Here is a 57,671-nt window from a genome sequence, read left to right as displayed (position 1 = left end):
GCGGAGGGTGCCGCTGAGCGACACGGTGGCAATGGAGCGGTGCATGGGGTGGACTTTAGAAACACCCGGCCCGCCCCACAATCTATTCAGCGCCCTCTTGATCGATGATCGATCAAATACGTCCGTTAATCGAACGAAATACGGGATACACCTAGGTCCGGCGACCCCGCAACGCGCCTCAAAGGCTGCGCCAGAAGTCGATCAGCAGCTGCGTGAACTCCACCGGGCGCTCGACCGCGCTGACGTGCGCGGCGTCGATGGTGGCCAGTCGCGCACCCGGAATGGCCGCGGCCATGGCCTCGGACATGGCCAGCGGCGTGGCCTCGTCCTGCAGGCCGCCGATGACCAGCGTGGGCACTGTGAAGCGGTGGTTGCTCTCGCGAAAGTCGATGGCGGCCACGGCGTTGCAGGCGGCGATGTAGCCCTGCGCGTCGGTGCGCACCAGCGTGTCGTGCAGCGCCTTGGCGGCGGCCGCGCCTTCGGGCGTGCCCACGAAGGCCGGCGTGAGCCAGCGCGACACCGCGCCGGACGCGATGGCGGCCACGCCCTTGGCGTTGACCGTGTCCTCGCGCGCGCGCCAGGGCGCCTGGTCGGGGTAGTAGGCGGCCGAGTTGGCGATGACCACCGTCTTCAGCAGCTCGGGGTGGCGCACGGCCAGCGCCTGCGCGGTCATGCCGCCCATCGACAGGCCGACGAAGTGCACGGGCTCGCCGCCGGTCTCGCGCTGGATGAGCTCGGCCGCGTCCTGCGCCAGCGTCTCGATGCGCAGCGGGCCGGGCACCAGCTCGCTGGCGCCGTGGTTGCGGTGGTCGTAGCGCAGCACGGTGTGGGCGCGTGCCAGTTGCGCGGCCACGGCGTCCCACATGCGCAGGTCGCAACCGAGCGCATGGCTGAGCACGACGAACGGGCCGCTGCCCTCGCGAACGACATTCAAGCGGGTCATGGTGTGGGTTCCTTTGTCGGGTGTGCAGGAGTTGGGGAAGGTTGGTGGTGCTGCAGGCGCGGCAGCCAGAAGAACGCGATGGCCATCAGCACGCAGCCCGCCAGCAGCATGGGCAGCACCATCGGCCAGGCGCCGTTGGAGTAGCGGGTGTCGACGAACAGGGCGGCGATCTGCCCCACGCAGAACGCGACCATCATCATGCCGAAGCCCGACCATGACACGGCCCGCCCCGCCAGGTGCGGCAGGTCGCCCACGGCGCCGGCCTGGCCGCAGGGCTGGTGGATGCCGTGGCCCAGGCAGTACACCGCGTGGCCCACCAGCAGCGGCACCGCGCTCAGCGGCAGCAGCAGGCAGCCCAGCGCCTGGATGACCGGGCCCGCCAGGCTCAGCGAGGCGCCCAGGCGCACCGTGCGCACCGGCCCGTAGCGGCGCAGCAGCGTGCGGCACATGGTGGTGCTGAAGATGTAGACCAGCGAGCCGCCGGCCGGAATCCACCCGTACCACGCGGGCGACCAGCCCAGGTAGCCGATGTAGACCATGGGCGACAGCAGCAGAAAGCAGAACAGCCCGCCGTAGGTGGTGGCCGCCACCGAGGCCCAGGCGCGGAACGAGCGGCTCGCGAACACGGCGCGGGCACTTCCGCGGGGCGCGGACGATTGCCCCTCGCCCGCGGCAAAGGGCTGGCGCGTTTCGCCGAAGGAGCGCCAGCACAGCGCGAACAGCACCGACGCATACACCGCCATCGCCACCATCACCCAGCGCCAGCCCGCGCCCTGCACCAGCCACGCGCCCAGCAGCGGCGCGGCCAGCCCGACCACGCCCAGCCCGGTGAGGCCGCGCGCCATCACGTGCGGGCCTTCGTGCGCGGGGTACAGGTCGCGCACCGCGGCGCGCGAGCACACCAGGATGGCCGCCATCGAAAAGCCCTGCAGCGTGCGCCAGCCGGCCAGCAACGCCACGCTGCCCGCGAAGGCGCCGCCCAGCGCGGCCAGCACGTAGCACCCGAGCCCCGCCAGCAGCACCGGCCGGCGCCCGAAGCGGTCGGCCAGCGGGCCGCACAGCAGCTGCGCGAAGCCGAAGGCCAGCACGAACAGCGTAAGGCTGGTGCTGGCCGAGCCGAGCTCCCTGGCAATGGCCGGCAGCGCGGGAAGGTAACTGTCGGTGGCCACCGGCTGCGCGGCGAGCAGCAGCGGCAGCAGCAAGGTGAAGCTGACGTCGAACCGGCCCTTGCGGGCGACCGGCGCGCTCACTTGCTCGCGGGTTGGGCTGCCGGGGCCGAAGCCGGGGCCAGCAGCCCCTTCTCGCGCAGGATGTTCGTGGCAATGCCGAAGGCATGGTTGGCCACGGGCACGCCGCAGTAGATGGCGGCCATCATGATCACTTCCTTGATGTCGTCGGGCGTCAGGCGCGACTCGCTCGGCCCGTCGAGCGCGGCGCGCACGTGCATCGCGAACTCTTCGTACGCGTGGATGCCCAGCATCATCGACAGCACCATGTAGCGGCGCGTCTTGTCGCCCAGCGCGGGGCGGCCCCAGATGTCGTTCCACGCGTGGCGCGTGATGAGCTCCTGGAACTCGGCGTTGAACTCGTTGCGGTTGGCCAGCGACTTGTCGACCCAGGCGTCGCCCAGCACGCGGCGGCGGTTGAGCAGGCCGGACTCGTAGCCCTCAGCGGGCACCACAGAGGCGGTTGGCACTGAGGAAGCCGTCGGTTCGGCGGGAAATTCGGGGGCGGTCATTGCGAGAGTTCCTTGTGTTCGGTGAGCCGGGCCTGCAGCGCCTTCACTTCGGCGAGCGCGGTCTGGCCGGCGTGGAGGGCGAGCGCGGGGTCGAACCATTCGTCGGCCGCGTCGCGTGGGAGTTCGGCGCGCAGCCGGTCGATGTTGGCGCGCATGCGCGCGGCGTCCACCTGCAGGCCGGGCAATGCGCCGGCCATGGCGCGCACGCTGCCGTGGGCGGACATGAGCAGTTGCGGCCATTCGCCCAGCTCGGCCTGCCAGGCGCCGAGCGCGCGTTCGTGCTGTTGCGGCATCGCGCCCAGCAAGGCGGCCACGCGCTGCGGTGCGCGGTGCGCGGCGGCAATGGCCACCATCGAGGCCACCGGGTTGCGCTTGTGCGGCATGGCCGACGAGCCGCCGCGGCCGGGCTCGCTGGGCTCCGTCACCTCGGCCACCTCGTACTGGCCGAGCAGCGAGATGTCGACCGCGATCTTGCCGAGGCTGCCCGTCATCAGGCCCAGCTCGCAACCCAGCGCGACCCATTCGTCGCGCTGCGTGTGCCAGGTGGCGCCGGGGTCGCCCAGGCCCAGTTCCTTGGCCATGCGCTTGCGCACCGCCGGGCCCTGCCCCTTCATCTGCGCCAGCGTGCCGACGGCGCCGCCCAGCTGCAGCTGCAGCGCGTGCCGGGCGGCTTCGCGCAAACGGATGCGGCTGCGCACCAGCGGCGCGGCCCAGCCCGCGCACTTGAAGCCGAAGCTGGTCACCGAGGCCGGCTGCATCAGCGTGCGCGCGAGCATCGGCGTGTCGGCGTGCGACGTGGCCAGGCGCAGCAGGGCGTCGGCGGCCTTGGCCAGGTCGGTTTCCACCAGCGCCACGGCCTCGCGCGTGACCAGCGCCATGGCGCTGTCGATCACGTCCTGGCTGGTGCTGCCGAAGTGCACGAAGGGCGCGGCGTCGGCATTGAACAGGCCCACGGCCTCGCGCAGCGCCTTCACCAGCGGAATGGCCACGCTGCCCGCGCGCCCGCTCTCGCGCACGATCTTTGCCACGTCGAACAGCTCGACCTTGCAGCTGCTGACGATGGAGTGCGCCGCGCTCTCGGGAATCAACCCCTCGGCGGCCTGCGCGCGCGCCAGCGCGGCCTCGAAGCGCAGCATGGCGTCGACGAAGGCGCGGTCGCTGAAGGCGCCCAGCGTTTCGGATGTGGAGAGGAAGCCTTCGAAAATACTCATGCGGTGACCTGGTCTTTCAATATTTCAATTGGGCCACGGCACGCAATTCCTCCGGGGACGCTGTGCCGAATCCGAAGAATTCGAGGTACGCCGGAATCATCTCGAACAGCATGTCGGTGCCCACCTGCACCTGGCAGCCCTTGGCCTTGGCCGCGAGCAGCAGCGGCGTGAACTCGGTCTTCATCACGACCTCGCCGACGAAGGTGCCCGCGTCGATGCGGTCCACGTCGAAGGGCATCGGGTCGGTGTCCTTCATGCCCAGCGGCGTGGCGTTGACCACCACGTCGTAGCCGGCCGGGTCTTTGGAGCCCGTGCTCACCTTCATCTGCGGATAGTTGTCGCGCAGCCGCGCGGCCAGCGCGTCGGCCGAGGCCTCGCTCATGTCGAACAGCATCAGCTCGGCGGCGCCGGCCGCGGCAATCGACGCCGCAATGGCCGAGCCCACGCCACCGGTGCCCGACACCAGCACGCGCGTGCCCTTGAACAGGCGCCCCTTGCGCTCCACGCCGCGCACGAAGCCCGCGCCGTCGAACTGGTCGCCCAGCAGCGTGCCGTCGGGCCGCTTCAGGATGGCGTTGCACGCGCCGGCCACGCGCGCGGTGGGCGTCACCTCGTCGACCAGCTGCATGGTGGTCACCTTGTGCGGCATGGTCACCAGCGCGCCGCGCAGGTTGCTGAACTTGAAGATCTGCGGCAGCGAGGCCGCGTAGTCCTCGGGCTTCACGCCCATGGGCACCACCACCGCGTCGATGCCGTGCTTGTCGAACCAGGGGTTGTAGATCATCGGGGCCTTGAAGGCCTCGGTCGGAAAGCCCAGGTGGGCGATGAGGGTGGTCTTGCCGGAAATCATGTCGTTCGTTTCTCTGGAACTTTGCTGAAGCGTTTGAACAGGTAGGCGCTCAGGCCACGCTGGGCGAGTGGTAGCGCAGCGGCTGCGCAATCTCGGCGTGCATGGCCGGCGGATAGACGATCTCGCGCAGGAAGTTGGCGTCGGCCTGCAGCGCGGTGGCCGCGTCGAGGTGGCCGAAGTAGCGCAGGTAGTGCGGCATCTGCTGGATGAGCATCTCGAAGCCGGCCTGCGCATTGAGCCCGCGCGCCCGTGCCGCGCGCACCAGCGGCGTGGGCTGGTTGCGCAGCAGGATGTCGAACAGCGCCGCGTGGCCGTCCATGCGCGTCACGTCCACCGGCAGCGCGTCGCCCTCGACCAGGCCCAGCGGCGTGGCGTTGATGACCAGGTCGTAGCCCTCGGGCGCGTTGCTTTCCACCGCGACCACGGTCGCGTCGAAAAAGGCGTTCAGCTTGGCGGCCACGCCGGCGGCCTTGCCGGCGGCCGTGTCGAAGAAGGCGATGTGCTCCGCGCCGTTCACGGTGCCGCCCTCGGCCAGCGCCACGCCGATGGCCGCGGCGCTCACGCCCGCGCCCAGGATCAGCACGCGCTTGCCACGAAAGGGAATGTTGCAGTGGTCGAGCGCGCCGATCAGGCCTTCGCCGTCGAACAGGTCGCCCTCGAGCTGGTCGCCTTCGGTGCGGCGCACCACGTTCACCGAGCCGGCCACGCGCCCGAACAGGCCGCAGCCGTCGAGCAGGTCGACCACCAGCGGCTTGTGCGGCGGCGCGATGACCATGCCGCGCACGTTGCGCGCCAGGAAGGCCGACTTGAAGAACACCGCGAAGTCGCGCACCGGCACCTGCATGGGCAGCAGCACCGCGTCGATGTCGTAGCGCTCGAAGGCGGCGTTGAACATGCGTGGCAGCCGCACGTTGCGAACCGGGTCGCCCGGAATCAGGTACGCCTGGGTGCTGCCGCGGATGGAATGGCTCATGTGCTTGCTTCCGTTCGTCAATCGCTCTTTTCGAGGCCGGATGCCGAGCTTTATAGTCGCTTTGCACAGTTCCTGCAGGCTTGCGTCCGGCCAAACGTGCGATTATCGAACTATAAAAATTGATGATCGTTCAAATCAAGGGTTTCCATGGGGTCCACCAGAGCACCGGGAGCTCCTTACCGAAGGCACACTTCCGCCCATGACGAAGGACAAGAACAGCACGGCGACCCGCCTGGACGGCGACCCCGACAACGGCTCGGCCCCGCCCGAGGGCCTGGACAAGCGCGACTGGATCGCCGGGCTGGAGCGCGGCGTGAGCATCATCGAGGCCTTCGACGACGCCAACCCGCGCCTGACCGCCAGCCAGGCCGGCCAGCGCACGAACATGACGCGCACCGCCGCGCGGCGCTACCTGCTCACCTTGCAGCACATGGGCTACGTGGCCAGCGACGGCAAGCTCTTCTGGCTCACGCCGCGCGTGCTGCGCCTGGGCCAGTCGTACCTGGAATCGGCCCGGTTGCCGCGCGTGGTGCAGCCCTTTCTGCAGCGCGTGGCCGCCGGCACCAACGAGTTCGCGTACCTGAGCGTGATGGACGGCGACGAGGTCGTCTACATCGCGCGCAACGGCCCCAACCGCAGCATGAGCACCGGCTACGTGCTGGGCGCGCGCGTGCCCGCGCAGGTGACGGCCTCGGGCATGCTGATGCTCGCGCTGCGCAGCGACGCCGAGCTGAACCAGTGGCTGGCCACCAAGACCCTGACCGTGTTCACCTCGCACACCATCGCCAGCATGGAGCGCATGCGGCTGGAACTGGCGCGCATCCGGGCGCAGGGCTGGGCGCTGTCGGAACAGCAGCTCGACCTGAACTCGCGCGGCATCGCGGCACCCCTGCGCGACCGCCACGGCACGCTGGTGGGGGCGCTGAACATCACGATGCCGATGGGGCACGAGAGTTCGGAAGACGCGGTGGCGCGGGTGCTGCCGGTGCTGCGAGAGACGGCGCAGGCGATGCGCAACCTGATCTGAGGCCGCTGACAGCATTCCGACAGCATCCCCCGGGCACCATCCGCGCTTTCAATCCAAAAGCGCTGGAGACACAAGCCCCATGTCCGATTCGTCCAATCCGTCCAATCTGCCCGACCTGCCCGACCTGTTCCAGACCAATAGCGCGCTGAACCGCCGCCACTGGCTGCAAGCCGGCAGCGCCCTCGCCCTCGGCGGCCTGCTCCCTTCGCTGGCCCGCGCCGAAGACGCCTGGCCCAGCAAGTCCATCCGCTTCGTCGTGCCCTTCGCCCCCGGCGGCAGTTCGGAAATCGTCGCGCGATCCACCGCCGCCGAGCTCTCGCGCACGCTGGGCCAGAGCGTGTTTGTCGACAACAAGCCCGGCGCGGCCGGCAACATCGCCATGAGCGAGGTGGCGCGCGCCACCGACCAGCACACGATCATCCTGGGCCACATCGGCACGCTGGCGGTCAACCCATACATCTTCGCCAAGCTGCCCTACGACGCCAACAAGGACTTCAAGCCCGTGAGCCTGCTGGCCAAGGTGCCCAGCCTGTACGTGGTGCACCCAGACGTGCCCGCGAAGAACCTGAAGGAGTTCATCGCCTACGCCAAGTCGAAGCCCGGCAAGCTCAGCTACGGCTCGGCCGGCAACGGCAGCGCGGGCCACCTGGCCTTCGAGTACCTGAAGATGACGGCCGACGTGTTCATGCTGCACGTGCCCTACCGCGGCACCGGCCCGATGGTGACCGACCTGCTCTCGGGCCGGCTCGACGCCTCGGCCATCGGCGCGGCGGCGATCATTCCGTTCATCAAGGCGGGCAAGGTGCGCTGCATCGCGACCGGCTCGGCCAAGCGGCTGGCGCAGCTGCCCGACGTGCCCACGGTGGCCGAGCAGGGCTTCCCCGGCTTCGAGATGACGCAGTGGTACGGCATGCTGGCGCCGGCCAACATCGCGCCGGCCAACCTGGCCAAGCTCTCGGCCGAGACGATGAAGGCCGTGAAGTCGCCCGACTCGATGCAGCGCCTGACCGCCGATGCGGCCGAGGCCGTGGGCGGCACGCCGGAGCAGTTCGCGCAGTTCATCGCGGCCGAACAAACCCGCTGGCAGAAGGTGATCGCAAGGGCAAACATCAAGCCGGATTGATTGCGCCAGGCCCTAGCATCGGCGCCATGCGCATCCTGCTGGCCGAAGACGAACACACCCTGGGCACCTGGCTCTGCAAGGCGCTGGAGCACGCGGGCATCCAGGTCGAATGGGTGGACGACGGGCGGCTGGCCGACCGGGCGCTGCAGCAGCGCGACCACGACGCGCTGGTGCTCGACCTGGGCCTGCCCGGCATGGACGGCCACACCGTGCTGCAGCGCCTGCGCAAGCGCGACCAGCGGCTGCCGGCGCTGATCCTCACGGCGCGCGATTCGCTGAGCGAGCGCGTGGCCTCGCTGAACGCGGGCGCCGACGACTTTCTTGCCAAGCCCTTTGCACTGGCCGAGCTCGAGGCGCGCCTGCATGCGCTGGTGCGCCGCGCGCGCGGCGTGGAGCACCCGCGCCTGGCCTGCGGGCCGCTGGTGTACGACGGCGCGCGCCGCCACTTCACGCTGAACGGCGAGGCGCTGGCCCTGTCGCCGCGCGAGCTGGCCGTGCTGCGCGTGCTGGTGCAGCGCAGCGGGGAGCCGCTGTCGAAGCAGCAGATATTGGAGCGCGTGTTCTCCGACGACGAAGAGGTGCACCCCGAGGCGGTCGAAGTGTTCGTCTACCGGCTGCGCAAGCGGCTGGACGGCAGCGGCGTGCGCATCGTGACGCTGCGCGGGCTGGGCTATGTGCTGGAAGCAGGCTGATCGAATGGGTGAACAGGTGAACATGTGAACGCACCGCCTCGATGGCACCAGCGGCTGGGGCGCTTGCGGGGGTTGCAAGGCTTGCAGCGCGCCAGCCTGTGGCAGCGCCTGGCCCTGCTGCTGTTCCCCGCCCTGCTCGTCGTGACCGGCCTCGAACTGTGGATGACGCGGCACGACGCGCTGGCCGCCGCCAACGCGGCCTACGACCGCTCGCTGCTGGGCGCGCTGAAGTCCATCGACGCCAACATCTCGACCGCCTCGGGCGGGCTGTCGGTGGAGCTGCCTTACACGATGTTCGAGTTCTTCGAGCTCACGGCCAGCGGGCAGGTGTTCTTCCGGGTGTCGACGTCCGACGGGCTGGTGGAACTCGGCAGCGCCGACCTGCCCGCGCCACCCACCGAACTGGCGATGGGCGTGCCGGCCTTCTACGACGCCACCTACTTCGGCGAGGCCGTGCGGCTCGCGGCCTACCGGCGCGACCTCGACCGCGCGCCGGCCGGCAGCACCGGGCGAAGCGTGCTCATCCAGGTGGGCGAAAGCACGCGCTCGCGGCAGGAGTTCAGCGCGCGCTTCGTGCGCAGCGCGGCGCTGCGCGACGGGCTGGTGCTGGCCATGCTGCTGTGCGGCACCGCCATTGCGCTGGCGGCGGCGCTGCGCCCGCTGTCGCGGCTGGCGCGCGAGGTGCAGGCCCGCACCAGCGACGACCTGACACGCATCGCCGACCACGACCTGCCCGCCGAGGTGCGCCCGCTGGTGGCGGCGGTCAACCAGCAGATGTCGCGCACGCAGGCGCTGGTCACGCAGCAGCGCCAGTTTCTGGACGACGCCTCGCACCAGCTGCGCACCCACCTGACCACCTTGCAGATGCAGGCCGACTACGCGCGCCGCGAGCAAGACCCGGCGCAGGTGCGCGTGGCGCTCGATGCGCTGGGCACCGAAATCGGCCGCGCCACGCGCAGCGCGCAGCAACTGCTGGCGCTGGGCCGCAGCGACACGGTGGCGGTGGAGCCCGCAGCCTTCGACATGGCCGCGTTGCTGCGCGAGGTGGCGCTCGACCTGCTGCCGCTGGCGCGCGCCAAACAGATCGACCTGGGTATCGACTTGGGCACCGACCTGGGCACGCGTTCGCCGACGCCCGAGTTCGTCGCCGTCGCCGACCGCGGCCTGCTGCGCGAGGCCCTGGCCAACCTCGTGGCCAACGCCATCGCCTACACGCCGGCCGAGGGCACGGTCACGCTCTTCGCGGCGGGCGATGCCGCGGGCTGGAGCCTGAACGTGGAGGACGACGGCCCCGGCCTGGGCGACGAGGAGCGCGCCGCGCTGGGCCAGCGCTTCCGACGCGGCGCACGCGCGGGCAAGGGCGGCTTCGGGCTCGGGCTGGCCATTGCGCGCTCCATCGCGCAGCGCCACCAAGGCGAACTGCGGCTCGAGGCGCGCGAGGCCGGGCGGGGGCTGCATGCGATCATCTGGTGGCCGCGCGCCCCCGTGCCAGCGCAGGCCCCGGCCCAGGCCCCGGTCCAAGCCCCGGTCCAGGTGCCGGCCGCCACTTGAAGCGCCGAACCCACGCTCCCTCATGCTTTTGCAGACCACCCGCCGCCACGCACTGCGCACGCTCCCGGCGCTGCTGCTGCCGCTGTTCGCCCCGCGCGCGATGGCGGCGGGCGACCCTTCCGAAGACGCCGCCGATTGCGTGATTCCCGCCAAGGCCGGCGGCGGTTTCGCGCTCACTTGCGCGCTGGCGCGCGACGCGCTGCAGGCTGTGCGCCCCGCGCGCCCGCCGCTGGGCCAGCGCTACCTGCCGGGCGGCATCGGCGCCGTCGCGTTCGACCGCATCGCCACCGGCAAGCTCGGCGGGCCCGGCACGCTGGTGGCGTTTTCGAGCGGCTCGTTGCTCAACCTGGCGCAAGGCCGCTTCGGCCCGCACGCGCCTTCGGCCGTGCGCTGGATCGCCACGCTGGGCACCGACTACGGCGTGATCGCCGTGCACCGCGACTCGCCCTACAAGCGCCTGCAAGACCTGGTGGCCGCGCTGCGGCAAGACCCATCGCGCATCGCCTTCGGCGCGGGCGGCACCGTCGGCAGCCAGGACTGGGTGAAGGCCGCGCTGCTGGTGCGCGCCGCCGGGCGCGACCACAAGGCGATGCGCTTCGTGTCTTTCGAAGGCGGCGGCGACGCGCTGGGGGCGCTGCAGGGCAAGCACGTCGATGCCTTCCCCGGCGATGCGGCCGAGGCGCTGCAGGCCATGGCCGGCGGCGCGGCGGTGCGGCTGCTGGCGGTGCTGTCGGCGCAGCGCCTGGGCGGCGCGCTCACCGGCGTGCCGACCGCGCGCGAGCAGGGCATCGACCTGGTGTGGCCGACCGTGCGCGGCCTGTACCTGAGCGCGGACGTGCCCGAGCCGGCCGTGCGCGCGTGGGTGCAAGCCTTTCGCGAGGCCAGCGCCGCGCCCGGCTTTGCTGCGCTGCGCGAGCAGCACGGGCTGTTCCCCTTCGCGCTCACCGGCGCCGCGCTCGACGACTATGTGCAGGCGCAGATCAAGGGCTACCAGCAGCTGGCCGACGAGCTGGGGCTGCGGCGCTGGAAGCCCTGAGCACCCGGCGACCGCCGCTGACCGAGTGCGGGCATCATGCGCATCCGACATTCGACGTTCGACAGCGCCTTGCCCGCCACTTCCTTTCCCCGCATGACCGAAGACACCCTCACCCAATACCTGATCGACATGCTGGCCGGCGGCCACTTCGAGATGGCCGACGACAACACCTTCTTCTTTCACGACGACGGCAACGAGTTTCCGTTCGCGACCATCGTGACCAAGGACAGCGCGTCCGACAAGGCCTCGCAGCTCGATAGAGGCGGGTTGTACCGCCTGAACATCGGCGTGAGCAAGGCCAGCTTCCAAGGGCTGTTCGGCGATGCGCAGGAGCCGGTCGACCACACCGCGCTCGACACGCTCATGCCGCACCCGGTGTACGCCAGGACGCATTGGGTGAGCGTGATCAACCCGAGCGCGAAGACCTTCGAGCGGGTGAAGCCGCTGCTTGCCGAAGCGCACGATCTGGCCATCGAGCTGGCAACCGAGCGGAACAGCGGCAGGTAGCCCCCGCCGGACCTCAGCGCGCCTCGGCGATGGTCTTCGGCTCCATGAAAGCCTCCATGCCGAACACGCCGAACTCCCTGCCGACGCCCGACTGCTTCACGCCGCCGAAGGGCGCGAGCAACTCGGGCGCGATGCGGTTCACCAGCACCGTGCCGGCTTGCAGCTGCTGCGCCACGCCGTGGGCGCGCTGCGGCTGCGACGAGAACACATAGGCCTGCAGGCCGTAGGCCGAATCGTTGGCGATGCCGATGGCGTCGTCCTCGTCTTCATAAGCGATCACCGACAGCACCGGCCCGAAGATTTCTTCGCGGGCGATGTCCATGTCGTTGCGCACGCCGGTGAACACCGTGGGCCGCACGAACCATCCGCGCTCCAGCCCCGCGGGCCGGCCTTCGCTACCCGCGAGCAGCGTGGCGCCCTGCGCCAGCCCGCGGCGAATGAAACCCTGGACGCGCTCGTACTGCGCCCGGCTCGCCAGCGGGCCGATGGCCGTGGCCGCATCGCGCGGATCGCCCACGCGCAGGCCCGCGACGATGGCGCCCAGCCGCTCGGCCACCTCTTTCATGCGCGAGCGCGGCACCAGCAGGCGCGTGCCCGCCACGCAGGCCTGCCCGTTGTTCATGAAGGCCGCGTTCACGGCCATGGGCAGCGCCACGGCCAGGTCGGCGTCGTCGAGCACCACGCTGGCCGACTTGCCGGTAAGCGCCAGGCTCACGCGCTTCATGGTGTCGATGCCCGCGCGGGCAATGGCCTTGCCCGTGGCCGTGGAGCCGGTGAACGACAGCTTGGCGATGCCGGGGCTGGTGCTGATCTCGTCGCCCACGTCGTTGCCGCGGCCGAGCAGGATGTTGAAGATGCCCGCCGGCAGGCCCGCGCCGTGCAAGGCCTCGGCAACCACCTGCGACTGGATCGGGCTCAGCTCGCTCGGCTTGATGACCGAGGCGCAGCCCGCCGCAATGGCCGAAGCCAGCTTGCTGCACACCGTGCCGGCCGTGCTGTTCCACGGCGCGATGAGGCCCGCGACGCCCACCGGCTCCATGACCACCGTGGCCTCGCCGATGCGGCGCGTGAACTCGTAGGCCTGCAGCGTCTTCGCCGCGCCCGCGAAACACTGCGAGGCGTACTGGCTCACCCACTGCGCACGCGAGAGCGGCCCGCCGTATTCCTCGATGGTCACGTCGCGAATGTCGTCAGTGCGCGCCAGCACTGCCCGCGAAAGCTGCTCGAGCATCTCGACGCGCTCGGCCTTGCCGGTGCGGCGCAAGGCCTGCTGCGCGCGGTTGGCGGCCGCAACGGCGCGCCGGGCGTCGTCGCGGTTGGCCAGCGTTGCCGTGCCGATGACCTGCTCCGTTGCCGGATTGACCGTTTCGACCACCTCGCTGCCCTGCACGGGAACGAAGGCGCCGTCGATGTATGCCTTGTCGATGTTCCACATGGTGTTGCCTTGCCTTTCGCGGGTCGTGACCCTGGGTGAATCGCTTGATGAGAACGAAGTCTAGGCAGCACCCATTGCCCTGGGAATATGATGAAACATGGATGTTTCATCACGAAAATCAGCACAATGCACAAGAGCGGACTGACCGAACTCGAGGTGGTGCTGGCGGTGGCGCGGCGCCGGGGCTTCGCGGCTGCGGCGGTCGAGCTCGACATGTCGGCCACGGCCGTGAGCAACGCCGTGGCCAACCTGGAGGCCCGGCTCGGCGCGCGGCTGTTCCACCGCACCACGCGCAGCGTCTCGCTCACCGAGGCGGGCCAGCAGTTCGTGGCGCAGGTGGGCCCGGCGGTCACGCGGATCCACGACGCCATGGCGGCGGTGACCGACAGCAAGGCCGCGCCGGGCGGCACGCTGCGCATCAACAGCTCGCTGGGCGCCGCGCTGATGGTGTTCGAGCCGCTGATGCTCGAGTTTCTGCGCCGCTGCCCTGGCATGACGATCGACATCGTCACCGAGGGGCGCCTGGTCGACGTGGTCGGTGAAGGTTTCGACGCGGGCCTGCGCGTGAGCTCGCTGGTGCCGCGCGACATGATCCGCGTGCCCATCACCGAGGACGTGCCGATGGCCGTGGTGGGCTCGCCCGGCTACTTCGAACGGCACCCGGCGCCGAAGAAGCCCGCCGACCTCGCGCAGCATGCGTGCATTCGCGCGCGCCTGCCCGGCGGCACGCCTTCGCCGTGGGAGTTCGCGAGCAAGGGAAAGGGCAAGGGCAAGGGAAAAGGCAAGGCGCTGAGCATGGAGGTGCCCGGCCCGCTGGTGCTCGACGCGCCCCTGCTGATGCTGCAGGCCGCGCGCCAAGGCATCGGCCTGGCGCAACTGGCGCAGTGGTACGTGGCGGACGACCTGTCCAGCGGCCGGCTGGTGCGCGTGCTCGACGCGTGGACGGCGCCCGCGCCGGGTCTGTGCCTGTACTACGCCGGCCACCGCCATGTGCCGGCGGGGCTGCGTGCGCTGATCGACCTGATCCATGAACTGCGCGGCGCCGGCAGAGCCGGTTGAAAGCCGCTTCGGCGCGGGGAGCGAAGACTCCCCCGGGCCGATTGCCGTCCGGCTTCGGTCCGCCTTCAGTCGATTTCAGTCCGCCTTCAAGAACACCTCATGCCCCGGCGCGAAGTTCGCGTGCAGCGGCAGCATCGCCCCGCCCAGCGCGCAGGCCTGCGCCCCCACGCCGCCCGCGTGCAACTGCGGCGGCCACAGGCCTTCCCAGTTGCACTGCGCCAGCGCCGCGCGGGTCTGCGCCAGCAAGGCTTGCAGCAAGGCGCGCGACATCGAACCGTCCATCACCACGTCCGCCAGGTCGAGCACCGCGGTGCTGCTGACGATGGCGTGCGCCAGCGCCAGCGACGCGGTGCCCAGCCACGCTTGCGTCGCCGCGGCGAAGGGCGGCTGCAACGCGCGCTCGTCATAGGCCGCGGTGGGGTCCAGTCCCTCGCCCTGCAGCCGCTGCTCCAGCTCCCACAGGGAGGCCTCGGCCATCACCTGCGGCGGCAGCGCGCCGCCGGCGCGCGCGGGCTGCATCGGCAACGAGGCCAGTGCGCCGGCATTGCCATGCGCCCCCGTGTGCAGGTGCGAGTTGATGACCAGCCCGCCACCCACGAAGGTGTCCACGAAGATGTACAGGAAGCTCTTCAGGTCGTGCCCGCGCCCGCTCACCAGCTCGGCCACGCAGGCGGCCACGGTATCGCGCGCGAAGCTCACAGGCACGTCGGTGCGCGCGCGCACCTCGGCGGCCAGGTCCATCTGGTTCCACAGGTCGGCCTGCGCCTTCGACAAGCCCAGCGTGCGGTGCCAGCCGCCGAGCTGGAACGGCGCGGCCAGACCCGCGCCCACGTTGCGCACGGCCAGCGCGCCGAGCCCGTCGCGCAGCCGGTGAATGTGCTGCGCAATGGCGGGCAGCAGTTCGTCGACGTCGGGAAAGTCGTAGCTGATGGCGTGGCGCTCGCGCACCTGCGAGGTGAAGTCGATCAGCAGCCACTCGGCGCCGCGCCGCCCCACCTTGATGCCGATGGCGAAGGCGCCGTCGGGGTTCAGCGCCAACGGCACCGACGGCTGGCCGATGCGCCCGCGCACGCGGCTCTGCTTGACGATGAGGCCGTCTTCTTCGAGCCGCGCGGTGATGAGCCCGATGGTCTGCGCGCTCAGCCCGGTGAGCCGCGCGAGGTCGGCCTTGGGCAGGCTGGTGTGCACGCGCAGCGCCTGCAGCACGGTGCGTTCGTTGAACTGGCGCATGCCGACCTGGTTGGAGCCGCGCGGCCGCAGCAGGTCCGGGGCACGCTCGGGAACGGGCTCGGGAGTGCGCTCGGGAACAGGGTCCGGCGAACGGTCCGCCACGGCATCGGCCGTGGGCGCGGTGGCGTCCGCATCAGGCATGCGCCTCCGCGGGCAACTGGTCGGCGGTCATGGCGCCGGTCATCACGGCGACGGTGTCGCTCATGCTGATCTTCTTCGGGTCGAGCACGGCCGCGCGCTTGCCCAGCCGCGCCACGTGGATGCGGTCGGCCACCTCGAACACGTGCGGCATGTTGTGGCTGATGAGCACCACGGGCAGGCCGCGGTCGCGCACGCGGCGAATCAGCTCCAGCACCATGTTGCCCTCCTTCACGCCGAGCGCGGCGGTGGGCTCGTCCATGATGACCACGTGCCGCGCGAAGGCCGCGCTGCGCGCCACCGCCACGCACTGGCGCTGGCCGCCCGAGAGCGTTTCGACCGCCTGCGTCATCGACTGGATGCCCACCTTCAGGTCGGCCATGCGCGCGGTGCTTTCCACCAGCATCTTCTTCTTGTCGAGCATGCGCAGCACGTTGCCCAGGAAGCCGGGGCGGCGCAGCTCGCGCCCGAGAAACAGGTTTTCGTAGATGGTCATGGCCGGGGCCACGGCCAGGTCCTGGTACACCGTCTCGATGCCCGCGCGGCGCGCGTCCAGCGGGTTGCGGAACTGCACCGGCTTGCCGTCGAGCAGGATCTGCCCTTCGTCGGGCACCACCGCGCCCGACAGCGCCTTGATGAGCGACGACTTGCCCGCGCCGTTGTCGCCGATCACCGCAAGGATCTCGCCCTCGCGCAGCTCGAAGTCGACGCCGTCGAGCGCGGTGACCTGGCCGTAGCGCTTCACCAGGCCCTTGGCCTGCATGACGATCTTGGGGTTGGTGACGGTGTTCATCAGCGGGCTCCCTTGCGCGAGAGCTGGTCGGCGGCCACCGCAAGAATCACGAGCACGCCCGTGACCAGCACCTGGTAGATCGACGACACGCCCATCAGCGTGAGCCCGTTGCGGAACACGCCCACGATGAGCACGCCGATGAGCGAGCCCAGCACGATGCCGCGCCCGCCGAACAGGCTGGTGCCGCCGAGCACCACCGCGGTGATGGCATCGAGGTTTTCCGTCTGCCCCGCGTTGGGGTCGCCCACGCCGGTGCGCGCCACCGACAGCAGCGCGGCAATGCCGTACAGCACGCCCGCGGCCACGTACACGCCCAGCAGCACGCGCTGCGTGGGAATGCCCACCAGCCGCGTCGCTTCGGCGTTGTTGCCCACCGCGTAGATGTGCCGGCCCGCGGCCGTCTCGCGCAGCACGAACCACGCGAGCGCATACAGCGCCACCATCAGCACCGAGCCCCAGGCCACCTCCGCGCTGCCGATGGTGAAGGTCAGCCCCAGGCCCGTGAGGCCGCCGGGCAGGTCGGTGATGGTCTGCGACGACGAATACAGCTGCGTGATCGCGAAGGCGATGTTCAGCGTGCCCAGCGTCACGATGAAAGGCGGCAGCTTGATGCGCGTGACCAGCAGGCCGTTGAGCAGGCCGAACAGCGTGGTCACGCCGATGCCGCACAGGATGGCCAGCGGCGCGGGCATGCCGAGCTCGGTGGCGAACTTGCTCATGATGATTCCGCCCAGCGCCATCACCATGCCGCACGACAGGTCGATGCCCGCCGTGAGGATGATCAGCGTCTGGCCGATGGCGATCACGCCCACCACCATCACCTGCTGCAGGATCAGCGACAGGTTGCCGCCCGTGAGGAAGCGGTCGGACTGCGTCGCGAAGAAGATGCAGGCGCCCAGCAGGGCCAGCCACGGCCCCAGGGCACCCCACGGGATGTGGTGCGTTGCGGATTTCGCCATCGAATGTGCCTCCCTTGGTTCAGCTGAAGGGCCGGGTGTTTACTTCTTGCCCCAGCACAGCTCGGCACCGGTCTTGGTGTCCTTGCTGTCCACGCCCGCCACGCTCTTGCCGGCGATGAGGGTCACGCCCGTGTCGACATAGCCGGAGGCCTTCTTGCCCGTCTTGGCGAACTCCACGCCCGCGGCCACGCCCATGGCGGCCATCTTCAGCGGGTACTGCTGCGAGGTGGCGGCGATGATGCCGGCGTTGGTGTCCTTGATGCCCTGGCAGCCGCCGTCCACCGAGACGATGAGCACGCCCTTCTCCTTGCCCGCGCGCTTCAGCGCGTTGTACGCACCGGCCGCGGCGGGCTCGTTGATGGTGTAGACCAGGTTCACGTCGGGCGCCTTCTGCAGGCAGTTTTCCATCACCGTCTGCGCCTTGGCCTGGTCGCCGTAGCTGTCGGCCATGCAGACGATTTCGGGCGCCTTCGACAGCTCGTTCGACTTCGCCTCGTTGGCCGGCAGGCCGAAGCCCTTCATGAAGCCGTTGTGGCGCTGCGCGCCCACCGGGTGGCCCGGCAGCAGGTCGAGCGCGACGATCTTCGCGGGCTTGCCCGCCATGGCGGCCTTGGCGTACTCGCCGATCAGCACGCCGGCCGTGTAGTTGTTGGTGGCGAAGAGCGCGTCGGTCGCGTCCGGCGGATCGGCCGGGCTGTCGAGCGCGATCACCATCACGCCCTTGTCGCGCGCCTTCTTGATGGCCGGCACGATCGCCTTGGCGTCGCTGGGCGTGATGAGGATGGTCTTGGCCCCGGCCGCGATCATGTTTTCCATCGCGGTGATCTGGCCGGCGTTGTCGCCGTCGGCCTTGCCTGCGCCCGAGAGCAGCTTGGCGCCGAGCTTCTTGGCTTCTTCCTGCGCGCCTTCCTTCATCTTCACGAAGAACGGGTTGGTCTCGGTCTTGGTAACCAGGCCGATGACGGGCTGGTCGGCGGCGAAGGCGGGCATGAACGCGGTCGATGCGGCCGACGCGGCGAGGGACATGGCCGCCATGGCCAGGATGGAGCGGGTGCTGTGCATGGTCTTGTCTCCTTGGGCGGGCGGCGATGCGCCCTGCGGTCTTTTTGGAACCGGATCGCTCGGGCCTTGCGGGGTATCGAAGGCTCGGTGTCCGGGCGCAGGGGGACTATCGAGCAGGCGGCGGACTAAATCAAGATGATTTAGTTATCGAAAACCCGGAGGTCGGGATCGGGGAAGTCGGTGCACGGCAGCGTTAGGGCGCCGCGCCCGCGCGCTTCAGGATCAGCAAGAAAGCCTGATGGCAAATCGCCAAAAGATAGGCGAGGTTTAAAACAAATCTCTTACTTCAATTAGATGGATACAAAGATCGTTTGCAGATTGCATTTCATGCGGATGCCCCTTGCTTATTTTCACAATTATTTTAAATTTTGATTAATCGCAAGGAACAATTCCAACAACTAACTATTGTTGGCGTTCAATAAAAAGTTCTCTCCAAATGACAAATAAACAATGAACCGGAGAAACGGCGCGTGACGGGTGAATGGGCAGCGGCGGCGCTGCAGCGCCAGCCTGAAATCGCTTTGTTCCTGGTGCTGGCCGTCGGCTACGCGGTCGGCCAGATTCGCTTTGGGCCGGTGCAGCTCGGCGGCATCTGCGGCACGCTGATTGCCGCGCTGTGCGTGGGCCAGCTCGGCATCCGGCTGGACGACAGCGTGAAGAACGTGTTCTTCATGCTGTTCATCTTCGCGCTCGGCTATGCGGGCGGCCCTCAGTTTTTTGCCAACCTCGACGCCAAGGGCTTGCGCCTGGGCCTGCTGTGCCTGGTCGAGGTGGTGGTGGTGCTGGCGCTGGTGCTCGCGGCCACGCTGTTCCTGTCGCTCGACCAGGGCACGGCCGCGGGGCTGATGGCGGGCGCTGCCACCGAGTCGGCCGTGGTGGGCACGGCGACCGACGCCATCTCCAAGCTGGCGCTGCCGGCCGCGGACATCCAGCAGCTGCAGGCCAACGTGGTCACGGCCTACTCCATCACGTACGTGTTCGGGCTGATCGCCATCGTGATCGTCACCAGCCAGGTGTTTCCGCTGCTGCTGCGCGTGGACCTGCGCGCCGAGGCCGACAGGCTGTGGAAGACGATGGGCGGCGGCGGTGAAGAACCCGACGCGGCCACCGCCACGCCCGAGATGGTCGGGCGCGTGTTCCTGGTGACCGTGGGGCGCGGGCGCACCGTGGGCGAGCTCGCGGCCATCTTCGGCGGGCACGCCAGCATCGAGCGCGTGATGCGGCGCGGCCAGAGCCTGGCGGTCGAGCCCACGCTGCGGCTGCAGGCCTTCGACGAGGTGCTGGCCATCGGGCGGCGCAGCGTGCTGGTGAACGTGGCCGAGCTGCTGGGCCGCGAGTTCGCGAACACCACGGCCTTCGACACCGTGGTGGAGACCACCGAGGTGGTGGTCAACCGTCGCGAGTGGTACGGCCGCCAGCTGCACGAGCTGGGCGCGCCGCTGCCGGCCGGCGTGCAGATCGTGGGCCTGCAGCGCGACGGCAACGCGATGCCGCTGCTGCACGACGTGGCCCTGCAGCGCGGCGACGTGCTCAAGCTCTACGGCCCGGTGCTCGACGTGTCGCGCGCGCTGCCGCTCATCGGCGACCGCGTGGTGGCTTCCACGCACAGCAACATCAGCTACGCGGCGGCGGGCATCCTGCTGGGCGTGTTCATCGGCGGCTTCAGCCTGAAGCTGGGCGGCATTCCGTTCTCGCTGGGCACGGGCGGCGGCGCGCTGGTCACGGGGCTGCTCTTCGGCTGGTACCAGTCGAAGAACCCGCACCGCCTGAGCGTGCCGCCCGAGGCGCTGGCGCTCATGAAGGACCTGGGCCTGGCGACGTTCATTGCTTGCGTGGGCCTGGCGTCGGGGCCGCAGGCGCTGTCGCTCATCAAGAAGTTCGGCATTGCGCTGCCGCTGGTGGGCGTGGCCATTGCGGTGGTGCCGGCGAGCATCTCGCTGTTCGTGGGGCACCGGCTGCTCAAGCTCGAGGCGCCCGTGCTGCTGGGCGCCATCGCGGGACAGCAGTGCAGCACGCCCGCGCTCAGCGCGGTGCAGAACGCGGCGGGCAACGCCACGCCGCTGCTGGGCTACACGATCACCTATGCCATCTCGAACGTGGTGCTGCCGCTGATGGGGCCGCTCATCGTCGCGTTGGCCGGGTTGGTGGCGCACCACGCGAACTAGTTTTTTATCGATCTGCAACCTGAAAGGACTCGACCCATGGAATGGCTGCACGAACTCTTCAAGAAATCGCCGGAGATGGCGCTCTTCCTGTCACTGGCGGTGGGCTACTGGATCGGCAAGATCAAGTTCGGCAAGTTCCAGCTCGGCGGCGTGGCCGGCTCGCTGCTGGTGGCCGTGCTGGTGAGCCAGGTCGGCGTGCAGGTGGACGCCGGCGTGAAGGCAGTGCTGTTCGCCCTGTTCATCTACGCGGTGGGCTTCGAGAGCGGGCCGCAGTTCTTCAGCTCGCTCGGCAAGCAGTCGGTGAAGGAAATCATCCTTGCCGCGGTGATGGCCATCACCGGCCTGGCGACGGTGGTGGTCATGGCCAAGCTGTGCGGGCTCGACAAGGGCTTGGCCGCGGGCGTGGCGGCGGGCGGGCTCACGCAATCGGCCATCATCGGCACGGCGGGCGACGCCATCGGCAAGCTGGGGCTGGAGGCGGCCGAGACGGCGCGCTTGCAGGCCAACGTGGCCATCGGCTATGCGGTGACCTATGTGTTCGGCTCGTTCGGCGCCATCATCGTGTGCGTGAACATCCTGCCGAAGTTCATGGGCCGCACCATCCGCGACGACGCCATCGCGGCCGAGACCGCCATGCAGGCCGGCGTGAAGGTGCTGGGGCCCGACCAGGAAGAAGCGGCGCCCTCGCTGGTGGGACGCATCTATGAACTCACGGGCGATCCGAAGCGCACCGTGGCCGACATCGAGAACGCCAACCCGGCCACCACCATCACCCTCGAGCGCGTGAAGCGCGAGGGCAAGTTCATCGAGGTGAGCCCCGAACTGCTGCTGCGCCAGGGCGACATCGTGCTGGCCGTGGGCCGGCGCGACGCCGTGGTGGCCAGCGCGCCGCTGCTGGGCAAGGAGGTGTACGCGGTCGACGGCATGGAACTCACCATGCAGAAGCGCGAGATCGTGCTGACCAACAAGGAGTTCGACCGCAAGACCGTGGAGCAGATTCGCCAGGCCACCGCCGGCGGCGTGCGCCACGGCATCTTCGTGGTGCAACTCAGCCGCATGGGCCAGGTGCTGCCCATGAAGCCCGACACCGTGGTGCAGGCCGGCGACCTGGTGTCGATCTTCGGCGCCGAGCAGGACGTGAAGCGCGTGGCCGCCGTCATCGGCGACGTGATCGTCCCCAGCGCCAAGACCGACTTCGTCTACCTGGGCGCGGGCCTGGTGGTGGGCCTGCTGGTCGGCCTGCTGAGCGTGAAGATCGGCAGCATTCCGCTCACGCTCGGCGCGGGCGGCGGCGCGCTGCTGTCGGGCCTGCTGTTCGGCTGGTACCGCGCCAAGAAGCAGACCTTCGGCGCGCTGCCGACCAGCGCCGTGCAGCTGCTCAAGGACCTGGGGCTGGCGGGCTTCGTGGTGGTGGTGGGCCTGTCTTCGGGCCTGCAGGCGGTGCAGACCATCAAGCAGCTGGGGCTGACCATCTTCGGCGTGGGCGTGGTCGTGACCATCGTGCCGATGCTGCTCACCATGCTGTTCGGGCGCTATGTGCTGCGCTACACCAACACGGCCATCTTCGCGGGCGCGCTCAGCGGCTCGCGCAGCGCCAACCCGGCCTTCGGCGAAGTGCTCGACAAGGCCGAGAACTCCATGCCCACGGTGCCCTTCGCCATCACCTATGCGCTGGCGAACGTGTTCCTCACGCTGCTGGGGCCGCTGATCGTGGCGCTGGTCTGAGCACATCACAAGCACTTTCGCACTCTCGATTTTTTCTTTCAAAGGAGCGTTCCATGGATTTCAGCGACGTGAAGAAACTCGGCGGCCTGAGCCCCTTCGAACTCAAGGACGCACTCATCCAGGTGGCCCGGCAAAGCGACCGCCTCATGCTCAACGCCGGGCGCGGCAACCCCAACTTCCTGGCGACCACGCCGCGGCACGGCTTCTTCCAGTTCGGCCTGTTCGCCATGACCGAGAGCGAGCGCTCGTACATCTACATGGAGGGCGTGGGTGGCTTCCCGCAGCGCGAGGGCATCGAGGCGCGCTTCGAGATCTTCACCAAGGCCAACCAGGGCCAGCCCGGCGTGCGCTTCATCGAGGCCGCCGTGTCCTACGTGCGCGACCAGCTCGGCCTGTCGGCGGGCGACTTCATCTACGAGATGTGCGAGGCCATACTGGGCTGCAACTACCCGGTGCCCGACCGCATGCTGCGCCTGAGCGAGATCATCGTGGGCCAGTACATCCACCAGGAAATGATCGGCACCCACCCCTTCGTGGGCCAGTTCGACATGTACGCGGTGGAAGGCGGCACCGCCGCCATGACGTACCTGTTCAACAGCCTGCGCGAGAACCACCTGCTGCAGCCCGGCGACACCATTGCGCTGGGCATGCCCATCTTCACGCCGTACATCGAGATCCCGCACCTGAACGACGACCAGCTGATCGAGGCGCTGATCGACGCGCCGCCCGAGAACAACTGGCAGTTCACCAGGAAGGAGCTGCAGAAGCTGCTCGACCCGAAGGTGAAGGCCTTCTTTTTATGCAACCCGAGCAACCCGCCGTCGGTGAAGATCAGCGACGAGGTGCTGGGCTACATCGCCGACATCGTGAAGCAGCGGCCCGACCTCATCATCCTCACGGACGACGTGTACGGCACCTTCGCGGACAACTTTCTCTCGCTGTTCGCGGTGTGCCCGCAGAACACCATCCTGGTGTATTCGTTCTCGAAGTACTTCGGCGCCACCGGCTGGCGCATGGGCGTGGTGGCCACGCACGAGGACAACATCCTCGACCGGCAGATCGCCGCGCTGCCCGAGGCCAAGCGCAAGGAACTCGACGCGCGCTACAGCTCCATCACCACCGAGCCACGCAAGCTGAAGTTCATCGACCGGCTGGTGGCCGACAGCCGCACCGTGGCGCTGAACCACACCGCAGGCCTGTCGACGCCGGTGCAGGCGCAGATGGTGATGTTCTCGCTGTTCTGCCTGATGGACGAGCCCGAGAGCTACAAGAAATCGATGAAGCGCATCGTCGCGCGCCGCAAGGAGGCCCTGTACCGCGAGCTCGGCCTGCCGCTGCCGGCCGACCCGAACTCGGTGAGCTACTACCACCTGCTCGACCTGCACGACATTGCCACGCAGATGCACGGCGAGCGCTTCGGGCAATGGATATTGACGAAGCTGGAGCCCAACGAGGCGCTCTTCCGCATCGCCGAGGAGACCAGCATCGTGCTGCTGCCAGGGCGGGGCTTCGGGGGCAAGCAGGCGTCGGGGCGGGTGTCGCTGGCGAACCTCAATGAATACGACTACGCGAACATCGGAAGGTCGCTGCGGGGGTTGGCTTCGGAGTACTTTGCGATCTTCGAGAAGGAGAACGGGGGCGGCAAGGGCGGCAAGGGCGCCAAGGCCAAAACCACTGTCGTGAAACCCGCGAAGCGCGAAAAAAAGTAGCGCGCGCAAGGCCCGGCGCTGCCGCCGGGCCCTCGTCCTTCGCATACGATCCTGCCCCATAAAGAGGGACCTCAAAGGGGTGAGCATGATCGTAGGTATCGACCTGGGCACGACCAACAGCCTGGTGGCCGTGTGGCGGGACGGCAAGTCCGTACTCGTTCCCAATGGACTGGGGGAGCACCTGACGCCCTCGTGCGTCAGCATCGACGAAGACGACACGGTGCTCGTGGGCAAGGCCGCGAGGGAGCGGTTGCAGACCCACCCCGGGCGCACCGCCGCCGTCTTCAAGCGCTACATGGGCAGCAACAAGACGGTGCGCCTGGGCAAGCGCGAGTTCAGGCCCGAGGAACTCTCGGCGCTGGTGCTGCGCTCGCTGAAGGCCGACGCCGAGGCCATGCTGGGCGAGCCGGTTCATGAAGCCGTCATCACCGTGCCGGCCTACTTCTCGGACGCGCAGCGCAAGGCCACGCGTGCGGCGGGCGAACTCGCGGGGCTGAAGGTGGAGCGGCTGCTGAACGAGCCCACCGCCGCGGCACTGGCCTACGGCATGCACAACATGGGCGCCGAAACGCGATTCCTGGTGTTCGACCTGGGCGGCGGCACCTTCGACGTGTCGATCCTCGAGATGTTCGACGGCGTGATGGAAGTGCGCGCATCGGCGGGGGACAACTTTCTCGGCGGGGAAGACTTCGTCGAGTCGCTCATCACCCTCTTCTTCGAGCGCAACGCGCTGCCCGCGAGCCTGCGCAACGACGCGCATTTCATGCAGCGGCTGGCTGCGCAGACCGAGGCGGCGAAGCAGGCGCTGAGCCTGCACCCCGGCGCCGAGATCGTCGTCGCGCACGAGGCCGTCCAGCACCGTCTCGCGCTCGACGAAGCCCTGCTCGAGGAAGCCTGCGCACCGCTGCTGAAGCGCCTGCGCGCGCCGGTGGAGCGCGCACTGCGCGATGCCAACCTGCGCGCGGCGGAGCTGGACGCCGTGGTGCTCGCGGGCGGTGCCACCCGCATGCCGGTGGTGCGGCGGTTGGCCACGACGATGTTCGGTCGCTTTCCGTCCATCGACTTCAACCCCGACGAAGTCGTCGCGCTGGGCGCGGCCGTGCAGGCAGGCCTCAAGGCGAAGGACGCGGCGCTGAAGGAAGTGGTGATGACCGACGTCGCGCCGTACTCGCTCGGCGTCGCGGTGAGCCACCGGCTGGGCAGCAACGCGTCGTCGCATGGGCACTTCGACCCCATCATCGAGCGCAACAGCACGGTCCCGGTCAGTCGCTCGAAGACATACATTCCCGGCGCCGACGGGCAAGCGGCCATCCAGCTCCAGGTGTTCCAGGGCGAGTCGCGCATGGTGCGCGACAACGTGCACCTGGGAAACCTCGAGGTGCCGTTGCCGCCCGGGCCGATTCAGGAGTCGGTGGTCGAGGTGCGCTTCACCTACGACGTCAACGGCCTGCTGCAGGTGGAGGCGACGGTGCAGAAGACGCAGCAGACCTTCGGCCTGCTGATCGAGGGCAACCCCGGGCTGCTGAGCGACGCGGAGATCAAGCAGCGGCTGCAGGCACTGGGCGAACTCAAGATCCATCCGCGCGACCGCATCGAAAACCGCACGCTGCTCGCACGCGGCGAGCGCGTCTACCAACAGCTGCGCGGCGAACTGCGCGAATGGCTGGGCGTCTGCATCACGGAGTTCGAACGCGTGCTGGCCACGCAGGACAAGCGGCTCATCGCACCGGCGCACCGCCGGTTCCAGGAGCAGTTGGACCACATCGAGCGCGACAGCCATCTGGCGGACTGACCGAAAGCGACGGCGCCGATGAACGATGTACCGGGCTTCCTGCTCGCGTTGGGCCTGCGTCCCGACGCCGACGAGCGCGCCGTTCGGCGGGCCTACGCCTCCGAACTGAAGAAGATCGACCAGGAAACCGAAGCGGCCGCCTTCCAGCGGCTGCGCGAGACCTACGAAGCCGCGCTGGCCTGGGCGCGCCGCAGGCCGCCGGCCGATGCATCCGGGGCTGCACCTGCACCTGCACCTGCACCTGCACCTGCACCTGCCTTGCAGGAGCTGCCGCAACCACAGGAAGTTCAGGAAAGGCCCGTCGAGCAAGACGCACCGTCGGAGCCCGCCGCGCAAATCGACCGTGCCGATGCGGCGACGCAGCCCCCAACCGAAGCACCCCGCCCCGTCTCGCCCCATGAGAACGCACACGCGGCGATCGTGGCGTTCGCCGATCGCCTCACCGAGCGTCCGCCCCTGTCGATCGACGACGCTGCGATGCTGCTTGGTGCCGCGCTGGAAGACGAACGCCTGCTCGACATGGACGCCCGCTTCCTCTTCGAAGCCAACGTCGCGCACATCCTGGCCAGCGGCTGGCAGGCGGGGCACGAGCACCTGTTCGAGGCGGCCGCGGAGGTCTTCGAATGGCGCAAGGACTCCGCCCGGCTGCAGCGGCTGGGCAAGGCGGGCCACGTGGTCGACGCCGCCATCGTGGAGCAACACGCCCATGCCGACCTGCCGCCCGCGCACCGGGAACCGCAGCTGAAGTACCTCGACCTGCTGCGCAAACGCGCCAACCCCGGCGAGGAAGCCGTGGCGCTGGGCCTCGACCATGTGCTGCAAGCGGCGGGGCTCTTTCCCAACTGGGTGCGGTTGACGTCGAAGACCGACAACATCGCGGCGTGGCGGCAGATCGATGCCAGGGCGGCGAGTTCGACATTCCGCCTGAGCCCTCGTGGCGCCGCGTCTGCGACCGCCGCGCCGCGCACGCCGTTGAAGCCCTCCCAGCTGGTGGCCTGGTTCGTGATCTTCTGCGTGGGCCTGCTGCTCTTCGTGCTGCTGCAGTCATATCTCAAGTGGCAGGGCGGGAGGATGCCGGTCTCGGAGCCGCTCGTTTCGCAGACGGCCCGGCCGCCGGCCACGCTCATCCCGACGTCGCCCACATCACCAACCTTCGCACCGGCTGCGCCAACTGCTTCACCCGTGCCACCCGCGCCACCGCCCCGCACCAGCATCGCGACGTCCGACGTACCTACGGCCGAATACAGCGTGGCACCGCGCCCGGTGTACCCGGCGTTGTCGAAGCGGCTGGGTGAACAAGGAAGGGTCCTCGTGAAGGTGCTGCCCGACAGCGACGGCACCGTCCGGGGAATTCGCGTTGCACAGAGTTCGGGCTACGAGCGGCTGGACGCTGCGGCTGTCGACGCGGTCAAGGCCGCGCGGCTCGTCATTCCCCGCGAGAAGACTGGCAAGACCGGCGCCGTCTGGTACCTGGCGCCGATCAACTTCGTGCTGAGCGAAGGTGCTGCATCCCTCAAGCCCGAGCCATCGGCGGCGCAGACACTGGCCCCTCGAACGATGGCGCAGCCACCGACCGCGCAAGCCAGCTGGGGCGACCGGATTGCCGCCAAGGTGCGCTCCCACATCGTCTTCACGGCGAACGTGGCAGGCAACCCGGTGGTCGAGTACACGGTCGACCTCGCACCCGATGGCGCCATCACCGGCGCCCGCCTGTCCAAGTCGAGCGGCATGCCCGAATGGGATCAGGCGGCGTTGCGCGGCATTCTCAAGACCGAATATCTGCCGTTGCCCGAGCAAGGCAAGGTACCTCCCCAGATGGTGTTGGCCTTGCGCCCGAAAAGCCAATGATCGCCCTCGCTCCCACTTTTACGAGCTGGCGCCCGCTGCGGCGAACATCGCTGCGCATCCTCGTCGGAGATTGAATGTTGTCCCTGCCCTTGAACATCGGACCCCTCGTGGCCTACGCCCTCGGCGGCGGCGCACTCGCAGCCTTTGCGCTGTTGCCATGGATCCGGCGCATTCCGCTCGACATGCACAGAGCGTGGGCCAGCGAGCACCTGAACTACCAGCCCTTTCTGCGCGACACGTCGGAACTCGACATCTCGAAGGCAAGCAAGTTCGCCATCGTCGTCGGTGCGGCGTTGGCATGTGTCGGCCTCGCGTTTGCGCGGGGCGCGTCGCTCGACACCGCGATGCTGTGCGTGCTGCTGCTCGGATGGATCCTGCTGACTGCGATAAACGTTCGACATGAACTGCTTCCGGACAGGGTCGTGCTCGCGTTACTGTGGCTGGGGCTGCTCTATCGCGCGTCCACGGGGTCGGCTTCCGACAACGTGCTCGGCGCTGTGTCGGGGTACCTCGCGCCATGGCTGGTGACAGTGGCAGTGCGCTCGAACACCGGCCGCGACATCGTGGGCTACGGTGACCTCAAGGCCTTTGCAGTGGCCGGTGCGTGGTTCGGCTGGGCCGCGCTGCCCACGATCTATGCGGCGTTCGTCGTGGCATCGCTGTTGATGGCGATCGTGTTCGCACTGCGCGGCGCGCATCACAAGCGCGCCGTGCCGACCGGCCCGGCGCACATGACGGCGGCGGTGGTCGCGATGCTGGGTTATCGGCTTTTCTGAGGAGGCCGTGCCTGCGCGGTCGCGCCGATCAGCCCTGCCTGGGCCGCTCCATCGGCTCCAGCCTCACCACCCGCCACGCACACAAGCTCCCCGCCACCGCCAGCAACGCCACCGCGGCGAACATCGTCCGGTACCCGAACTCCTGCGCCACGGCCCCGCCCAGCAGCACGCCCAGCACGCCGCCGAAGCCATAGCCGATCACCGTGAACAGCGCCTGCCCGCGCCCGCGCAAATGTCCGGGGAAGCGGCGCGACACCACGGCGATGCAGGTGGTGTGGTGTGCCGCGAAGCTCAGCGCGTGCAGCCACTGCGCGACGATGAGCGCGGCAATCCAGCCGCCCAGGCCGGCGGTGAGCCCCAGCCGCGCGACGGCCGCGATGCCGCACACCAGCATCCAGCGCGGCATCGGCATCAGGCCGATGAGCCGGCCCTGCAGGAAGAACCACACGATTTCCGCCAGCACCGACAGCGCCCACAGCAGGCCGATGGTGCTCTTGCTGTAGCCGATGGAGTCGAGGTACAGCGAGAAGAACGCGTACACCGAGAAGTGCGACATCACCTGGAAGAACAGCGCCGCGAAGAACCACCGCACCGCCGGGTTGCGCAGCACCGGGCCGATGGGCTCCTTGACGCTGCCGTGCGCGGCCGGCGGCTCGCGCACGTCGGGCAGCTTCAGGGTGGCGAGCAGCACGATGGCCAGCGTGCCGGCGGCCCACGCGGGAAAGTGCTTCATGCCGAAGCGCTCGAACCACTCGCCCGCGACGAACACGGTGAGCAGGAAGCCGGCCGAGCCGCACAGCCGAATGCGCCCGTAGCGGCCCCAGTCGCCGGCCACCAGCTGGGCCATGGCCGCCTCGGTGAGCGACATCATCGAACTGGTGTGGGTGAACATGACCAGCAGCACCAGCGCCAGCCACCACGCGCCGCCGTGCCACCACAGGCCGAAGGAGCTCGCCAGCGCCACGGCGGCGCTGAAGCGCAGCAGCTTCACGCGCTGGCCGGTGTGGTCGCTGAGGGCGCCCCAGGCGTAGGGCGCGAACACCCGGGTGATCGATTGCACCGACGCCAGCAGGCTGATGGTGAAGATCGGTAGCCCCAGCTCCTTGAGCCACAGCGGCAGGTAGGGGTTGAAGAAACCGATGTGCGCGAAATAGCTGGCCGACAGGCCTGCAAACGCCAGCAGGTGGCCCCGCCCGGCGGCAGCGGCCACTGTCGGCGGCGCGGACACTACAGGAAGGACGCCTGGGGCGACGTGGCTTCGCTGCGCTCGGCGGCGGCCTGGTGCACGTCGCCGCACTGCGCGCGGTTGCGCAGCACATGCTCCATGACCACCAGCGCCAGCATGGCCTCGGCGATGGGCGTGGCGCGAATGCCCACGCACGGGTCGTGGCGGCCCTTGGTGACCACCTCGACGGGGTTGTTGTTCACGTCGATGGACTGGCGCGGGCTGATGATCGAGCTGGTCGGCTTGATGGCAATGCTCACCTCGAGGTCCTGCCCCGAGCTGATGCCGCCCAAAATGCCGCCGGCGTTGTTGGTGGCGAAGCCGGTGGGCGTGATGGAGTCACCGTGCGTGGTGCCGCGCTGGGTGACGCTGTCGAACCCGGCGCCGATTTCCACCGCCTTCACCGCGTTGATGCCCATCATGGCGTAGGCGATTTCGGCGTCGAGCTTGTCGAACAGCGGCTCGCCCAGGCCCACGGGCACGTTGGTGGCGGTGACGCGCAGGCGCGCGCCGCACGAGTCGCCGGCCTTGCGCAGGCGGTCCATGTAGTCCTCCAGCGCGCTCACGTCGGCGATGGGGGCGAAGAAGGGGTTGTTGGGAACGTGCTCCCAGCTCTCGAAGGGAATGGCGATTTCGCCGACCTGCGTCATGCAGCCGCGAAACACCATGCCGTGCTTTTCGGCCAGCCACTTCTTGGCGACCGCGCCGGCCGCGACCATGGGCGCGGTGAGCCGAGCCGAAGAGCGCCCGCCGCCGCGCGGGTCGCGAATGCCGTATTTCTTCCAGTAGGTGAAGTCGGCGTGGCCGGGGCGGAACTGCTGGGCGATCTGCCCGTAGTCCTTGCTGCGCTGGTCGGTGTTCTGGATCAGCAGCGCAATGGGGGTGCCGGTGGTCTTGCCCTCGTACACGCCGGACAGGATCTGCACCGCGTCGGGTTCGTTGCGCTGGGTGACGTGGCGGCTGGTGCCGGGGCGGCGACGGTCGAGGTCGCCCTGGATGTCGGCCTCGCTCAGTGCCATGCCCGGGGGGCAGCCGTCGATGACGCAGCCGATGGCCGGGCCGTGCGACTCGCCGAAATTGGTGACCGCGAAGAGTGTTCCGAAGGTGTTGCCGCTCATGGCGGGGATTATCCCTACAAAGCGCGGCCCCCTCAGCCCGCCGTGCTTTCCGGGGTGTTTTCCAGCCGCTTGGTGAGCACGCCCAGCTGCAGCTCGATGGAGAACAGCCGTTCGTTCAGCACCGCGGTCTGCAGCCGGATGGCCTCGATGATGGCCCGGGTCTGCGGGTCGGGGGCGTTCTCGCAGAGTTCGGCCAGGTCATGCAGCTTCTTGCGCAGTTCGTTGCTCATGGGAGGCTCCGGTGAAACGCGACGTGGGAACCCAGTATGGGGTTTCACGGGCGCCGCGGCAATGCGCAGCCATGGGGGTTTTCAGGGGGACGGGCGAATCGTGGTCGCCAGCCGCATCCAGCCGGCGAATGCCCATCCGCCCTATCGGCTGAACGACGTCAGGTCGATGCGCCGTATCACCCGCTGCTGCTCGATCTGCTCGCAGCGAAGGAACACGCCCGTCACGCTCAGCCCGAGCGCCTGCGCGAGCTTGTGCACCGTGGCGAGCGAGGCGATCACCTTCGCCCTTTCGATTTCTCCGAGGTAAGAGCGGTTCAGGTCCGACAGCGCGGCCAGCTGCTCCTGCGACAGGTCGCGCTCGGTGCGCAGCTGGCGCAGCGCCAGGCCGAAGCTCTCGACAAGCGTGCCGCTCATGGGTGCCCCGCGCAGGCGAAGGGGCTGCAGAACGCGCAGACCAAGGAGCGCATCACCAAAAAGACCCGTGCCCGGTTGCCGGCTTGCATGTGCCTCAGAGCTTGGCGATCGACACTTCGGTCGCCTTGACCAGCGCGATCACGTCGGAGCCCACCTTCAGCTGCAGCTCGTCGACGGAGCGCGTGGTGATCGCGGAAGACACGATGCCCCACGCGGTTTCCACGTCGACCTCCGACAGCACGTCACCGCGGTGGATGGCGTGCACCTTGCCCTTGAACTGGTTGCGAACGTTGATGGCTTGGATGGTCATGCGGGGCCCGGGTGTGTGACTGGAAGAGGCCCGGATTCTTGCGCCGCGCATGCCGATGCGGAACGACCGAGTTCCGGCATCGATAGTTGAAAAGCGTCTAAGCGCGGCCCGCCGCGTACACCGGCTCGCCCAGGTTCAGCATCAGCCGGTTGGCCCAGGCAAAGATCGCCACCGCATGGATGGCGTCGAGGATCTCCAGGTCGCCGAGCCCCGCCGCGCGCGCCGCCTGGAGCTGCTGCGCGCCCAGGCTGGCCGGCTCGCGCGTGAGCGCGATCGACAGCTGCACGATGGCGCGCTCGCGCACCGTGGTGCCGGCGGTGTGCGGGTCGGTGAAGACCTGCGCGATCACGTCGTTGCGCCGCGCCAGCTGCTCGAAGCGCTGCGCATGCACCGAGGCGCAGTACACGCAGCCGTTCACGCGCGAGACCACCGCGCTCGCCAGCTCGCGCTCGGCGCGCGACAGCCCGCCCGGCGCGTACATGATGGCGTTGAACACCGTGGCGCGCTCCTGCAGGATGCGCGGCTGGTGCACCAGCAGCAGGTAGTAGTCGGAGGTGCGCGCCTTCGGGTGGCTGGTGTCGAGCACGCGCACCTGTTCGGGCGTGGCCTGCGCCAGGTCGATCACCGGGAGCCAGGCCTTCCAGCCCAGCGTTTCGCTGGTGTAGCCGGCAATGCGCAGCGGCTCGCCCGGTGGCGGCAGGTTGGCCGGGTGCACGAAGGGCGCGGCCGGGTCTTGCACCGCCGGCGCCGCGCCGTCGCTGCCGAGCGCGGCCAGCGCCTGCAGGCCCGCGACCACGCGCACCTGATAGGCCACGAAGGCAATGAGCTGCGCCAGCGCCACCACCTCGGGCGTCGACAGGCCGGCGGCGGGCAGCTTCAGCAGCGCTTCGCGGTCGCCCTCCACCGGCCGGTCGGTCAGCGTGCGGGTGAATGCGAGCACGGCCTGCAGGCGCGCATCGCCGCCCAGCGCTTCCACCGGCGCGCCATCGGCGGCGGCCTGCTGCTCCACGCTCAGGGGGCTCAGGGGCGCCAGAGCGTCGAGCCGCGCGCGGTAGTGCGCCTGCAGCGCGGTGCTGCCGGCGCTGCGCGCGATGGCCAGCGCGGCCAGCAGGCGCTCGGCCAGCGGCGGGCCCGACAAGGCCGCGTCGAACAGCGCTTCGTAGCTGCCTTGCGTGGCGGCCACCACCTTGTCGCGCTGGTGGCGCACCGCATGGGCGGCGCTGCCGGCGGCCAGCGGCACGCTGGCATCGACGAGGTCGAAGGAAAGGGTGGAATCGGTCATTGGGGGTGTGTCTCCGGAAGGTGCGTTGCGCGCGGCCACGGCCTGCTGCAGGAAGCGCAGCACGCCCTGCCACGAAGCCTCGTCGGCATGCGCGTTGTTCGCGGGCGTGCCGCCCGAGGTGCTGCGCCGGCCCGACACCGGGTGCGCATAGCCGAGCTGCGTGGTCGGCACATAGGGGAACAGGATGGAATGGCCCGCGCCCTCGAAGTCGAGGTGCGCCACCGCATGCGGGTGCGCGAACTGCGCCAAGCGCTCGGTCACCATGCGGCTGTAGAGGCTGGACGGCCACGAGCCGTCGTCGGTGGCCGACAGCAGCATCACCGGGCCGCGGATGCGCTCGACTCGGATGCGCGCGCGCTCCACGGCCTCGGGGTCTTGCAGCGCCGTAAGCAGCGCATCGGCATGGCGGCGCGGCTCGGGGCCTTCGTCCCACGGCGCCCAGGTGGCGGTGCGGTTGCGCTCCCACACATGCGGCAGCGGCTGCCCGCGAAAGAGCCAGGCCGGGCCTTCGCGCCCCAGCGCCGGGTCGCACGCGTTCTGCGCGCAATGCACCACCGCGCCGGGCACGTAGCCGACCACGGCCGACACCGATTCGGGAAACAGCGTGCCCAGCAGCAGCACCAGTTCGCCACCGCGCGACTGGCCGCTGAGCGCGACGAAGCCCTGCGCCGGCTTCACCGTGCGGTGCAGCCAGGCGAGCGCGGTCTCGAAGTATTCGAGCGGCGTGTTCGAGATGTAGTCCGACAGGCCCGGCGCCTTGAAGTACGCGAGCGCGAAGGCCGCGTAGCCGTGCGAGGCATACAGCGCCGCGCGCGGCTCGTTGATGCCGCCGCCCGAGCCGTTGAGGATCATCACGGCCGGGTGCGGCCCCGGCCCCGCTGGCAGGTACAGCGTGCCGACCAGGCCTTCTTCGCGCACCTCGCGGCGCGTGACGCCTTCCGCGGCCAGGCGCTGCACGAAGCCGCCCTGCAGTTCGCTCGCATCGCCTGCATTGCCGCCGCGGCGCACCGTGATGTCGGTGCGCAGCGCGGCGCCCGGCTCGGCGCCGAACTGCTCGCGGGCGCCCTGCGTGTCCGGCACCTGCGACCACACCAGGCCCATCGGCGACACACCCTCGTAGCTGCCCTCGTAGCCGCCTGACAGCGGCGCGTCGCGTTGCAGGTCGACCGTGCCCTGCGCATCGGCCGCGAAGCGCGCCGACGCGCGCCACGGCACGCCTGCGCCGCGCACGGTGCAACTGGCGATCTCGACCTGCTCGCCCGGCGCCAGCCCGTTCACCGCGATGCGGCGCGGCACGTCGATCAGCGCGTCCTGCGGCGTGATGCTCAGCATGCGCGCGCCCTCACTTGAGCCGGGTGACCTGCATGGCCGTCGTGCGGTCGCTCAGGAGCGGCTCGACCTTCAGGCCCTTCTTCGCGGCCCAGATGTTCTGGTAGTGGTACAGCGGGATCTGGCCGACGTCGTCGGTCACCAGCTTGGCGGCGTGGCGGAAGATGGTTTCGCGGCGCTTGGCGTCGAACTCGACCGTGGCGGCGTCCAGCGCCTTGTCGACCGACTCGTTGCTGTAGCGGCCCCAGTTGTTGGAGCCGCGGCCGCGCTTGGCGTCGGGCGTGGTCAGCGTCTGCAGCAGGCCGTAGCCGGCCTCGCCCGTGCCGTTGCCCCAGGCGATCACGCTGACGGCGAAGTCGTTCTTGTTGGCGCGGCTCGAGTACACGGCCCACGGCACCACCTCGACCTTGGTCTTCACGCCGATGCGGCTCCAGAACTGCGCCACGGCCTGCACCGTCTCGGGCGCCTGCGGGTAGCGGTCGCCCGGCACGTGGATCGCGATCTGGAAGCCCTGCGGAAAGCCCGCCTCGGCCAGCAGCTTCTTCGCCTGCTCGGGGTTGTAGGCGATGTCCTTGACGTCGGGGTTGTAGCCGAAGCTGCCCTTGGGCATCCACTGGTTGGCCTCGGTGACGGTGCCCTGCAGCACGCGGTCGACGATGGCCTTGCGGTTGATGGCGAGCGACAGCGCCTGGCGCACCTTCAGGTCGAGCAGCGGGTTCTTCTCCAGCGGCTTGCCGGCGTTGTCGGTAATGAACTCGTTGGCCCCGGGCTTGAAGCTGGGCTGCAGCAGCAGCACGCGCAGGCCGGGGTAGGTGTACACGCTGACCTTCGGGTCCTTGCGCAGCTTCTCGACATCGGTCACGGCCACCTTGTCGATCACGTCCACGTCGCCGGCCAGCAGCGCCGCGGTGCGCGCCGCGCCGTTGTTGATGAAGCGGTAGTTCACCTTCTCCCACGCGGGCTTGGGGCCGTAGTAGCCGGGGTTGCGCTCGAACACGGTGCGGTCGCCCGGCACGTAGGAAACGAACTTGTACGGGCCGGTGCCGACCACCGCGCGGCCCGCGTTGTAGTCCTCGGTCTTCGACTTCTCGCCCACGTGCTTGCTCACGATGTAGATCGAGGCGATCTCCAGCGGCAGCATCGGGTTGGGCGTGTTGGTCTTGATGATGACCGTGGCCACGTCCTTGGCCGTGGCCGACTCAACCGTGCGCAGCGCGCCCGAGTACGAGGCCACGCTGCCCGGCACGTTGCGCGCGCGCTGGAACGAATACACGATGTCTTCGGCCGTGAACGGCGTGCCGTCCTGCCACTTGATGTCGGTGCGCAGCTTGAATTCCCAGGTCTTGTCGTCCAGCGTCTTCCAGCTCGCGGCGAGCGCGGGCTCCAGCTTGCCGCCGTCGCGCGAGTTGACGATGGAGTCCCAGAAATGCAGCGCCAGCGAGCGGTCGCCCGCGTGGTTGTTCAGCTGCGGGTCGACCGAGGAGACCGGGTCGGCGAAGCCGATGGACAGGGTCCGGGCCGATGCGGCGACGCCCGTGGCGAGCAGCGCGGCGGCAACGATGGGAAGCAGGCGGTTCATGAAAAATCCTTGGGTGAAAGCAGTGATCGGGTCGGCAACGAGCGAAGAAAAACGGTGGGCGCGCGGCATCAGCCGGCGTCGTACAGGTGGCACGCGGTTTCGTGCCGGATCGCGATGCCGCGCAGCCGCGGCGCCTCGGTGCGGCAGCGTGGCATCGCCTGCGGACATCGCGGATGAAAGTGGCAGCCCGAGGGCGGCGCGATGGGGCTCGGAATTTCGCCGCGAATGGCGCTGAAGGCGGTGCGCCGCGCGTCGATGCTCGGAATCTCGGCCAGCAGCGCCTGCGTGTACGGATGCGCCGGCCGCGCGAACAGCTCGGCCACCGGCGCGCTCTCGACCACGCGCCCCAGGTACATCACGACCACGCGGTCGCACAGGTGCTCGATCACGCCCAGGTCGTGGCTGATGAACAGGTAGGCCAGGCCGAGCTGCTCGCGCAGGTCCATGAAGAGGTTGAGGATCTGCGCCTGGATCGACACGTCCAGCGCGGCCACCGCCTCGTCGCACACCAGCATCGACGGCTGCACCGCCAGCGCGCGCGCGATGCCGATGCGCTGGCGCTGCCCGCCGCTGAATTGGTGCGGGTAGCGGTGGCGCAGCGCGGGGTCCAGCCCGGCGCGCTGCAGCTGGGCGCACACATAGTCGTCCTGCCCCGCGGCATCGGTGAGCCCGTGCAGCAGCGCGGCCTCGCCCACGATGCGCGAGACGCGCAGGCGCGGGTTGAGGCTGGCGTACGGGTCCTGGAACACCATCTGGATGCGCAGCCGCGCCGCGAGCTGCTCCGGCGCCGACAGGCTCGCCACCGGCTTGCCGCCGACACGCACCTCGCCCTCGGTCGGCGCGAGCAGGCCCGCCGCGATGCGGCCCAGCGTCGACTTGCCGCAGCCCGATTCGCCGACCAGCCCGACCACCTCGCCGGGGCGCACCGACAGGTCGACGCCGTCGACCGCGTGCGTAACGACCGGCGGCTTGCTCAGCCCGATGCTGCGCAGGGTGCGGCCCACCGCGCCGGGTGGCGGCGTGGCGCCGAAGCGCTGCGCGACCTGGCGCAGGTCGACCAGCGGCAGGTCGTGTTCCGGCGCCGGCGCGCGCGTTGCAGCGGGAACCACGGCGGGAATCGCGACGGGAACCGCGACGGACACCGCTGGCACCGCTGGCACCGCTGGCACCAGCTTGCCGCGCTGCGGATGAAAGCAGCGCACCTCGTGCCAGGGCGCATCGGCGCGCGGACGCGACACCTCGGGCCGCTGGCCGCAGGCCGCGTCCGCGTGCGGGCAGCGCGGCGCGAAGGCGCAGCCGGTGGGCATGTCGAGCAGGCTGGGCGTCATGCCCTGGATCTGCCGCAGCCGCGCGCCGCGTTCGTTGGCGCTCGGCAGGCTGTCGATCAGCCCGCGCGTGTACGGGTGCTGCGGGTGGTCGAGCACGTCGGCCACGGTGCCGTGCTCCACGATGCGGCCCGCGTACATCACCGCGATCTCGTCGGCCAGGCTCGCCACCACCGACAGGTCGTGGCTGATCCAGATGAGCGAGGTGCCCGTCTCGCGCACCAGCTTCTGCACTTCGGAAAGGATCTGCGCCTGGATCGTCACGTCCAGCGCCGTGGTCGGCTCGTCCGCGATGATCAGGTCGGGCCCGTGCAGCATCGCGATGGCGATGGCCACGCGCTGGCGCATGCCGCCCGACAGTTGGTGCGGGTAGGCGCGCAGTCGCTCCTCGGGGCTGGGAATGCCCATGCGCCCCAGCGTGTCGCGCGCATGGCGGCGCGCCGCTTCGGTGGACACGCGCTTGTGCGCCCGCACCGCCTCGATCATCTGCGTGTCCACGCGCAGCACCGGGTTCAGCGTGGCCATCGGGTCCTGGAAGATCATGGCGATGCGGTTGCCGCGCAGCTCGCGCCGCTCGGTGGCCGGCAGCCGCGTGAGCTCGCGGCCCTGGAACAGCACCTGCCCGCCCTCGACCCGCCCGGGCGCGTCGACCAGGCCCATGATGGAAAAGCCGGTCACCGACTTGCCCGAGCCCGACTCGCCCACCAGCCCCAGCACCTTGCCGCGCCCGAGCGTGAACGAAACGCCATCGACCACCGGCAGCACGCCGGCGCGCGTGTGGAAGCGCGTTTGCAGGTTGCGCACTTCGAGTGTCGGCACCTCGAGTGCCGGCATAGACAAGTCCTGCACGGGAACGGCGCTCATTTCTGCAACCTCGGGTTCAGCACGTCGCGCAGCTGGTCGCCCACCAGGTTGATCGCGACGATGGCGGCCAGCAAGGCGACGCCGGGGAAAAAGCTGATCCAGTACTCGTTGGACAGCAGGTACTGGTAGCCGTTGGAAATGAGCAGCCCGAGCGAGGGCTCGGTGATGGGCACGCCCAGCCCCAGGAACGACAGCGTGGCCTCCAGCGTGATGGCGCGCGCGATCTGCAGCGCGCCAATCACCAGCAGCGGCGGCAGGCAGTTCGGCAGGATGTGGCCGGTCACGATGCGCCAGCGCGCAATGCCCTGGCCGCGCGCCGCGTCCACGTACTCGCGCCGCGCCTCCACCAGCGCCTGGCCGCGCGCAGTGCGTGCGTAGTAGGCCCATTCGAGCAGCACCAGCGTGAGCATCACGTTGCCCACGCCCTTGCCCACGTAGGCCAGGATCATCAGCGCCATGAGGATGGTCGGGAACGACAGCAGCAGGTCGACCAGCCGCATCAGCAGCGCATCAACCTTGCCGCCCGCATAGGCGGCCACCAGGCCCACCAGCGTGCCCACCACCGCGGCGATGAGCGCCGAGCCCACGCCCACCGTCAGGCTGATGCGCAGCCCGTAGACGATGGCCGAGTACAGGTCGCGGCCCTGTCCGTCGGTGCCCAGCCAGTAGGTGTAGCCGCCCTCGCTGCTGTGCGAGCCCGGCGGCAGGCGCGCGTCGAGCACGTCGAGCTGCAGCAGGTCGTACGGGTTCTGCGGCGTGATCCACGGCGCGAGCAGCGCGGCCAGCACCACCAGCGCGAGCACCACCAGCCCGCCGATGGCGATGCGCGAGTGCAAAAAATCGGCGGCCACGCGCCACCAGATCGAGCGTTCGTCGTAGCTTTTTGCCGCGCTCATTTCGCCGCCTCCAGCCGCACGCGCGGGTCGAGCAATTTGTAGAGCAGGTCGACCACGAGGTTCAGCGTGACGAAGATCACCACCACCACCATCAGGTAGGCCACCACCACCGGCCGGTCGAGCGAGTTGATGCTGTCCAGGATGAGCTTGCCCGCGCCCGGCCACGCGAAGATGCTCTCGGTGACCACCGCGTAGGCGATGGTCGCGCCCAGCTCCAGCCCCAGCACCGTGACCAGCGGGATCATGGTGTTGCGCAGCACGTGCACCAGCACCACGCGCGTGGGCGTGAGGCCTTTGGCGCGCGCGAACTTCACGTAGTCCTGCGGCAGCACCTCGCGCACGCCGGCCCGCGTGAGCCGCAGCACCAGCGATATCTTGAACAGCGCCAGGTTGAACGCTGGCAGCAGCAGGTGCTGCCAGCCGTCGAGCGTGAGCCACGACCACTGCACGCCGAACAGCTCGCGCGTGGCGCCGCGCCCGCTGGCGGGCAGCCAGCCGAGCTGCACGCTGAACACCATGATGAGCATCAGCGCCACCCAGAAGGCCGGCAGCGAGAAGCCCACGATGCTGGTCGCCATGAGCGTGCGCGACACCGGGTGCTCGGGCTTCATGCCCGCGAACAGCCCCAGCGGCACGCCCACCACGATGGCCATCAGCAGCGCCGCGAAGGCCAGCTCCATGGTGGCCGGCAGGCGCTGCAGGATGAGGCGCACCGCGTCTTCCTGGTAGACGAAGCTGCGGCCCAGGCTGCCGTGCAGCGCGCCATCGACGAAGGACAGGTACTGGCGCCACAGCGGCTGGTCGAGTCCCAGGCGCGCAATGGCGGCCAGGCGCTCCTGCTGGTTCATGTCCTCGCCGATCAGGATGTCGATCGGGTTGCCGATGGCGTGCAGCCCGATGAAGACGATGACCGTCATCGCGATCACCACGCCCAGCGCCTGCAGCAGGCGGCGCAGCAGCCAGCCGGTCATGGGGCTGCCTCGCGGCCGGCCACTCCGATGGCTCCGGTAGTTTCGATGGCTCCGGTGGCTTCGACTTCGTCGGCGTAGGGCGGCAACACCGAAGGCGTCCACTCGTCGCCGTCGAGCTCCGGCTCGGCATAGCGCTGCATCGCGGCGAAGTGCAGGCCGGCGTCTTCGCTCAGCAGGCTTGCCGCCAGGCCGCGCGCCAGGCGCTGGGCGCCGTCGGTGATCTGCGGAATGTCCCCCGCCGCGGCGCCGTGCGACAGCGAGGCCGCGTAGTTGAAGCAGTGCACGCGCTCCAGCCCCGGGCAGGCGCCGGGCGTCTTCGGCTGGAACTCGAACAGCGGGCCGAGGTCCGGCGATTCGTCGAGCTCGCTGTCGGCCATGCCCTCGGGCGGCGTGAAGCGGTCGCGCCACACGCGCACCTGCGAGGAGAACGCGGCGAACTCGGGCCGCAGCGCCCAGTCGGTGCGAAAGCCGGTGCTGAAGACGACGAAGTCCACCGCCAGCGGGCCCTTGGCCGTGTCCAGCCGCAGCGCGCCGTCGGCCCGCCGGGCGGCGCCGAGCACGGGCGTGCCGAGCTGGAAATGCGCGTTCGCGTGGCGCGACACGCGCAGCGTGCTGCCGTGCGGCGGCGGCACCTGCTGCACGTTGATGTAGTGGCGCACGCGCCATTTCCATTCGTCCGGCAGCTGCCAGAAGCCGTGGACCATGCCCGGGTTGCCCGCGCCCTTGCCCTTGTTGATGCGCGGCAGGTCGGCGCGGCGGATCAGCAGGTCGACGCGCGCGGCGCCGGCCTCCAGCGCGGTGGCGGCGGCGTCCATCGCCGAGGCGCCTCCGCCGACCACGGCCACGCGCTGGCCGCGCAGGCGCTCGGCGTTCCAGCGCTCCGACGAATGGGCCCAGCGCTCGCGCGGCAGCGACGCCGCCCACTCGGGCACCCAGGCGCCGCCCAGGCCGTCGCGCCCCGTCGCGAGCACCACGTGGCGCGCCTGCACGCTGTAGGGCGCTGCTTCCGAGGCCAGGTCGATCAGGTCGATCCGCACCACGCCGTCGGCGCGCGGCAGCACCGCCCTCACCTCCTGTTCGTTGCGCACGTCGAGGGCCAGCACCTGGCGGTACCAGCGCAGGTAGTCGGCCCACTGCAGGCGCGGGATCTTGTCGAGCGCGTTCCAGGCCTGGAGGCCCCACTGCGCCTCGAACCAGGCGCGAAAGGTCAGCGCCGGCAGGCCCAGCGCGGGGCCTGTGAGCTCCTTGGGGGAGCGCAGCGTTTCCATGCGCGCGGTCGTGGCCCAGGGGCCCTCGAAGCCGGCGGGCGAGCGGTCGTAGATGCGCGCGCGCACGCCCAGGTGCGTGAGCGTGGCCAGCAGCGCCAGGCCGGCCATGCCGCCGCCGACGATGGCGACGTCGAGCAGCGCATCGCCTTGTTTGGTGTTTTGCGGCACCCATGGCCTGGCGGGCAGGCCGAGCCACGCCAGGTCTTGCCGCAGGCGCGCCTCGAGGGCGGCCAGGCCGATGGGCGCGGGGGTAGAGGAGGTGTGGGCGTTCATCGCAAGGGGCTTTTTCAGGTGGGGCTTTCGTCGCCGTACAGCGTGCGCAGCAGCTCGGCGTGCGCCGAGGGGTCGTGCTGCACGAAGTTCGGCAGCGCGCGGGCGGCGGCCAGCAGCGCGTCGATCAGCGCGCGCACCGGCGCCGTCACCGGCTTGGCCTGCGGCGTGACCACGCCGAAGACGAAAGGAATGTTCGTGTCGATGGGCCGCACGGCCAGCCCGTCGAGCGGCGCGCCGTAGGCGCTCAGCGGCTCCAGCACCGCCACGCCGAGGCCGGCGCGCGCCAGCGCCTGCGCGTTGACCGACGAGTTGGTCTCTATCAGCGCCTCCCTGCTTGCCGGGCTGTGGCCGGCGCGCGCCAGCGTCGCGTCGATGCGGTGGCGCAGGCGAAACGGGTTGCTCATGGTGATGAGGCGACGCTGCGCCAGCGCCTGCAGTGGCACCACCGCGTGCGCGGCCAGCGGGTCGTCGCTGCGCAGCACCGCCACGCAGGGCATCTCGCCGATCCAGTGCACGTCGAGCCCGCGGTGCTCCAGCGGCAGGCTGCTCGCACCGAGCTGCACCGCGCCGCTGAGCACGGCATGCACCACCTGCTCGGGCGAGGCGCTGCGCAGCTGGATGGGCGTGGCGCCGGTCTGCGCCTCCACCCGCTGCAGCGCCTGCGGCAGCAGCCCCAGCGCCAGCGCCGAGGTGGCGGCCAGCAGCAGCGGCTGCGCGTTGCCGCGCGCGATTTCGGCCGCGCGCAGGTGAATCTGCTGCAGGCTGCCCAGCGCGCGGTCGACGTCTTCGTAGAGCAGAAAGCCCTGCTCGGTGGGTGTCACGCGCGGGCCGTGGCGGGTGAACAGCGCATAGCCGATTTCGGCCTCCAGCTCCTGGACCAGGCGGGAAACCGCCGGCTGGGAGCGCTCGAGCAGGCGCGCAGCGCCGGTGACGCTGCCGGTCGACATGACCGCGGCGAAGGCCTCAAGCTGCCGGAGTTCCATCGGGTTCAGTATCCATTTTCATGATCATGAGGCCATGATCATGCAAACTACAAATACTTCCTGCTCATTAGCTTAGGCAAATAGGCTTCTAAAGCGCGCTCCTGAGCCTATTTCGAGGGGAAAACTCGATTGGAAAGCGGATGTTTTCAGGCGCCCGGGGAAGGCGCCTTGCCTTCGCCGGTGGCGGGCCTGGGCTCCATCGCTTCGGCCCCACCAGCGTTCGCGCCGCGCAACCGCACGGCCACCAGCACGCCCACCGACAGCAGCACCGCCGCGCAGATGCCGGCCGTCAGGCGCAGGCCGTGCATCAGCGCCTCGCGCGCCGTGTCGAGCAACTGCGCGCCCGCGCCGCCCGTGAGCTGCCCGGCCAGCGCCACCGCGCCGCCCAGCGTGCTGCGCGCGGCCTCCACCTCCACAGCGGACAGGCCCGCACCGGATGGCGCGGCGTCGGCCATGGTCGCGCGGTAGATCGCCGCGCCAACGCTCCCCAGGATGGCGATGCCCAGCGCGCCCCCGAACTCCGAGCTGGTCTCCGAAATGGCCGAGGCCACGCCCGCGCGCTCGGGCGGCGCGCTGCCGACCACCAGGTCGGTCGCCAGCGTGAACACCGGCGCGAGGCCGAGCGAAGACACCACCGCGCTCGCCACCATCCAGGCCAGCCCGTCCTGCGCGGGCAGCACCACCAGCATGCCGAAGCCCAGCGCCGCCACCGCCAGCCCGCCACCCATCACGAAGGCCGGCCGCATGCGCCGCACCAGCGCCGGCACCACCATCGAGCCGACGATGAAGGCGCCCGCGCTCGGCATGCTCCACAGCCCCGCGTGCAGCGGCGACAGGCCCAGCACCAGCTGCAGGTACTGGGCGTTGTACAGGAACATGCCGAACATCACGAAGCACGACAGCATGTAGGCGCCCAGCGAAACGCTGAAGGCCGGCAGCGCGAACAGGCGCAGGTCGATCATCGGGTCGGCCAGCCGCTTCTGGCGGCGCGCGAACACCCAGCCCAGCAGCGCGCCGAAGGCGATCGACAGCAGCGGCAGCGTGTGCACCCCGTGCTCCGCGATCTGCTTCACGCCGTAGATCACCGCCAGCACCGCGCCCAGCGACAGGGCCACGCTGGCCAGGTCGAGCCGGGCCGCGTCGGGGTCGCGGTACTCGGGCAACAGCAGCGGCCCGAGCACCAGCAGCAGCGCCATCACCGGCACGCCGATGAGAAACACCGAGCCCCACGCGAAGTACTGCAGCAGCACGCCGCCCAGCACCGGGCCGATGACGGCGCCGGCCGAGAAGCTCGATATCCACACCCCGATGGCCACCGTGCGCTGCGCCGGGTCGAGGAACATGTTGCGAATGAGCGAGAGCGTCGACGGCGCCAGCGTGGCGCCCGCCACGCCCAGCAGCGCGCGCGTGGCGATGAGCATGTTGGCGCTGGTGGACAACGCCGCGAGCACCGAGGCCACGCCGAACGCGGCCGCGCCGATCAGCAGCAGCCGGCGCCGGCCGATGCGGTCGCCCAGCGTGCCCATGGTGACCAGCAGGCCGGCCACGAAGAAACCGTAGATATCGACGATCCACAGCAGCTGCGAGGCGGTGGGCTTGAGGTCTTCGCTGATCGAAGGGATCGCGAGGTTCAGGACCGTGAGGTCCATCGAATAGAGCATGCAGGGCAGCGCGATGACGGCCAGGCCGGTCCATTCGCGTGCGGTGGCGCGGGCGGGAGAAGCGTCGGGGTGCGGGGTCGGTTGGATGTGCATGTCACGGGGCAGGAAGGACGCGTCGGCGCGCCGGTGCCACGGATCATGCAGAGGCGGGCCATACCGCTGTACTGCAAAGGGTTTCCACGCGGCCGGAGCGTTCGCCGCCCCGGCCGCGCTGGATGCCCCGCGCCTGCCTAGTTGCCCGAGAAGCTCATCGGCACGGTCTTCACCGAACCGTCGGCCTGCGGCACGCTGACGTTGACCTTCAGTTCGCCCTTGAAGTCCGCCGGCGGCTGGCCGCTGAACTTGCCGGTGGCGGGGTCCAGCTTCAGCCAGGCCGGCAGCGGCTTGCCGTCGGCGGTCTTTGCCGCCACGGTCTTGCCCGCGGGCAGCGTGGCCGGCATCGGCACGCTGGCGCTGATCTGCCGCGTGGCCGGGTTGGCGGTGCCCTGCGTCACGGTCACGCCCTGGCCACCGGCCAGCGTGGTCTTCTGGCTGGTGTTGCTCGACTCGGTCTCCACGCCGACCGACGCCACGCCGCTGCCCTTTTTCTGCGTCAGTTGCGCGGGTGTCTTCGGCGGGGCCGAGGTGGGCGGCGCGCTCGGGGCGCCGGCCGGGGCAGGCGCCGTTGCCGGAGCGGGGGCAGGGGTCGGCGTCGTGGTCGGCGTCGATGTTGTCGTGGATGTTGTCGTCGAAGGCGACGGCGCCGTGGCTGGCGTCTTCGCGCCCGTCTTCTTCTCGGGCGTCAGGCTCGAACCCGAGCCCGATGCCGACACCGCCACGCCCAGCGAGCTGGAGCTGCTCCGGGCTTCGGTCTGCGTCACCGTGCCGCCCGCCGTCACGCCGATGGCGCCGGTCGCCGCAACCTGCGTGCCTTCGAGCGAGGTGTTCCTGCCCGAAGACAGCGAGATGTTGCCGCCGTTGCTCTGGATGCTGGCACCGGTCGCGATGTCGCTGTTCGCCTTGCCGTAGCCCACGCCCACCGACGCCTCGCCGCTGCGCTCGTCCATGGTCTGGCCGCCGGTCTTCTTGCCGGTGGCGGCGTTGGTGGTGCCGCCCACGTTGTCCTTCTTGCCGCCCGAGGCGGCCGCGCTCACGTCGACGCTGAGCGATTCGCTGCTCGACGTGCTGCGCGCGGCATTGAACGCCAGGTTGCCGCCGGCCTGCACCGCGATGTCGCTGTTGCTCGCGATCTGCGTGCCGGTGAAGGTGGCGTCGCCGCCGCTCTTCAGCGTCAGCGGGCCGCTGCCGCTGCGCACGCTGCCGGCCACGTCGTCGCTGCTGCTGCTGGTCGACTTGGCGTAGTTCACCGCGGCGCTGCCGCTGCCGCCCTTCAGGCCGGCCGACACGGCCACGTCGACGCCCACGTCCTGGCTGCTGGCGCTGGCCGTGTTCTTCGCGGCGGCGAAGTCGAGCTTGCCGCCGGCGCTCACGCTGGCCGCGCCGCCGGCCGCGAGGTTGGTGCCCTCCAAGCGCGTGTCGCCGGTGGTGGCCACCGCGAGGTTGCCGCCGGCCGAGATGCCACCGACCACCGCCGTGCTGCTGCTGCCGCTGCTGGTACCGCCGGCGTAGTTGACGCCCACCGCCGCGCTCTTGTTCACCAGGTCCACGCTGACGCTGCCGCCCGCGCTGGTGCTGTTGCTGCTGCCGCTGGCGGTGTTCCTGGCGGCCGTGTAGTCCAGCGAGCTGGCGCCGATCGTCACGTCCTTTCCGGCCGCGATGTTGCTGCCTTCCAGGGTGGTCGCGCCGCTCGACTGGCTGTTCACGCTGCCGCCCACCTTGATGTTGGACACCACCGCGTTGCTGCTGGCCGACTTGCTTGCGCTGTCGTCGTGCTGGTAGCTGGCGCGAATGCCGGCGCCCGCGTCGCTCGAGGTGCCGCCCGGCTTGCCGGCGCCCGGGCCGGCGCTGGCGCTCGCGCTGGCTTCGGCCGAGGCCTCGGCGTACACGCCGACCTTGGCGGTGTCCGTCGCGCTCTTCGCCGAGCTGTAGGTCGTGTTGGCCGCGGCCAGGCTGGTGATGGTCCTGGCCGACTGGTCGAGGTTGCCGCCGGCCTCGATCTGCGTGCCCACGTCCGTGATGTTGTTCGTCGCGGTGCGCGTGAGGTTGCCGCCGGCCGAGATGCTGGAGGTTTGCGCCGTGGTCGAGCCGTCGACCGTGCTGCCGCGCGTGTTCGAGCCGTAGAGCCCGATTTCGCCCGAGGCCTGCGCCTTGGCCGACACACCCGCCTTCGCGCCGAGGCCGGCCGAGGCGCCGCCCTCCACGCCGGCCTCGGCCTTGCCGCTGGCATAGAGGCCGGCGCTGGTGACGCTGCTTTGGGTGGTGGTCTCGTGGCGGTCGTCGACCGCCTTGAACGTCATGTTGCCGGCGTCGAGCTTCATGTCGCCGCCCGACGCGAGCTTGGAGCCTTCGACGTTCAGCGTGTCGCTCGCCTTCACGGCAAGGTTGCCGCCCGCGCTGATGGACGAGCCCTGGTTGCGCGTGTCCAGCGTGGTGGCGGTGGTGTCGCTCTTCTGCACCAGGTCGAGACGGTTGTCGCTCGACGCGGACACGCCCGCCGATGCGCTCGCATTGGCGTTCGGAATGCCCTTGCCGGCGGCCGCGCTGGCGCTGGCCTCGGCCTGCGCCTTGACGGTGTTGTCGGTGCTGGCCATGAGGCCGACGCGGGTCGTGCTGACGTTGGTGCTGGAGGTCGACTTGTCCTCGGCCGCGAGCAGGTTCACGTTCTTCGCGTTCACGCTCGCGTTGCCGCCCGCGCTCACGCTCGAGCCTTGCAGCGTCACGTCCTTGCTCGCGTTGACGGCAAGGTCGCCGCCGAAGTTCAGTGCGGAGCCGACGTACTGGAGGTCGGTGGTCTGCGTCTTGGTGGTGGTTGCGGAGCTGAAGGCCAGCCCCGCCGCGCCACGGCCCGAGGCCTGGGCGCTGGCCTGCGCCGAGGCGGAAGCCGAGGCACCGTTGTGGTCGCTCTTCGAGGCCGCCGCCGCGCTCGCGCCCGCGCTGGTCGCGCTGCTGCTCGACGCGCCCACCTGCATGAAGCCGCTCTGCTTGGTGGTGGTGTTGGTCTCGTCGTAGTTGCGCCCGGCCAGCACGTTCACGTTGGTGGCGTTCAGCGTGCCGCTGCCCTTCACGTCCACGCTGGAGCCCTGCACCGTGATGTCCTTGCCGGCCGTCATCGATGCATTGCCGCCCACCTGCAGCGTGCTGCCCACGTTGCGCACCGAGTTCGAGTCGGTGGTGACGGTGGTGGAGCCGTACAGCGAGTTGTTCATGCCGAAGCCGCTGGCCTTGCTCTCGGTGTGCGTGGTCTTGCTGTTCTCGCGCGCAATGATGTCAAGGTCGCCGCCCGCATTGAGGGCAGCGTTGCCGCCCACCTTGGCATCGGTGCCGGCCAGCGTGATGTCCTTGCCTGCATTTGCGCTCAGGTTGCCGCCCACCGCGAGGCCCGACTTCACCTGCTCCACGGTGGTCGTGGTCGTCACGGTGCGGCCCGTGCCGCCATCGGCCTTGAACACGCTGCCCGCAGTGCCGGTGGTCTTGTTCTCGATCGTGTCGAAGGTGACGTTGCCACCGGCCTTCAGGCTGGCATCGGTGCCGGCCGAGACACTGGCGCCGAGGTTGGTGATGTCCTTCTTCGCATCGAGCGACAGCGTACCCGTCGACTGGATCGTCGCCGTGTTGCCGATGTTGGTGGTGTAGAACTTGTCGCCGCCGTTGCCGCTGCTCAACGTCTTGTTGACGATGCTGCCTTCAGTCGACGTGAGGCTCACGTCGCCGCCCTTGATGGTGCCCGACAGGTTGCTGATGTCGCCCGTCGATGCGATCAGCAGCGACTTGCCGCCGACGATGGTGCCGCCGGTGTTGGTGAGCGAGGAGAGGCTCAGGTTCGCGTCCTGTGCCGAGATCACGGCGCCGCTGGCGATGTTGTTCTTGGTGCTCTGCGCGAGGTAGACCACGGGTGCGAGCACGGTCTTGCCGTCGATCACGGTCTGCACCATCCACACGATGTCGCCCTTGAGGCCGGCTTGCTGTTCCGGCGTCAGCGCCTTGCCGTACTGCAGGCCGAGCGACCGGGCTTCGCCCGCTGCGTTCTCCATCAGGCCCTGCATCTGCGCATCGGCGTTGGCGTACTGCGCGAGGATCACGTTGCCGGTCTGCGCCACCAGTTGCTGCTTGACCAGATAGGCCTCGTAGCTGGCGTCGCCCAGGCGCAGGCCGATCTCGTCGGCGTTGTAGCCCAGCAGCTTGGACAGGTAGTCGGAGCCCACGTTCGACGAGCCCACCTGGTAGAGCGGGTTGGTCTCCACGAGGTACTTCGCGCCCGGCGTCTTCACCGTCACGTAGTAGCCGTTGGGATTGGCCGGCAGCGGAATGTTGATGCCGCCGAACGACGTGCCGTTCACACCCAGCGCGGCATTGGCCGAGACGAACGAAATGCCCGCGAGCAGGCCGGTGCCGCCGGTGGCTTGCGCGGCCTTGACGGTGTCGACGGTTTGCGCGCCAAAAGATTGCGTCGCAATGACGGCGGCGGGCGTCTCGGCGGCCACCGCGGCCTTCGGGTCCGCCAACGGCGTGGTGGCGCTGTTGTTGTACAGCGCAAAGCCAGCGCCCGTAAGGCTTTTCGTGTAAATGCCGGCGTGCAGCGCATTCACCGATGCCGTCGCGAAGGTCTGGTTCTTGTTGCCGTTGCTGTCGTAGTCGCAGCCGCCGTCGTAGCGACCGCCGCCGGAGTTGCATTCGCTCCAGTCGTAGATCTCCGCGCCACCCGCGGGACCTGCTTCCTTGCGCGTCATCGTGTAGTGCCGCGTGTAGTTCTTGGTGTTGAGCGCAAGGTTGTCGTTGGTGAACGTGCCGCCAGTCAATTGAAAGCCGTGGCCCGCTTCGTCCCAGATGCCATGGCTGCTCTTGTAGAGGTTGCCGTTGGACTGGCTGGCATCTACCGAGAAGCCCTGCATGGTGATCGACTGGCCGCCGTAGACCGTCCCGCCAAGATTGGAGCCCGTGGTGAACATCAGCCGCAGGTTCTTCGTGGCGAGGATTTGCGGTGAATAGGCCGGCGCCTGGTCGTTCGCGTAGCGCTGGAAGTCGGTCCAGGTGGTGATGTAGTTGCGGAAGAAGTCCTTGTTGCCGCCGGAACCACCGTCGTTGTATTGGCCGCCGTCCGCGACCGTCGTTTGAGCGCCATAAGTCCAATACCGCGTGTCGCCGCCCACCACTTCATTGCGCAGCGTGGCGGCCACGATGTCGATGTCGCCGTCGCTCACGATGTCGCGGTTGTTGACCAGCGTGTTGGCCAGCAGCGAGATCTTGTTGCCGGCGTTGATGGTCGAGGCGTTGGTCAGCGTGCCGTTGACCTTGACGCTGAGGTTGTTCCTTGCATAGAGCGAACCCGCGTTGCTCAGGTTGCCCGCGCTCGCGGCGGGCGTCGTTGTGCCCAGGTCGAGTTGGCCCTTCGTGGTTTCGATGCTCAGGTCGTGCAGCGCGACAATGCCGCCAGTGGCGTTGTTGCTGAGGTTGGGTGCCTTCACGACCAAGTTGCTGCCGGAGAACAGCAGGCCGTCGTTGCTCAGGTCGTTGCTCACGGTGACCGTGGCGGTGCCGCTGCCGCCCACGGCGCCCATCACGCGCGCAGTGCCGTTGGTGTCGCCGTTGAGCGTCAGCGTACCGACCGTGAGGTCCATCTGGCCGGTCGAGCCGAGCACCGAGGTCTTCGCCAGGGTGACGCTGCCGATGGCCACGTTGGTGGTCGCGCCGCTGGCCACGTTCTTCGCACCGCCAGTCAGCACGAGCGACGAGCCGGTGCCGCCCTGCACGTCGAGCAACTTGCCGCTTTGCAGCGTGCCGCCGATGCTGGCCGTGTAGTCGTTGTTCGTGGTTGCGGCCAGGTGCAGGTCCCCGTCCGACAGGATGTCGCCGCTGCTTGTGAGTCCGCCCGTGCCCATTGCGACGATGAGGCTGCCGGCTGACTGCACGGTGCCGCTGTTGGAGATGGTGCGGCCCGACACCGTCCCGGCGCCGGCCGTGTCGGTGGCCACGGCGATGACGGCACCGCTTCGGTTGGTGAGAGTGCCCGAGGCCTTCAGCTGCGTGGCCGCGCTTGCGCCACCGATGATCTTGCCGCTGTTGTCGATGCCCGCGACGTCGATGTTCAGGCCGTTGCCGATCAGCGTGGCGTTCTTGCCGTTGGTCAGTGCGGTGGCGGCACCCTGGATGCCGAGCGTGCCGCCAGCCTGCACCGTGTCCTGGTTGGCGAAGCCGTCGCTGGCGCTCACGTTGGCCTGCAGATTGCCGGTGGCGACCAGCTTGCCGCGGTTGTCGATCTTCGCGACGTTGTAGGTCACGCCTTCGAAGCCGCCTGCCGTGCCAGCTTGCAGCGTGGCGCCTGCCTCGTTCAGCAACGCGCCGGTGAGCGTCACCTGGCTGGCGCCACCGCCCTGCTGCGACAGCACCCAGGTTCCCGCGTTGTCGATCGACACGGCGTTGACGGAGCTGTTCGTTCCGGCCTGGATGCGGCCGTTGCGGGCGTCCGTGCCCGCGACCGCGTTGGTGATGGCGGCGGCTTTCAGCGCCAGCGCGCCGTTGGCCACCATGTAGCCGGTGTTGACGATGTTCTCGCTGCCGCCGCCGTTCAGGTCGGCGATGTCCAGCGTCGTGGTGGTTTGCAGGCCGCCGCTGTTGCTTAGCGTACCGTTCACGCGAAGCGTGGCCGAGCCTGCTTCGGCGCTCACGACGCCAGCATTGCTGAGGCCTTGCTCGGCCTTCAGGGCAACGGCCGCGCCGCGCATCACGGCCGCTGCTGCGTTGTCGATCTTGCCACCGGCACTCACGCTCAGCATGCTGCCAGCCTGCGTGGTGGCTTTCGCGCCGTTCGAGAAACCGGCCGACGTGGCGACCGATAGGTTGCCATCGGCCAGCAGCGCACCTTGGTTGTCGACGCTTCCCGTGGAGAGCGTGGCGTCGCCGCGCGATTGGATGGTGCCCGTGTTCGCCAACACGCCGCCGACCGTGACCGTGTCTTTCGCGGTGGCCTGCTGCGAGAGCAGCCAGGCGCCGCTGTTGTTCAGCGAGCCCGCATCGACCGTGCTGCCGGTGGCGGCCTGCACCCAGCCGGTGGCGCTGTTGTCGATGCTGGCGGCACGCAGTGCGAGCGTGCTGCCAGCCAGCAGGTTGCCGCTGTTGCTCACGCTATTGAGCGCCGCGTTGCCGAGCCCGTCGGCGATGTCGAGCGCGCCGGCCGCGTTGATGGTGCCGGTGTTGAACAGGGCGCCATCGGCACGCACCGTCACCGCGCCCTTGTCCGCCGTCATCGTGCCCGCGTTCGAGATGCCGTTGCCCGCCGTCAGCGCGAGGTTGCCGCCGAGCGATTGCAGCGCGCCGCCCGTGGCCGTGCCGATCTTGCCGCTTGAAGTGAGCGCCATGTTGCCGGCCGACTGCAGCACCGCCAGGCCCAGCGCCAGGTCGCCCTTGTCGGCGCTGGCGATCAGCGTGCCGCCGCTGCTGTACAGCTTGGTGGCCCCGGTGGTCACCAGGTTGCCGAAGGTGCCGTTCCAGGCCGCCGCCGCGCTCCACTCGGTGGCGCCCAGCGACGCGGCGTTGCCCACGGACAGCGTCAGCGCGCCGCCGGCGCGGCGCAGGTTGTTGTTGGCCAACCCGGAGGCACTGGCCGTGTCGAGCAGGCTCGCGGCGCTCACCGAAAGGTCGGTGCCCGCCACCAGCGCGCTGCCCGTCAGGGTGGCGCCGCCGGCGGCGGCGAGCGTGGTCTTGCCGGTGGAAGTGAGGCTGGCGTCGGCCAGCGCGAGCGCATTGGCGTCGGTGGCGGTGGTGGCGATGCCCACGTCGCCCGAGGCCGAGATGCGGTTCTGCAGCTCGACCTTGCCGGCCGCTGTCAGCGTGAAATCGCCGGCGCTGGCGGCGGCGTCTCCCAGCATGCGCACGCCCACGCCCGCCTCGGTCGAGGTCATGCGGATGCGGTTGGCGTACATGCCGCCGAGTGCGGCCGTGTCGATGGCGTACACCGGCGCGCTGCCGGTGGGCGTGGCCGCGCCGGTGACGGCACGGGTGTCGTAGCTCCAGCGGTTGGTGCCGGCGACCACGCTCACGTCCTGCCCGTTGACCGGCGCCTCGATGCGCACCGAGCGCGTCACCAGGTCGAGCACCTGCTGCGCCGTGGCGTTCAGCCCGGTGCCGGTGATCAGGATGTCGCCCTGCCCCACGCTGAAGCCGCCCAGCCCACCGTTCGATGCCAGGAACGGGTTGCCGGTGGTGAGCGTCACGCGGTCGGTGTTGATGAAGCCGCAGCCCGAGCAGGTGATGCCGTAGGGGTTGGCCAGCACCACGTCGGCCCTGCCGCCCAGCACCTCGGTGAAGCCTGCCAGCGTGCTGCGGTTGTTCGACACCACCTCGTTCAGGATCACGCGCGCCGCGTTGGCCTGGTTGAAGTTGGCCGTGACCTGCCCCGCCAGCTGCGACTGCCAGGCGATCTGCGCGCTGGTGGTGTTGTTGAGCACCAGGCCGGTCGCGTTGACGTTGAAGCTCTGGTACTGGTTGTGCGACAGGCCGGCCGAGTTGGCCTGGTTGATGTTGACCACCGTCACGCCGTTGGGCGCCACGTAGGCATTGAGGTTGCTGCCGGGCGCCACCACCACGGAGGCAACCTGCGCGAACGCGAAGGGCGGGGCCGCCAGCGCCAGCGCGCCCCAGGCCACGACGGCGGCACGGCGCGCGGCCGACTTGCTGCTCTTGCCCTTTCCGTGCCCGCGCGCGGTTTCCGCAACGGCTATCCAGGTGGCGGACGCGGCGTTCCAGAGGACTCGATAGATGTGGTTCATGGTGCGGATCTCAGAGGGAGGCGGACAGGCGGAAGCCGTACAGGGTGCCTTCGCGCTTCAGCGCGGCGGGCACGTGGACGGCGCGCGAAGCGAAGACGTCGAGGCTCAGGGTCTTCCACTGCACGGCGGCGCCCAGGGTGGCGCCCGACAGCGAACCCGAAGGCACGCCGCTGGCGCGGTTGCTCACGCGGCCCACGTCGAAGCCGGTGTAGACGCGGCCCGACAGCGGCGCGCCGCCGTTCAGCGCCACCTGCCACGGCATCGACAGTTCGTTGCGCACATAGAAGCCGCTGTCACCGCTGAGCACGGTGTTGAGGAAGCCGCGCACCGACGAGCCGCCGCCGATCAGCATCTGCTGCGTGCCGTAGAGGGTGTCGTACGCATGCTGCCCGCTGAACTGGCTGGACCACACGAACGCGCGCTCGGCAACGCTGAAGCGCCGCGAAAAGCCCAGGTCGAGCGTCAGCTTGCGAAACTGCGCGTGCGGCAGGTCGTCGGGCAGGGTGTCGGCGTCGCGCAGCGCGCCGAAGGCCGACAGGCCCTTCACGTAGCCGAGCCGCGCGTTGAAGATGCCGCCGCCGATCTGCGTGAAGGCGCTGGCCGCCACGTCGAGCGTGCTCAGGTCGCGGCTGCTGACCTGCAGGAACTCGCCGCCGAGCCAGTTGCGGGTCGACTGCGTGCCCACCCGGGCCGACAGCGAGACGCGGCTGGCCTGGTCGCGGTACACCACGCGGTCGGCCGAGAAGCTCTTGCTGATCGTGCGGCCCTGCGACGTGAGGCTCTGCCCGCTCGGCAGGCGCAGCACGTTGGTGTAGTCGCTCTGGCTGGCGTCGATGCTGAAGGTGTTGTAGCCCAGGGGCAGCACGGCGCGCAGGCCGGTCGAGTCCGACTTGTGGTCCCAGCGCTCGGGCAGCACCGACTGGCGCTTGGTGACCGACAGCAGCTCGTTCAGGCCGAGCAGGCTGTCGAAGGTGACGGTGGCCGAGGCGTTGTCGGTGCCGGTGGCGCGCGTGCCCGAGTTGTCGAGCGAGGTGTACAGGTGCACCGGGAACGTGGCGGGGTTCTCCACCACCACCACGGTCTGCCCGGGCTGGCTGCCGGGGCGCAGGTCGAGCCGTGCGTTGTTGGAGGCCAGGCTGTTGACCTGGTCGATGCCTTGCTCCAGGTCGCGCAGGTTCAGCAGGTCGCCGGGGCTGGCCGGAAACGCGCCGCGGATCCACTGGGCGCGTTCGCTGCCGCCAGTGACTTCGAAGCGCTCGATCCGGCCTTCGACCACGGTCACTTCGAGCACGCCGCTGCGCAGGTCTTGCGCGGGCAGGTAGGCGCGGGTGGTGATGTAGCCCCGGTCGATGTAGCTCTTGGTCAGCGTGGCCAGGATGGCTTCGAGGTCCGCCACGCCCAGGCAGCGGCCGGCGTTGGCATTCTGGACACTGCGTTGGAGGTCGTCGGGCAGGTGCTGGGTGTCGCCACTGAAACGAATCTCGCGAATGTCGCGGCACGGCGCGCCCAGCTCGGGCACGGACACCTGCGGCTTGACCTGTTGCAAATTGGTGCCGCCGGGCGGGGGCAGCGCGCGCATGGCGCGGTCCTGCTCCTCGCGCAGGCGGTCTTGCTGCTGGCGCTCGATGATCTGGTTCTGGCGGTCGACCGCCGCGGGGTTGACCTGCGCATGGGCCGCCATGCCGAGCAGCGCGCCGCCCAGCAAGGCCACCGGATGACGTAGGAGCGGGCGAATGCCACGTGGCAGGAGTGGACGAATGCCACGTGGCATGGGCGGGCGAACGCCGCGTGCGAAAAGGCCGTCGAACGACGGTCGCGAAACAGGAAGACGCATGAAATCGGCTCGGTTGCGGAGCCGGGCTGCCGGATTCGGGATGAATCGCTGCAGAAACTCACGGGTCCATAAAATGCAACCGGAATATCACAGATACCAACAGAAACTTACATACCCAGTTTCAAGTATTTGCAGCCCCTTCCGGGCTGGCTACAACCACTTCCCGAGCTTGGCCAGCGCCCCCGACCAGCCATGCGTGTGCCCCTCGCGCGCCGCCTCGTCGAAGAACTGCTCGTGCAGCAGCACCAGCTCGCAGCCCTGGTCGTCGGGCTCGATGCGCACGGTGACGCGCGACTCGCGCTCGGGCGTGCTGCGCCAGGCCCAGCTGAACACCAGCTTGCGCTGCGGCTCCACCTCGAGGTAGATGCCGCTCACGTCGTGGGTTTCGCCGTCGGCCGCCAGCATCGCCACGCGAAAGCGCCCGCCCACGCGCAGGTCGATCTCGGCGATGGGCACCGCGACGATCTCGTCCGGCCCGAACCAGTGCTTCAGCGCTTGCGGGTCGGTCCACGCGCGCCAGACCTTGTCGGCGGTGGCGCGGTAGTGCCGGCGGAGGGTGAGCGAGGGGCGCTCGGCTGCGGCTGTACCTGTGCCTGCGCCTGCGGAAGGGGGTTGGGCCATTCGGTTTGCTCCTGCGGGTCGAGAAAGCGCGCCAGCGCGTCGAGGCGTCCGCTCCAGAACTTCTCGTAGCGCGACAGCCACACCGCTGCCTCCTGCATGGGCCGGGGCGAGAGCTCGCAGCGCACGACGCGGCCCTCCTTGGTGCGGGAGATGAGGCCGGCGTCTTCCAGCACGCGCAGATGCTTCATGAAGCCGGTGAGCGACATGCCGTGCGGCTCGGCCAGCTCTGTCACGCTCAGGCTGCGCCGGCCCAGCGTCTCGAGCACGGTGCGGCGGGTGGTGTCGGAGAGCGCGGCGAAGATGGCGTCGAGCTGGGCGGTGTGGGGCTCGGCAACACCGGGGCCGCCGTCGTCGGTCGGCGTGTCTTGGGAGGCGTCTGGAGAAGAAGAAGAAGAAGACGACGACGAGGAAGAAGACGCTGGGTGAACCATGTGGTTGAGTATCTGGCGCACCCCGGCGCGCGTCAAGGGCGTGGCCGCCCCGGTGCGTGCATTCCTTCGCTCACCCTTTGGCGAAGGCCAGCAGGTCCGCGCTCACCTCGTCCTTGCGCGTGGTGCACATGCCGTGCGGCGCGCCCTGGTAGACCTTCAGCACCGCGCCCTTCACCAGTTCGGCCGACAGCAGCGCCGAGTCGGCGATGGGCACGATCTGGTCGTCGTCGCCGTGCAGGACGAGCGTGGGCACGTCGAACTTCTTCAGGTCGTCGGTGAGGTCGGTTTCCGAGAAAGCCTTCACGCAGAAGTACGAGGCCGGCATGCCCGCCGCCATGCCCTGCTGCCAGAACGATTCGCGCACCCCTTCGGACACCTTGGCGCCCGCGCGGTTGTAGCCGTAGAAGGGCATGCTCAGGTCTTTCCAGAACTGAGAGCGGTCGGTCAGCACGCCCGCGCGGATCTGGTCGAAGGCCGCGAGCGGCGTGCCGCCGGGGTTGGCCGGCGTCTTCACCATCAGGGGAGGCACCGCGCCGATGAGCACCGCCTTGGCCACGCGCGCGGTGCCGTGGCGGCCGATGTAGCGCGCCACCTCGCCGCCGCCGGTCGAGTGGCCGACGTGAATGGCGTCCTTCAGGTCGAGCTTCTGCACCAGCGCGGCCAGGTCGTCGGCGTAGGTGTCCATGTCGTTGCCCTGCCAGGGCTGGCTGGAGCGGCCGTGGCCGCGGCGGTCGTGCGCGATGCAGCGAAAGCCCTGCGAGGCCAGCGCGAACATCTGGTCCTCGAAGGCGTCGGAAGACAGGGGCCAGCCGTGGCTGAACACGACGGGCTGACCGCTGCCCCAGTCCTTGTAGTAGATCTCGGTGCCGTCGGCGGTGGTGATGCTGCTCATGAAGAACTCCTCTGGGTGAATGGAGCCTTCACTGTGGGTGCCGGGCGTTGCGTGGGCGTTGCAGCAGGGGGGGCGCGTGTTTCAGGTGCAATGCAGGTGCCGGGTTGCGCCCTCGCGCCTCGCGCCTCGCGCCTCGCGCCTATCGCCTATCGCCTATCGCCTATCGCCTATCGCTTATCGCTTATCGCTTATCGCGAGCCATGCAAGACGAAGGTCTGCCATCCCCGCATGTGGTCGATGAAACGCTCGCTCAGCCCGCCCTTGCGCAGGTACTCGGCCGGCACCGGCAGCGGCGGACTGTCGTACGCCGCATCGGCCCTGACCTGCAGGGGAAAGTCCCGCTGCAGGATGCCGGCCCTGGCAATCAACACGAAGTCGCAGCCCTCGTCCAGCAACTCGCCGGCGCGCCGGGCGCTCATGATCTTGCCGGCGGTTCCCAGCCGAACGCCCTTGCGAGGCAACCCGGTGAACAGGCTCAGCATGGTCTTGCCGCGAAACGGCCCCTCCCCCACGACCTGGGCAGAGTCCCACAAGGCAAGGTCGAGGTAGTCGATCAGCTCGCGATCGAAGATGTACGCGGTGACCTCGCGCAGTTCCTCCAGGCGCAGCCCGTAGCGCTCGATCGACAGCCGCCAGCCGATCTGGAAGCCGGCACCGCATTCCCGGCGGATGCCTTCGATCACTTCCAGGGTCAGGCGCGCCCGGTTCTCCAGGCTGCCGCCGTACCTGTCCATGCGGTCGTTCAGGTGAGGCGACATGAACTCCGAGAGGATCCAGCCGAACGCGCCATGCACCGCGACGCCGTCGAAGCCGGCCCGCTGCGCGCGTTTCGCGGCGGCGATGAAGCTGTCGCGAATTCGCTCCACTGCTTCCGTCGAGATCGCGCGGATGCCCGGCAAGGTGCCGCTGGAGGCAGGCGCCGGGATTCCTCCCAGCAGCGGGTTGGCACGGTGGCCTGCGTG

At 69.5% G+C, this 57,671-nt stretch carries 43 protein-coding genes and 3 pseudogenes (2 of these 46 running past the window's edge); 13 read left to right on the top strand and 33 right to left on the bottom strand.

Going from position 1 to position 57,671, the window contains the following annotated elements:
* The 7 genes from QTI51_RS14915 to QTI51_RS14885 form a co-directional block, all read right to left on the bottom strand.
* Positions 1–45: the start of a bifunctional sugar phosphate isomerase/epimerase/4-hydroxyphenylpyruvate dioxygenase family protein gene (locus tag QTI51_RS14915; protein ID WP_286514770.1), read on the bottom strand. Its footprint begins 1,863 nt before the window's first position; only the first 45 of its 1,908 coding nucleotides appear in the window; it begins with the start codon at positions 43–45; its stop codon lies off the left edge, out of view.
* A 133-nt stretch (positions 46–178) separates the two neighbouring features.
* On the bottom strand, positions 179–943 hold the full coding sequence (locus tag QTI51_RS14910) for an alpha/beta fold hydrolase (protein ID WP_286514767.1): 765 nt from the start codon (positions 941–943) through the stop codon (positions 179–181).
* Positions 940–2,193, bottom strand: coding sequence for a multidrug effflux MFS transporter (locus QTI51_RS14905; RefSeq protein WP_286514766.1), 1,254 nt, complete (start codon positions 2,191–2,193; stop codon positions 940–942). The genes QTI51_RS14910 and QTI51_RS14905 overlap by 4 nt, the downstream gene beginning before the upstream one ends.
* Complete coding sequence (locus QTI51_RS14900; RefSeq protein WP_286514764.1) at positions 2,190–2,639, bottom strand: carboxymuconolactone decarboxylase family protein; 450 nt, start codon at positions 2,637–2,639, stop codon at positions 2,190–2,192. The genes QTI51_RS14905 and QTI51_RS14900 overlap by 4 nt, the downstream gene beginning before the upstream one ends.
* Before the next feature lie 38 nt (positions 2,640–2,677).
* Positions 2,678–3,892, bottom strand: coding sequence for a 3-carboxy-cis,cis-muconate cycloisomerase (gene pcaB / locus QTI51_RS14895; protein WP_286514762.1), 1,215 nt, complete (start codon positions 3,890–3,892; stop codon positions 2,678–2,680).
* Between the two features lie 16 nt (positions 3,893–3,908).
* Positions 3,909–4,742, bottom strand: coding sequence for a shikimate dehydrogenase family protein (locus tag QTI51_RS14890; protein WP_286514760.1), 834 nt, complete (start codon positions 4,740–4,742; stop codon positions 3,909–3,911).
* Positions 4,743–4,791: 49 nt separating this feature from the next.
* Positions 4,792–5,715, bottom strand: coding sequence for a shikimate dehydrogenase family protein (locus QTI51_RS14885; RefSeq protein ID WP_286514758.1), 924 nt, complete (start codon positions 5,713–5,715; stop codon positions 4,792–4,794).
* 199 nt (positions 5,716–5,914) lie between these two features.
* On the opposite strand from QTI51_RS14885, the gene QTI51_RS14880 reads away from it, so the two are divergent.
* From QTI51_RS14880 to QTI51_RS14855, 6 genes are all read left to right on the top strand, one after another.
* The gene (locus QTI51_RS14880; protein ID WP_116909730.1) at positions 5,915–6,742 is read left to right on the top strand and encodes an IclR family transcriptional regulator domain-containing protein; all 828 of its coding nucleotides are present in this window, start codon (positions 5,915–5,917) and stop codon (positions 6,740–6,742) included.
* 79 nt (positions 6,743–6,821) lie between these two features.
* Positions 6,822–7,865, top strand: coding sequence for a Bug family tripartite tricarboxylate transporter substrate binding protein (locus QTI51_RS14875; protein ID WP_286514754.1), 1,044 nt, complete (start codon positions 6,822–6,824; stop codon positions 7,863–7,865).
* 26 nt (positions 7,866–7,891) lie between these two features.
* Entirely contained in the window at positions 7,892–8,557 is a 666-nt protein-coding gene (locus QTI51_RS14870) for a response regulator (protein ID WP_286514751.1), read from the top strand.
* Between the two features lie 24 nt (positions 8,558–8,581).
* Positions 8,582–10,108, top strand: coding sequence for a sensor histidine kinase (locus QTI51_RS14865; protein WP_286514748.1), 1,527 nt, complete (start codon positions 8,582–8,584; stop codon positions 10,106–10,108).
* A 22-nt stretch (positions 10,109–10,130) separates the two neighbouring features.
* Positions 10,131–11,144, top strand: coding sequence for a tripartite tricarboxylate transporter substrate binding protein (locus tag QTI51_RS14860; RefSeq protein WP_286514745.1), 1,014 nt, complete (start codon positions 10,131–10,133; stop codon positions 11,142–11,144).
* 93 nt (positions 11,145–11,237) lie between these two features.
* Positions 11,238–11,651: a DUF6194 family protein gene (locus QTI51_RS14855; protein ID WP_286514742.1), complete on the top strand. Its 414-nt coding sequence runs from the start codon at positions 11,238–11,240 to the stop codon at positions 11,649–11,651.
* A 13-nt stretch (positions 11,652–11,664) separates the two neighbouring features.
* Here QTI51_RS14855 and QTI51_RS14850 read toward each other — a convergent pair whose 3' ends face one another.
* Positions 11,665–13,086 carry an aldehyde dehydrogenase family protein gene (locus QTI51_RS14850; protein ID WP_286514740.1) on the bottom strand — a complete coding sequence of 474 codons (1,422 nt, stop codon included), beginning with the start codon at positions 13,084–13,086 and terminating at the stop codon, positions 11,665–11,667.
* A gap of 126 nt (positions 13,087–13,212) precedes the next feature.
* Here QTI51_RS14850 and QTI51_RS14845 point away from each other — a divergent pair, with 126 nt between their 5' ends.
* On the top strand, positions 13,213–14,145 hold the full coding sequence (locus QTI51_RS14845; RefSeq protein WP_286514737.1) for a LysR family transcriptional regulator: 933 nt from the start codon (positions 13,213–13,215) through the stop codon (positions 14,143–14,145).
* Between the two features lie 75 nt (positions 14,146–14,220).
* Here the strand turns inward: QTI51_RS14845 and QTI51_RS14840 are convergent, their stop codons facing one another.
* The 4 genes from QTI51_RS14840 to QTI51_RS14825 all read right to left on the bottom strand — a co-directional run bounded on the left by QTI51_RS14840 (position 14,221) and on the right by QTI51_RS14825 (position 18,327).
* Positions 14,221–15,375 carry an ROK family transcriptional regulator gene (locus QTI51_RS14840; RefSeq protein ID WP_286515716.1) on the bottom strand — a complete coding sequence of 385 codons (1,155 nt, stop codon included), beginning with the start codon at positions 15,373–15,375 and terminating at the stop codon, positions 14,221–14,223.
* A gap of 133 nt (positions 15,376–15,508) precedes the next feature.
* On the bottom strand, positions 15,509–16,306 hold the full coding sequence (locus tag QTI51_RS14835) for an ATP-binding cassette domain-containing protein (RefSeq protein WP_116909739.1): 798 nt from the start codon (positions 16,304–16,306) through the stop codon (positions 15,509–15,511).
* On the bottom strand, positions 16,306–17,265 hold the full coding sequence (locus tag QTI51_RS14830) for an ABC transporter permease (RefSeq protein WP_116909740.1): 960 nt from the start codon (positions 17,263–17,265) through the stop codon (positions 16,306–16,308). Before QTI51_RS14830 ends, QTI51_RS14835 begins: the two co-directional genes overlap by 1 nt.
* A gap of 39 nt (positions 17,266–17,304) precedes the next feature.
* Positions 17,305–18,327, bottom strand: a complete 1,023-nt coding sequence (locus tag QTI51_RS14825) for a sugar ABC transporter substrate-binding protein (RefSeq protein WP_286514734.1) — start codon at positions 18,325–18,327, stop codon at positions 17,305–17,307.
* 470 nt (positions 18,328–18,797) lie between these two features.
* On the opposite strand from QTI51_RS14825, the gene aspT (QTI51_RS14820) reads away from it, so the two are divergent.
* The 6 genes from aspT (QTI51_RS14820) (at position 18,798) to QTI51_RS14795 (ending at position 28,342) form a co-directional block, all read left to right on the top strand.
* A complete protein-coding gene (gene aspT, locus QTI51_RS14820) occupies positions 18,798–20,492 on the top strand; it encodes an aspartate-alanine antiporter (RefSeq protein ID WP_286514732.1) in 1,695 nt (564 codons plus the stop codon).
* 36 nt (positions 20,493–20,528) lie between these two features.
* Complete coding sequence (aspT, locus tag QTI51_RS14815) at positions 20,529–22,217, top strand: aspartate-alanine antiporter (RefSeq protein WP_116909742.1); 1,689 nt, start codon at positions 20,529–20,531, stop codon at positions 22,215–22,217.
* Between the two features lie 53 nt (positions 22,218–22,270).
* The gene (locus QTI51_RS14810) at positions 22,271–23,926 is read left to right on the top strand and encodes a bifunctional aspartate transaminase/aspartate 4-decarboxylase (RefSeq protein ID WP_286514729.1); all 1,656 of its coding nucleotides are present in this window, start codon (positions 22,271–22,273) and stop codon (positions 23,924–23,926) included.
* A gap of 85 nt (positions 23,927–24,011) precedes the next feature.
* Complete coding sequence (locus tag QTI51_RS14805) at positions 24,012–25,718, top strand: Hsp70 family protein (RefSeq protein WP_286514725.1); 1,707 nt, start codon at positions 24,012–24,014, stop codon at positions 25,716–25,718.
* Positions 25,719–25,736: 18 nt separating this feature from the next.
* Positions 25,737–27,566: a TonB family protein gene (locus QTI51_RS14800; protein ID WP_286514722.1), complete on the top strand. Its 1,830-nt coding sequence runs from the start codon at positions 25,737–25,739 to the stop codon at positions 27,564–27,566.
* A gap of 107 nt (positions 27,567–27,673) precedes the next feature.
* Entirely contained in the window at positions 27,674–28,342 is a 669-nt protein-coding gene (locus QTI51_RS14795; protein WP_286514718.1) for a prepilin peptidase, read from the top strand.
* Positions 28,343–28,370: 28 nt separating this feature from the next.
* Here QTI51_RS14795 and QTI51_RS14790 read toward each other — a convergent pair whose 3' ends face one another.
* The 21 genes and pseudogenes from QTI51_RS14790 to QTI51_RS14690 form a co-directional block, all read right to left on the bottom strand.
* Positions 28,371–29,570, bottom strand: coding sequence for an MFS transporter (locus QTI51_RS14790; protein WP_286514715.1), 1,200 nt, complete (start codon positions 29,568–29,570; stop codon positions 28,371–28,373).
* On the bottom strand, positions 29,570–30,685 hold the full coding sequence (gene aroC / locus QTI51_RS14785) for a chorismate synthase (protein ID WP_116909745.1): 1,116 nt from the start codon (positions 30,683–30,685) through the stop codon (positions 29,570–29,572). The genes QTI51_RS14790 and aroC overlap by 1 nt, the downstream gene beginning before the upstream one ends.
* A 32-nt stretch (positions 30,686–30,717) precedes the next feature.
* Complete coding sequence (locus QTI51_RS14780; RefSeq protein WP_116909746.1) at positions 30,718–30,915, bottom strand: hypothetical protein; 198 nt, start codon at positions 30,913–30,915, stop codon at positions 30,718–30,720.
* A 141-nt stretch (positions 30,916–31,056) separates the two neighbouring features.
* Complete coding sequence (locus QTI51_RS14775; RefSeq protein WP_116909747.1) at positions 31,057–31,329, bottom strand: helix-turn-helix transcriptional regulator; 273 nt, start codon at positions 31,327–31,329, stop codon at positions 31,057–31,059.
* A gap of 94 nt (positions 31,330–31,423) precedes the next feature.
* Positions 31,424–31,639 carry a TOBE domain-containing protein gene (locus QTI51_RS14770; RefSeq protein WP_286514713.1) on the bottom strand — a complete coding sequence of 72 codons (216 nt, stop codon included), beginning with the start codon at positions 31,637–31,639 and terminating at the stop codon, positions 31,424–31,426.
* Positions 31,640–31,736: 97 nt separating this feature from the next.
* The gene (locus QTI51_RS14765; RefSeq protein ID WP_286515715.1) at positions 31,737–32,921 is read right to left on the bottom strand and encodes a CMD domain-containing protein; all 1,185 of its coding nucleotides are present in this window, start codon (positions 32,919–32,921) and stop codon (positions 31,737–31,739) included.
* A 96-nt stretch (positions 32,922–33,017) separates the two neighbouring features.
* A pseudogene (locus QTI51_RS14760) lies at positions 33,018–34,253 on the bottom strand (acyl-CoA thioesterase/bile acid-CoA:amino acid N-acyltransferase family protein); the annotation flags it as partial.
* A gap of 10 nt (positions 34,254–34,263) precedes the next feature.
* Positions 34,264–35,829: an ABC transporter substrate-binding protein gene (locus tag QTI51_RS14755; RefSeq protein WP_286514709.1), complete on the bottom strand. Its 1,566-nt coding sequence runs from the start codon at positions 35,827–35,829 to the stop codon at positions 34,264–34,266.
* 68 nt (positions 35,830–35,897) lie between these two features.
* Complete coding sequence (locus QTI51_RS14750; protein ID WP_286515714.1) at positions 35,898–36,896, bottom strand: ABC transporter ATP-binding protein; 999 nt, start codon at positions 36,894–36,896, stop codon at positions 35,898–35,900.
* A gap of 117 nt (positions 36,897–37,013) precedes the next feature.
* Positions 37,014–37,988 (bottom strand): annotated as a pseudogene (locus tag QTI51_RS14745) (ABC transporter ATP-binding protein); the annotation flags it as partial.
* 26 nt (positions 37,989–38,014) lie between these two features.
* Positions 38,015–38,914: an ABC transporter permease gene (locus tag QTI51_RS14740; protein WP_116909753.1), complete on the bottom strand. Its 900-nt coding sequence runs from the start codon at positions 38,912–38,914 to the stop codon at positions 38,015–38,017.
* Positions 38,911–39,885 (bottom strand): ABC transporter permease, encoded by a 975-nt coding sequence (locus tag QTI51_RS14735; protein WP_286514706.1) that lies wholly within the window; start codon positions 39,883–39,885, stop codon positions 38,911–38,913. Before QTI51_RS14735 ends, QTI51_RS14740 begins: the two co-directional genes overlap by 4 nt.
* Positions 39,882–41,426, bottom strand: a complete 1,545-nt coding sequence (locus QTI51_RS14730) for a flavin-containing monooxygenase (protein ID WP_286514703.1) — start codon at positions 41,424–41,426, stop codon at positions 39,882–39,884. The genes QTI51_RS14735 and QTI51_RS14730 overlap by 4 nt, the downstream gene beginning before the upstream one ends.
* A 14-nt stretch (positions 41,427–41,440) precedes the next feature.
* On the bottom strand, positions 41,441–42,409 hold the full coding sequence (locus QTI51_RS14725; protein WP_286514700.1) for a LysR family transcriptional regulator: 969 nt from the start codon (positions 42,407–42,409) through the stop codon (positions 41,441–41,443).
* Positions 42,410–42,555: 146 nt separating this feature from the next.
* Complete coding sequence (locus QTI51_RS14720) at positions 42,556–44,157, bottom strand: MFS transporter (protein WP_503011521.1); 1,602 nt, start codon at positions 44,155–44,157, stop codon at positions 42,556–42,558.
* Between the two features lie 143 nt (positions 44,158–44,300).
* The gene (locus QTI51_RS14715) at positions 44,301–52,931 is read right to left on the bottom strand and encodes a two-partner secretion domain-containing protein (RefSeq protein ID WP_286514697.1); all 8,631 of its coding nucleotides are present in this window, start codon (positions 52,929–52,931) and stop codon (positions 44,301–44,303) included.
* A 10-nt stretch (positions 52,932–52,941) separates the two neighbouring features.
* Positions 52,942–54,642 (bottom strand): ShlB/FhaC/HecB family hemolysin secretion/activation protein, encoded by a 1,701-nt coding sequence (locus QTI51_RS14710; protein ID WP_286514694.1) that lies wholly within the window; start codon positions 54,640–54,642, stop codon positions 52,942–52,944.
* Between the two features lie 273 nt (positions 54,643–54,915).
* Positions 54,916–55,269: pseudogene (locus QTI51_RS14705) on the bottom strand (SRPBCC family protein); the annotation flags it as partial.
* Entirely contained in the window at positions 55,254–55,817 is a 564-nt protein-coding gene (locus QTI51_RS14700) for an ArsR/SmtB family transcription factor (protein WP_286514691.1), read from the bottom strand. The pseudogene QTI51_RS14705 and the gene QTI51_RS14700, both read right to left, overlap by 16 nt.
* Before the next feature lie 70 nt (positions 55,818–55,887).
* Positions 55,888–56,709: an alpha/beta fold hydrolase gene (locus QTI51_RS14695; RefSeq protein ID WP_286514686.1), complete on the bottom strand. Its 822-nt coding sequence runs from the start codon at positions 56,707–56,709 to the stop codon at positions 55,888–55,890.
* Positions 56,710–56,897: 188 nt separating this feature from the next.
* Positions 56,898–57,671: the 3' portion of an NADH:flavin oxidoreductase gene (locus tag QTI51_RS14690; protein ID WP_286514684.1), read on the bottom strand. 315 nt of this gene lie beyond the right edge of the window; the window shows 774 of its 1,089 coding nt (coding positions 316–1,089); its start codon lies beyond the right edge, outside the window; the stop codon is at positions 56,898–56,900.

Origin of the sequence: Variovorax sp. J22G73, from assembly GCF_030317035.1 — a bacterium.
Classification (GTDB): domain Bacteria; phylum Pseudomonadota; class Gammaproteobacteria; order Burkholderiales; family Burkholderiaceae_C; genus Variovorax.
The sequence above is the reverse complement of the archived record's forward strand: the minus strand, read 5'-3'. Positions and strand labels throughout refer to the sequence as shown.

Coding starts and splice junctions, on each gene's coding strand:
- QTI51_RS14910 (WP_286514767.1), bottom strand. CDS start 943: ATGACCCGCTTGAATGTCGTTCGCGAGGGCAGCGGCCCGTTCGTCGTG.
- pcaB (WP_286514762.1), bottom strand. CDS start 3,892: ATGAGTATTTTCGAAGGCTTCCTCTCCACATCCGAAACGCTGGGCGCC.
- QTI51_RS14890 (WP_286514760.1), bottom strand. CDS start 4,742: ATGATTTCCGGCAAGACCACCCTCATCGCCCACCTGGGCTTTCCGACC.
- QTI51_RS14885 (WP_286514758.1), bottom strand. CDS start 5,715: ATGAGCCATTCCATCCGCGGCAGCACCCAGGCGTACCTGATTCCGGGC.
- QTI51_RS14880 (WP_116909730.1), top strand. CDS start 5,915: ATGACGAAGGACAAGAACAGCACGGCGACCCGCCTGGACGGCGACCCC.
- QTI51_RS14875 (WP_286514754.1), top strand. CDS start 6,822: ATGTCCGATTCGTCCAATCCGTCCAATCTGCCCGACCTGCCCGACCTG.
- QTI51_RS14870 (WP_286514751.1), top strand. CDS start 7,892: ATGCGCATCCTGCTGGCCGAAGACGAACACACCCTGGGCACCTGGCTC.
- QTI51_RS14860 (WP_286514745.1), top strand. CDS start 10,131: ATGCTTTTGCAGACCACCCGCCGCCACGCACTGCGCACGCTCCCGGCG.
- QTI51_RS14855 (WP_286514742.1), top strand. CDS start 11,238: ATGACCGAAGACACCCTCACCCAATACCTGATCGACATGCTGGCCGGC.
- QTI51_RS14850 (WP_286514740.1), bottom strand. CDS start 13,086: ATGTGGAACATCGACAAGGCATACATCGACGGCGCCTTCGTTCCCGTG.
- QTI51_RS14845 (WP_286514737.1), top strand. CDS start 13,213: ATGCACAAGAGCGGACTGACCGAACTCGAGGTGGTGCTGGCGGTGGCG.
- QTI51_RS14840 (WP_286515716.1), bottom strand. CDS start 15,375: ATGCGCCAGTTCAACGAACGCACCGTGCTGCAGGCGCTGCGCGTGCAC.
- QTI51_RS14835 (WP_116909739.1), bottom strand. CDS start 16,306: ATGAACACCGTCACCAACCCCAAGATCGTCATGCAGGCCAAGGGCCTG.
- QTI51_RS14830 (WP_116909740.1), bottom strand. CDS start 17,265: ATGGCGAAATCCGCAACGCACCACATCCCGTGGGGTGCCCTGGGGCCG.
- QTI51_RS14825 (WP_286514734.1), bottom strand. CDS start 18,327: ATGCACAGCACCCGCTCCATCCTGGCCATGGCGGCCATGTCCCTCGCC.
- aspT (WP_116909742.1), top strand. CDS start 20,529: ATGGAATGGCTGCACGAACTCTTCAAGAAATCGCCGGAGATGGCGCTC.
- QTI51_RS14810 (WP_286514729.1), top strand. CDS start 22,271: ATGGATTTCAGCGACGTGAAGAAACTCGGCGGCCTGAGCCCCTTCGAA.
- QTI51_RS14805 (WP_286514725.1), top strand. CDS start 24,012: ATGATCGTAGGTATCGACCTGGGCACGACCAACAGCCTGGTGGCCGTG.
- QTI51_RS14800 (WP_286514722.1), top strand. CDS start 25,737: ATGAACGATGTACCGGGCTTCCTGCTCGCGTTGGGCCTGCGTCCCGAC.
- aroC (WP_116909745.1), bottom strand. CDS start 30,685: ATGAGCGGCAACACCTTCGGAACACTCTTCGCGGTCACCAATTTCGGC.
- QTI51_RS14780 (WP_116909746.1), bottom strand. CDS start 30,915: ATGAGCAACGAACTGCGCAAGAAGCTGCATGACCTGGCCGAACTCTGC.
- QTI51_RS14775 (WP_116909747.1), bottom strand. CDS start 31,329: ATGAGCGGCACGCTTGTCGAGAGCTTCGGCCTGGCGCTGCGCCAGCTG.
- QTI51_RS14770 (WP_286514713.1), bottom strand. CDS start 31,639: ATGACCATCCAAGCCATCAACGTTCGCAACCAGTTCAAGGGCAAGGTG.
- QTI51_RS14765 (WP_286515715.1), bottom strand. CDS start 32,921: ATGACCGATTCCACCCTTTCCTTCGACCTCGTCGATGCCAGCGTGCCG.
- QTI51_RS14755 (WP_286514709.1), bottom strand. CDS start 35,829: ATGAACCGCCTGCTTCCCATCGTTGCCGCCGCGCTGCTCGCCACGGGC.
- QTI51_RS14740 (WP_116909753.1), bottom strand. CDS start 38,914: ATGAGCGCGGCAAAAAGCTACGACGAACGCTCGATCTGGTGGCGCGTG.
- QTI51_RS14735 (WP_286514706.1), bottom strand. CDS start 39,885: ATGACCGGCTGGCTGCTGCGCCGCCTGCTGCAGGCGCTGGGCGTGGTG.
- QTI51_RS14730 (WP_286514703.1), bottom strand. CDS start 41,426: ATGAACGCCCACACCTCCTCTACCCCCGCGCCCATCGGCCTGGCCGCC.
- QTI51_RS14725 (WP_286514700.1), bottom strand. CDS start 42,409: ATGGAACTCCGGCAGCTTGAGGCCTTCGCCGCGGTCATGTCGACCGGC.
- QTI51_RS14715 (WP_286514697.1), bottom strand. CDS start 52,931: ATGAACCACATCTATCGAGTCCTCTGGAACGCCGCGTCCGCCACCTGG.
- QTI51_RS14700 (WP_286514691.1), bottom strand. CDS start 55,817: ATGGTTCACCCAGCGTCTTCTTCCTCGTCGTCGTCTTCTTCTTCTTCT.
- QTI51_RS14695 (WP_286514686.1), bottom strand. CDS start 56,709: ATGAGCAGCATCACCACCGCCGACGGCACCGAGATCTACTACAAGGAC.